Here is a 55,382-nt window from a genome sequence, read left to right on the forward strand (position 1 = left end):
TGTATCGCCGAGTTCGGCGACGGGACCGTCCGCGAGGAGTGGTTGCCGGAGATGGCTACCGGGCGTCCGGTCGGTGCGTTCGCGCTGTCCGAGCCCCAGGCCGGGTCGAACCCCCGGCAGATGGCGACCGTCGCGCGGCGCGAGGGCGACGCGTACGTCATCGACGGCGAGAAGCAGTGGATAACGAACGGCCAGCGCTCGGGCGTCGTCGTGGTGTTCGCGAAGACCGACCCGGCGGACGACGACTCCATCACGCAGTTCCTCGTGCCGAAGGACGCGGCGGGACTGTCGGTCGGCGAGAAGGAGGACAAGCTGGGCCTGCGGGCCAGCGACACGACCTCGCTGACGTTCGACGGCGTGCGGATTCCCGCCCGCTACCGACTGACGGAGGCTGGCGAGGGGCTCGCGGCGGCGCTCTCGATACTCACCGGCGGGCGCCTCGGTATCGCGGCCCAGGCGACCGGCGTCGCACAGGCCGCCCTCGACGAGGCGCTGGCGTACGCACAGGAGCGCGAGCAGTTCGACGGCCCCATCGCCGACATCCAGTCCATCCGGCACACCCTCGCCGAGATGGCGACGACGGTCCAGGCCGGTCGCCTGCTCACCTGGGACGCCGCCCGGCGGATGGACCGCGGCGAGGACGCCCGGCGGGCGGCCAGCATGGCGAAGTACTTCGCGAGCGAGGGGGCCGTCGACGTGGCAAACGAGGCCGTCCAGATCCACGGCGGCTACGGCTACACGACGGAGTTCCCCGTCGAGCGCCTCTACCGCGACGCGAAGGTCACGACCATCTACGAGGGGACGAGCGAGATTCAGCGAAACATCGTCGCACGCGACCTGCTCGAGTGACTCGTCGGTCCGGAGGTGGGAAGGCATTTGGTCTGTGGCCAGCTACCGTCGCCTATGACTCACGACGCCGTCGTCTACGACCTCGACGGCACGCTCGTCCGGCTTGCTGTCGACTGGGGGGCCGTCGCGTCGGCCGTCGACGAGGTACTGACCGACCGGGGCGTCGCCACGGGGACGCGCGGCCTCTGGGAGATGCTGCAGCTGTCCGACGAGACAGGTCACCGGGAGGTCGTCGAGGCGACGATAACCCGCTTCGAACGCGACGGGGCCCGCGACTCGACTCGCCTCGACCTGGCAGACGGGCTGCCACACGACGTCCCGGTCGGCGTCTGCTCGCTCAACGCGGAAGTCGCCGTCCGGACCGCCCTCGACGTCCACGACATCGAGGGGCACGTCGGCCCCGTGGTCGGCCGGGACAGCCTGGGCAGTGCGAAACCGGACCCGGAAGGGCTGCTCGCCGTCGTCGACAGACTGGACGCGAGGCCCGAGGCGACGGTGTTCGTCGGGGACTCGGAACGCGACGCCGAGACGGCCCGGCGGGCGGGCACGGACTTCGCGTGGGCGCGCTCGTTCGATCAGCGCCGGTACCGGGCGTAGAGATAGACGACGACGGCGGTCACAAACCAGACGACGGCCCCGACCCGTACGGCAAAGAGTGCACGCGCCGTCCACGAAGTGAGCGTCGCGAACGCCGAGAGTCCGACGACGACGGGCGTCCCGACGAGGATGGTCGTCAGGAAGGTGACCTGCATCACCCACCCGAAGTCGACGCCGTCCGGGTCGGTCTGTTCGACTGCTGGCACGCGTGAGCGTTCAGCCGGCCCGGTGATGCGCCTTGCGGTTTCGCCCAACCCGAACACGTAATATCACGGCGCACCCGGCCACGGACATGACCACTGTCAGGGACCTGCAGGCGATGGCCGGCGAGGAGCCGATAACGATGTTGACCGCCTACGACGCGGTCACCGCCCGACTCGTCGAGGACAGCGGGGTCGACGTCGTCCTCGTCGGTGACAGCATGGGTAACGCCGTCCTCGGGCACGACGATACTCTCCCGGTGACCGTCGACGAGATGGCGTCCCGCGTCGGTGCCGTCGCCCGGGGGACCGACGAGGCCCTGGTCGTCGCGGACATGCCCTTCCTCTCCTTTGGGACCGACGAGGCAGAGAGCGTCCGGAACTGCGGCCGGATGCTCAAGGAGGAGGGCGCCAACGCGGTCAAGCTAGAGTCGGGCCCACACACTGTCGATCTCACCGGACACCTCTCGGACATGGGCATTCCGGTGATGGCACACCTTGGGCTGACTCCCCAGAGCGTCAACCAGAGCGGCTACACCCGGCAGGCGACCGACCGCGAGGAGGCAGCAGAGATCCTCGAACTCGCGCGTGCCCACGAGGACGCCGGCGCCTTCGCGCTGGTGCTCGAACACGTCCCGTCGAACCTCGCGGCGCAGGTGACCGAGGCCATCGACATCCCGACCATCGGCATCGGTGCCGGCGGCGACTGCGACGGTCAGGTACTCGTGTTCACCGACGTCGTCGGCCTCGCGGAGTCTTCCCCGCCGTTCGCCGCACAGTTCGGCGACGTCCGAAGCGAGGTGACCGACGCCGTCGCCGACTACGTCGCGGCCGTCCGCGACGGGGAGTTCCCCGCCGAGGAACACGGCGGGACGGCCAACGGACTGGACGACCTGTACTGACCGACCGACGCCACCCGAATCGTTTCCCACTCGTCGACTACATCGAGAGGTCCCGGTTACGAGACGGTGGACCCGGACGGTCGACGACGCTGTCGCACGGGTACTCGACGACGAACGCCTCGAGAGGCGCGACGGCCTCCTCACGGGTGATTATCTCACCACGGAGGGACAGTCGCCGGCCGACGACCCGCGGGCAATCGATACCGCGGGTCTGGACCCGAACACCGAGGTACACGATTTCGACCCCGCCACCGCCCGGCGTCGGCCGACGACGAGGCGGGTCCCGAGACCGCTACCGGCACGGCAGGGAGCACGGCAGACGACTGACGGGGGGTCGGATCGGCGGTCGCCCTCCGTGACGGTTCCGGACAGCGGTCAGTCCGCTCACGAGACGCGTCGCTCGGCGAGGAGACACCAAAGGGAACTTTCGGGGGCGATGCCCCCGTAGCGTGTGACACTACGGAGCCTTCCGGCTCCACTTTCACTTTCAACGTCTGACGCAAAAAGTCTAACGTACGTTTCATCTGGAGATAATGGCAGAAACCCGTCAACGAGCCTAGTTCCGGCCCTCGGAAACGCAATCGAAATCGGGGCCTACTGGTCGAGCAGCGAGTCGAAACTGCCGCTCTCGACGAGCAGGTCCTGCATCTGCTCGACGGTGTCCCGGTCCCGGGTGCGCCCGGACCGCAGGACGTCTTCGACGCGGTCGATGGTCGTCCGCGTGTCCGACTGGACGAGCAGAATCGGGACGTTCTCCTCCTCCGCGCGTCCGAGAACGGCGCTCGCGGGCCTGAGGCCGCCGGTGAGAAGCAGTGCCTTGATGCCCGAGGACTCCAGGGCTGCCGTCTGGACCTCCGATCGGTCCCCGCCGGTGATGAGCACGGCCTCGCGGATGCGGCGGAACTGTTCGAGGGCGGCGCTCCCACCCATCGCCCCCACGGAGAACCGCTCGACGTGTGCGCTGGTGTCGGCCTCCTTGGTGAGGATGTCGGCACCGACGCTCCGCGAGAGGTCGTCGACGGTGACCCCCGCCAGTTCCTGGACCCGCGGGAGCGCCCCGTAGACGGGGACGTCCCGGCCGGAGAGGAACGGCATTACGTCGTCGGTCAGGGTGTCCATCGCGTCGTCGGTGACGCCGTTGAACAGCACGCCGGCGAGACGGTCGCCAAGAGTCCGTGCGGCGTCGAGCACCTCGTCGATGTCGCCGGCCTGTGCGTAGCCGCTGAGCAGGAGCACCTCCGCGTCAACCGCCTCGGCGATGTCGGCGTCGGTCAGGTTGACGATGCCGCCGGTCTCTAAGCGGTCGCTCCCCTCGAGGACCATCAGGTCGACGCCCTCAGAGAGCGACTCGAAGTTACCGACCACGCGCTCGCGCAGTTCCGCGGGGTCCTCGCGACCACGGATGGCCTCCTGGATGAACGTCGGCGAGTAGACGATGGGCTCCATCTCGTGCATCTCCGCGTCGAGGTCCAGCAGTTCGCGCGCGAGCATCGGGTCCTCGTCGCGGGTCTTGCCGACCGCGCTCTGGAGTCGGGTCCCCTTCGGCTTCATGTAGCCGACCGAGAGCCCGGATTCCTTGGCCTGTTTCGCCAGGGCGAGCGTGATTGCCGTCTTGCCGATACCTTCCTCCGTGGACGTGACGAGTAGCGTGTTCGTGTCGGTCATAGTTTCTCCTGGTCGAGCGTGAGTCGCAGGTCGACCGCCTGTACCCCGTCGGGGGTGGCGACGAGCGGGTTGATGTCCAGTTCGACGATGGCCGGGAAGTCAGTGACCAGCTGGGAGAGTCGCTGGATGGACTCGACGAGGGCGCCTTCGTCGACGGGGTCCCGTCCCCGGGCCCCGCGCAGCAGCGGCGCGGACTCGATGTCGTCGAGCATCTCCCTGGCTTCTGGCTCGCTGACGGGCGCGACCCGGACGGTGTTGTCCTCGAGCACCTCGACGAAGATGCCGCCCAGGCCAAAGAGGAGGAGCGGGCCGAACTGCGGGTCGCGGTTCATCCCCAGGATGGTCTCGGTCCCGGACTCGAGGTCGACCATCTCCTGGACCTGGACCCCGAGCACCGTCGCGTCGGTCTGATAGTTCCGGGCCCGGACCACGAGGTCCTCGTAGGTGCTTCGGACCTCCTCGGGCGGGACGCCGACCTCGACGCCCCCGATGTCGGACTTGTGGAGGATGTCCGGGCTGACGATCTTCATCACGACGTCGTCGCCGATGTCCCGGGCCACCTCCTCGGCCTCCGTCGGCGACCGTGTCACGGCCCCCTGTGGCGTCGGGATGCCGTAGGCGTCGAGCAGTTCCATCGCCTCGACCCCGAGCCGGTTCGTGTCCCGCCGGGCGGCCGTGCGGAGTATCTCCTCGGCCCGGTCCCGGTCGACGTCGAACGTGGCCGGGTCCGCGTAGTCGCGGGCCTGGATCTGCCGGTAGTCCCGCAGCGCGTCGAGACTGTCGACGGCCCGCGCTGGATCGAAGTAGTTCGGGATGCCCGCCTCGCTGAGCACCTCCTGTCCGGCACCGACGGACTTCCCGCCCATCAGCGTCGTGGCCACGGGCGTCTCGTGGGCCGCCTGTTTCTCGACGATCACCTCGGCGAGCTCCTCGAACGAGAGGACCGCCGTCGGACAGGCGACGACGACGGCCATCGAGACGTTGTCGTCCGCAAGCACCGTCTCCAGGGCGAGCTCGAACCGCTTTGCCGGGGCGTCCCCGATGATGTCCACCGGGTTGTAGATGTTGGCCTCGTCGGGCATCGACTCCCGTAACCGGTCGAGCGTATCGTCCTCGAACTCCGCCAGCGAGAGGTCCGAGTCGCCGACGGCGTCCGTCGTCATCACGCCCGGCCCGCCGGCGTTCGTGACGATGGCGATCCGGTCCCCGTCGGGGAGCGGCTGGCCCGAGAGAATCTGGGCGTAGTCGAACAGTTCCTGGACCGACTCGACGCGGAGGGTCCCGGCCTGCTCGAGGCCCGCCTCGTAGGCGCGTTCGGACCCGGCCATCGCCCCGGTGTGGGAGGCCGCGGCACTGGCACCGGCGTCGGTGCGGCCGGACTTGACGAGGACGATCGGCGTCTCCTGGGTCACCTCCCTGGCCGTCCGGATGAACTTCGTCCCGTCGGAGATGTCCTCCAGGTAGCCGAGGATGACCTCCGTCTGGGGGTCCTCGCCCCACTCGGCGACGAAATCGCCCTCGTCTAGGATGGCCTTGTTGCCCAGCGAGACGATGTCCTTGAACCCGACGTCGCGCTCTGCGGCCCAGTCCAGCACCGCCGTGACGAAGGCCCCGGACTGGCTCATAAAGGAGATGTCTCCCTTGCTGGCCATCTCGTTGCCGAACGTGGCGTTGAGTCCGTCGGGCGTCGACATCACCCCGAGGCTGTTGGGCCCCACGAGGTTGAGGTCGTACTCCCGGGCGGCCTCCTTGAGTTTTTGCTCGCGGGACATGCCCTCGCTACCGGTTTCGCCGAACCCGGCAGTGATGACGACGACGTTCTGTACCCCCGCCTGGCCCGCGTCTCTGATGGCCTGGACCGCCGCGTTCGGTGGCACGACGACGACGGCCACGTCGACACTTCCGGGGTCGTCGACGTCGCCGATGGTGTCGTAGCACCGCAGGCCCAGCGCCTCGTCTTTGTATGGGTTGACCGCCACGACATCGCCGTCGAACGATGCGAGGAGGTTCGACGTGATGGCGCGACCCACGGACCCCTCCGAGTCGGTCGCACCGATCACGGCCACTCGTTCCGGCGCGAAAAGCGTCGATAGTCGTCCCATGCCTCTACTGGGAGTTCTCCCGCTGATCGAATATATCTGCTGGGTCGCTCCCGGCGGGTGAGAACCGGCCGCGGCATCGAAATCCACTTGAGAGTGGACCCACGAAAACGGGCGATTGCACGTCGCTTTTGCCCTCCCGGGGCGTAGGGTCGCCGATGACAGACGCCGACCTCACGGCGCCGTTCGACGACGAGGTGGTTCGTGCCGTCGCGGCCGAGAACGACGTCGACCGGGACGTGCTGGCGGACGCGCTCGTCGACCACCAGCGGACGATGCAGGCCAATCCCGGGGTCGAGGACCTCGTCTACGAGTGGCGCAAGCAGTACGCGGACCCGGTCCTCGAGCGGACCCCCGACCGGTACGTCGTCGGGGTCAGGACCGCCGTCTGGGAGGAGTACGGCGAGTACCTCGACCTGGAGGACCACGTGCTGGCGGCCCTGGTCGCCGTCCACCAGGAACAGGTCCTCCGGACGCTGTCGGAGGACGCGCTGGCGGGCGCGACCGACCTCGTGGCGCTCGTCGCGGTCCGGCCGGGGAGTGACTGACCGGCACGAACCGGGCCGGGCAGGCCCGGCGGGACGGTTCTGATCGGCCACGACGACCGGCTGGCGTTTTCACGTTTGGGGAACTATTTCTGCCTTGAAGAAAAAACTCTCTTTCCGGTGACGAAGTTTTAAGCCTGTTCGGCGAGTATCGGAGCTTGTCATGGCGACACAGGAACACGTCCGTCGTGAATTTGATTCCGTCGAGGAAAACGCGCTCCGCCTCGACCGGGAGAAGGCGACACAGGTCATCGACGCCCTGAATCAGGACCTGGCGGACACGTACGTGCTGTACCACCAGCTGAAAAAGCACCACTGGAACGTCGAGGGCGCGGAGTTCCGCGACCTCCACCTGTTCCTTGGTGAGGCCGCAGCAAACGCCGAGGGGGCCGCCGACGAACTGGCCGAGCGCGCCCAGGCGTTAGGTGGAACGCCGGTGGCGGGCCCGGCCGCCCTCGCCGACCACGCCGCGGTCGAGTCCGAACCGGCGGACGTCTTCGACATCCGCACCTCGCTCGAACACGACCTCGAGATGTACGGCGACGTCATCGAGTCGCTGCGGGACCACGTCGAACTGACGGCGAACCTCGGCGACCACGCGACGGCACAAATCCTCCGGGACATCCTCGTCGAAGTCGAAGAGGACGCCCACCACGTCGAACACTACCTCGAGGACGACACGCTCGTCCAGGGGTAATGCGGGACCGACTCACGGACGGGGCGTGACGGTCAAATCGGTCGAAATCCACCCGTCGCTGTTGTCCTGCTCGGTGAATACGGTCCGTTCGGCTTCACTGCTGTGAGCGCTCACGACGGGCCGACCACTGTCGTCGTATTCGACTGCCATCGAATGGATTAGGCGAGCCTAAAGACAAAAGCGTTTCTCTCTCCACCGGTCGACGGCGGGCTTTTGTAGGTCACGGGGCTAGTGGGAGCATGAGCGACCGCTCCGACGAGGACCTGACCGCCCTGGTGACGGACCTCGTGACGACGCTCCGGGACCTTGAGACGGCCGTCGAACCACGGACCGCTCGCGGCCGGCGACGGCCGCCCACACCGGGAGAGCTGCTCCGGTTCACGAGCGACGTGACCATCCCGGCGGCCATCCTCGTCCTCCGGACGAACATCGAGGCGCTGAAACTGCTTCGGCGAGCGATTCGGCTGGCTGACGGACGGCCGCCGGCCGGGGAGTCGGCAGCGGCAGACGTCCGCCGGCGGGCCGCGGACCTGAGCGACGTCACTCTGCGGCGCCTGGACGACGCCCTCGCGGAGATCCAGCGTGCCGTCGAGGGCACGCCCGAGGACGAGGACGCCCGAGAACTGCTCACGGAGGCCCGTGAACTCCGTTCGGAACTCGGGGAACGCGTGCAGGCGGCTGAGGACCCCCGGTCGGACTCTGGCGAGACCCCCGAGGACGTCGCCGTCGACGTCGACGCCGAGCTGGAATCGATCAAGGACGACGTGGACCGACGGGAGGACGGCGGGGACCACGACGGGTCCGACGACAGTTAGTAGCCGACCCGGTGCGCCACAGGTCGCGAGCGCTGCTGAAACATAATGATTTATTATGTTATAGTGTCTTGGTCCGGGTAGAGATGTCAAACAGCGAGTACCCCGGCCACCGACGGGCCGTCTTTTTCGTCCGCGCAGACCTGCCCGCGCCGTCCGCCCGGCGCCGGTCGGCGCTGGAAGGGACACTGCGGAACCTCGTCGACGCGGGCGTACTCGACGACGTCGAGACGGTGGACTGGGACAAGCGTGTCTGTGCCGACGGCCCGGCAGAAACCGCCGAAGAGATCCGTTACGAGGAGTTCCGCGAGTGGGCCGAGCAGGCCAACGTCTCGCTGACGCCGTGCTTCGACACCCGTGCGTGTTACAGCACGACCACCGGGGAGCGAGAGACCCACCTCGTGATGCCGACGATGTGCCTCGCCGTCTACGAGGACGACGAACTCGTCCGGGTCGCCCCACACGCGACCGGCGGCGGCACCGAGTCCGTCACCGAGTGCGTGGCGCGTCTCTCCTCGCGCACGGACCTGCTCCGCGAAGAGGCCACCCGGGTCACGATGGCCGATTGACCCGTCCGGGCTACCGATACGGCTATCTCGTCGCCTGTCGTAGGTTCCTCGAATACCGGTGGACGTTACCATGAAACGCGTTGACGGGGCTACACTGTACGTGCGGACGCCAGCACCGATGGCGACAGAGAAGCGCCGGGAGACCCTCCTCGGACGGCTCGAAGCACTCCGCGTGGCAGGGGCCATCGACGAGGTCACGGTCACTTACTGGTTCCGTCAGGCCAGTGCGACGGACGGCGATCCGGTGATGCCCTCCGTCGTCGCCCTGGAGGCGTGGGCCGACGAACACGAGGTCTCGCTCGAACCGGCCTTCGAACACCACGCCCGGTCGAACTGGTTTACCGGGACGGACGACGACGTCGTCTCGCTCCCGGTCATCTGCCTGGCACTGCTCGATGGCGGTGCCATCTGTGCCGTCTATCCGCACGTCGGGCCCGCCGGCTACCAGAGCGTCGTGGACGGCATCGACCAGCTCGAGGCCGAAAGCTCGGCCGAACGGTCCGCTTCAGTCTGACGGGTGTTCGCTCCGGTTCCGAGAGGGTGTCGCGAAGCGCCGCGTCGGCCGTGTTGGCAGCCCTACGGTCCCGTCCCTGTCTCGGTTCTTTCGTCCGGACCCGTCAGACCGGGTCCCAGCGGTACCCGTCCCAGGCCTGGCTCTCGGGCTCTTTGATGCCCTCCGCCGGGTCGCGGAGCTGTTCGACGTAGACCGGTTCGACCTCGTCGCCGGTCTCGACGTGTTCGGTGGTGACCTGGCCGAGCGCGCGGACGAAGTTGTCGGTCCGGTCCTCCCCGGTCAGATCGAACTCGACGATGGCCATCGTGTTTGGCTGTCGGACGCCGGGTGGCGTCGCCGTCGACTTCGTCCAGGTGACGACCTCCCCGGTGCGTGCAGAGAGGTCCAGCGTGTCGTGCTGTGGTTCGCCGCAGTCCGGACAGCGGGGGTGGGTCGGGTACGAGACGTGTCCGTTCGGACAGATACCTGCTTCCAGCGTCATTCTGCTGCCTCCATGATGGTGGTGATGACACAGTTGCCGAAGCCACCGACGTTACAGGCCAGCGCCGTCTCCGCGTCGACCTGCCGCGGACCGGCCTCGCCGACGAGCTGTTCGTATATCTCGACGCCCTGGGCGACGCCGCTCGCGCCGAGCGGGTGCCCCTTGGACTTGAGTCCGCCCGAGGTGTTGATCGGCAGGTCGCCGTCTTTCGCCGTCGTCCCGTCCATCGCCAGCTCCCAGGCGGTTCCCTGTTCGGCGACGCCGATGCCCTCCAGTTGCAGGAACTCGAGGATGGTGAACATGTCGTGCAGTTCCGCGATGTCCAGGTCCGCCGGTCTTAGCCCGGCCATCTCGTAGGCGTCCTGACTGGACTGGACGACGCCGCCCATGACAGTCGGGTCGTCACGTTCGTGGACGACGTGCGTGTCGGTCGCACCACTGATGCCCGAGACGACCGCGTACTCGTCGGCGATCTCCGCGGCACGCTCCTCGGTCGTGAACATCATCGCGGCGCTCCCGTCCGTGATGGGACAGAAGTCGTACAGCCGCAGTGGGTCGGCGATGATGGGTGACTCGAGGGCTTTCTCCATCGTGATCTCCTTCTGGAACTGCGCGTTGGGGTTGTCGACGCCGTTCCTGTGGTTCTTTACGGCGACGCGAGCCAGCGACTCGCGAGGGGCGTCGAACCGCTCCAGGTAGTGGCGTGCGGTCATCCCGGCGAACGACGGCAGGGTGACGCCGTGCTTGTACTCCGCCGGGTGGGTGATGGAGGCGATGATGTCCGTCGCCTCACCAGTCGTCTTGTGGGTCATCTTCTCCCCGCCGACCAGCAGCGTCATGTCGCTGGCGCCGGAGGCGACCGACTGCCATGCCTCGTAGATACCCGCCCCACCCGAGGAGGAGGTCTGGTCGACCCGTTCGCTGTACGCCGGCATCAGCCCCAGGTCGTGGGCGAGCAGGTTCATCACGCCGGTCTGGCCCTCGAACTCGCCGCCCGCCATGTTCGAGACGTACAGGTGCTCTACGTCGGCGGGTGTGACGCCCGCGTCGTCGAGACACTCCTCGCCGGCCTGCGAGAGCAACTCGCCGAGCCAGGCGTCACGTTGCCCGAATTTCGTCATCGACGCACCGATTACTGCGACTCCCATGTGCGGTGACTCTCGGGGATACCCCCTGTAGATTTCGGTCCGACTACACATCGGGTGTGGCTGTCGTATGGCTGCTGTCCCGGCGGGTGCGAATCCACACAAGATTCATTACCGTGTCCCGGTCAGCCACGGACATGGAGGAGGCCTGGATAACACTGCAGTGTCCCGATTGCACCGAACGCTGGGAGGTAAACCCCGCCGACCTCGAGGGGCCATCCGTCGACCACGAGTGTGACGCCTGTGGAGTGACCCATCCGGTGAGCGAGTTCTGCGAGACGAAACGCGATCTCGAGATTCTGACCGAGTTGACCGCCTGAGCGGCCCGGACTCGGGCACGCTCTCACGAGATGAAAAGACTAATTCACTTATATGCCCAGGGCGGGGATACGTCGGACCATGAACCCACTCGACTCCGGACGGGGCGTGGGGCCGCCGGGCCGGACGTGCAGGGAGGCGAGCCGTGTCCGATGAGCGGGAGCGCTGGCATCCTCTTTGTCTGCCCGGAGTGCGCAGAGCACATCGAGGTCAACGAGTCGATGAAGGCGGCGATTCTCGAGAGCGGATGCATCGTCTGCGGGACGGCCGTGTCCGCCACCGCCTTCGAGCGCGACTGAGTCAGTCCCCGGCGGACACGGCCTTCCGCCCCGAGAGCTCGGTCTCTTGCAGGCAGTGGACGCTCACGTCGGTGCGCTCTTTGTCCGCCTCCCAGATGCCAAACGCCGGCGTCTCGCCCGCTCCCAGGACCTCGATGCGATGCGGAGAGAGGTCAGCCTTCTCGAGTTTCGTCAGTTCGCCGTCGCAGATGACGCTCCGTGGCCCCGCTGCCCCGTCGAAGACGACCAGTCGGGCCGGCGTCGACTCCTCGAGGAAGGTGTCTTTCTCGCTCGTATCGAGGTGGCCCAGCCGGAGCAGGAACTCGCCGCGTGTCTCGTCGTACGCGTAGGAGACCGGAATCGCGTACGGCCGCTCCGTCGCGGCGAGCGAGAGGACACCGAACCCATTCGTCTCGAGAAACCGTCCGATCTCCGTCCCCGTCATCTCCACCGTCCCCTCCCCTGACATTGTTCGAGTTAATCTGTGGCCGATAGTAAGTGTGCCGGTGGCCGAGACCGGGGGCTCACTCTGCCAGCAACGCGTCGAGGACCTTCGACTGGGCCGCAGCGAGGTGCTCGCTGAACGTCGGCCGACTGATGCCCATCGCGTCCGCGACGTCGCTTGCGTTGGCCCGTTTCGGGTGCTCGAAGTAGCCCAGTTCGTGGGCCCTGCGAAGGGTCTCTCGCTGCCGGGCCGTCAGCGTCCCCCGGTCGACGAACACGAGGTCGTGGTCGTCGCGGCTCCCCTCCGACCGGAGCAGGCGCTGGACGTCCACCGCCGGGAACGTCTCGCGGAGGTCCGCGACGAGGTCCTGTAACGTCCCGACGTCGGGCGCGTGGAAGGTCAGGAACACCGACCCGTCCCGGACGTAGCGGTCGGCGATGGGGCAGTCGTACGTCTCGATGCAGTCGCACGGACACCGGTCGGTCCCGTCGCGCGTGTACCGGTAGACCGTCTTGTCCCCGTAGTCGAAGACCGGGTCGACGCCGTCCGGCAGGTCGGCGCCGGGGTCGACGGCGTGGTCGTCACCCTCGAGCATGAACTCGACCGTCGTCCGGTCGGGCTCGTCGGCGTTGACGCTCTTCCTGACCGCTCGGCTCTGTGTTCCCGTCCGTGCGGCCGCCCGTGCGACGAGACAGGTCTCCCCGGGTTCGACACGGACCTCCGCGCGGATGCCGGTCCCCATTGGTTCGATACCTCGGGGGACACCTATCTAAATCTCCCGGCGGGAGTACTTAAACCACCCATCATATGGTGGATGTCCCACTCTCACCGCACGTCGCATACGCCGAGGTAGCATCCACGATGTCGTCACACGCGCACCGATTCGAGGCCAGCGGTCCGAGCGAGACACGGAGCACAGCCATCGACGAGTCGGCCCTGCTGTCGGTCCTGACCGACGAGAAGTGTCGGGGAGTCCTTCGCGCACTCGAGGCCGACTCGCTGACCGTAACGGAACTAAACGACGAACTGGGCGTCCCGGTGTCGACGCTCTACCGGAAGGTCGACTGCCTCGTAGACGCCGGACTGGTCGAGGAACACACCCGGTTCCGGGCCGACGGGAACCACAAGAGCGAGTACGTCCGCACCGTCTCGACGGTCTCGCTCGACGTCGACCTCGAGGAGTTCACGGTCACCGTCGACGATCGCTGACGGACGGTCGGCCGCTGACCCGGTCGGTCAGTACTTCGCTCTCGCCGCGGCAGCCCACTCGTCGCCGCGCTCGACGTCACGGGGCCACCGCCGCTTCCCGAACCGCCCGAGTCGCTCGGCCAGCGTCCACCGGTCGGTGTACTCGACGCTGTCGGCCGCCGGCGCGACGGCCGCCGCTCGCTGTCGGTCGGTCGCGTGTGCGCCGACGGCGCTGGCGATGGCAGCGGCCTCCGACCGACTCGCGTCCGCCGGAATTGACACCGTCAGGTCCCGCTCGACGGTCACCGTCGTGGTGCGAGCCGCCTCGGCCTCGTCGGGTCGCGCCTCGGGTTCCCTGAGTGCGGACATCTTACAGCGGGATGTTGCCGTGGTCTTTCGGCGGCGTGTCCTCGCGCTTGCGCTGGAGCAACTCCAGGTCGTCGATGAGGCGCTTGCGCGTGTCCTTCGGTTCGATGACGTCGTCGAGGTAGCCCCGCCGGGCCGGCCCGTAGGGATGGGCGAACTCCTCGCGGAACTCGTCCATCAGCGCCTGTCGCTTGGCGTCGGGGTCGTCGGCCTCGGCGATCTCGTTCCGGTAGAGGATGTTGACCGCGCCCCGCGGGCCCAGCACGGCCATCTCGGAGCCGGGCCAGGCGTAGTTGACGTCGCTGCCGAGGAACTTCGAGGACATCACGATGTAGGCGCCGCCGTAGGCCTTCCGGACGACCACCGAGAGCAGCGGGACGGTGGCCTCGGCGTAGGCGTAGATGAGCTTCGCCCCTCTGCGGATGATGCCGTTGTGCTCCTGGTCGGTGCCGGGCATGAACCCGGGGACGTCGACGAAAGAGACGATGGGGATATTGAACGAGTCACAGAAGCGGATGAAGCGGGCGGCCTTCTCGGCGGCGTCGATGTCCAGCGTGCCCGCGCTCACGCGGGGCTGGTTCGCGACGATGCCGACCGAGCGACCGTCCATCCGGGCGAACCCGACGACGACGTTCCGGGCCCAGTTGGCGTGGGTCTCGAAGAACGACTGCTCGTCGACCACCTTGTCGATGACCTTCGTCATGTCGTAGGGCTTTCGCGGGGCCGACGGGACGATGTCGGTCACCTCGGGAATCTCGCGTTCCGGGTCGTCCCACGGCTTGACCCGCGGCGGGTCCTCCATGTTGTTCTGGGGGAGATACGAGAGGAGCTGGCGGATGTTCTCCAGGGCCTCCTCCTCGGAGGGATACGAGAAGTGGGCGACGCCGGACTTCGAGGAGTGTGACCCGGCCCCGCCGAGCTCCTCCTTGGACACCTGCTCGCCGGTGACCGTCTCGATGACGTCCGGCCCCGTGATGAACATGTGGCTAGTGTCCTGGACCATGAACGTGAAGTCCGTCAGCGCCGGCGAGTAGGTCGCGCCGCCGGCACACGGGCCCATGATGGCCGAAATCTGTGGGATGAGCCCGCTGGCCTTCGTGTTGCGTTCGAAGATCTTGGCGAACCCGACCAGCGAGTCGACGCCCTCCTGGATGCGGGCCCCGCCGGAGTCGTTGAGGCCGATGACGGGGACGCCGGTCTCGATGGCCTTGTCCATCACCTTGCAGATCTTCTCGGCGACGACCTCGCCGACCGAGCCACCCAGCACCGTGAAGTCGTGGGCGAAGACGAAGACCTTCCTGCCGTCGACGTCGCCGTAGCCCGTGACGACGGCGTCGCCGGGGAACGTCTTTTCCTCCATCCCGAAGTTCGTCGACCGGTGTTCGACGAAGGGGTCGACCTCGTTGAACGTCCCGTCGTCGACGAGGAAGTCGATGCGCTCGCGCGCAGTCATCTTGCCCTTCTCGTGTTGGGCCTCGATGCGTGCCTCGCCGCCGCCGAGCCTGGCTTCCGCCCGTCGCTCGCGGAGTTCCTCGACGGCGCTTCGGTCCTCGCTCTCGTCCTCGGAGTCTTCCTGTCTGCTCATGTTACCACTCCATGCCGCCGTTGACGCCCAGCACCTGTCCGGTCATGTAACTGGACTCCTCGCCGGCGACGAACCGGACGATGGAGGCGATGTCCTCGACCGTCGCGAACCGGTCCAGCGGGATGTTCCGCAGGATCTTCTCCTGGACCCGCTCGGGGACTTCCTCCAGCATGTCGGTGCGGACGAACCCGGGCGCGACGCAGTTCGCCGTCGACCCGGTGTGAGCGAGTTCCAGTGCGAGCGTGCGCGTGAACCCGAACAGCCCGGACTTCGTCGTCGCGTAGTTGGCCTGCCCGATGTTGCCCTGCTGGCCGACGACGCTCGAGATGTTGATGAGTCGCCCGTTCTCGGCGTCGCGGATGTCGTCGTAGAAGGCGTCGGTGCAGTTGAACACGCCGCCGAGGTTGACGTCGATGACGGTCTGCCAGTCCTCGCGGGACATGTTCTCGAACTTCTTGTCGATGGTGATGCCAGCGTTGTTGACGAGCACGTCCGGCGCCCCGAACTCGTCCACCACGGCGTCTCGCATCTCCCGGACCTCGTCGTGCTTGGCCACGTCCGCCTGGACGGCGACGGCCTCGCCCTGCCCCATCTCCGCTATCGTGTCGACTACCTCGCGGGCTTCCCCCTCGGAGGACCGGTAGTTGACGACCACGTTGGCGCCGTGTTCGGCCAGGTCCTCGGCGATACCTCGACCGATACCTCGCGACGAGCCGGTGACGACACAGGTCTGGTCCTTCAGATACATGTGTCAGGTGTGCAACCCCCGTGGTCTGGTGTATTCATCTCTCACCATAGACGGCAAAGCACAGGCAAATAATAGTTCGCCTTATAGTTCGGTAATCCCCGAACCGGGAATAGAATGACCTTGCTACGGCCCCCAACCTGTGGACACGTATACAGATACACGTGGGAACCGTTCGGCCTGCATACATTTAGGCCGACCTAAAACAGAAAACCTCTTTAGGGCGGCCTAAAGAATCTCGTGTACGATGACTACGGACATCTGCGTCGTCGTGCCGACCGTACGTAACCACGAGTGTCTGCGCGAGTATTGCCAGAACGCCCGGGACCACGGGTTCGACCTCGACCGACTCTTCTTCGTGCTCGTCACGGAGGACTTCTGTGACACCGAGGCGATGGAACGGATGCTGGCAGAGGAAGGCGTCGCCGGAGCGGTGTTCGACGGCACCGCCCGCGAGGTGTGGTTCGCCGACCACGGCGTCGCCGAGTACGACCACCTCGTCCCGGCGGCCAGTCACGCCCAGACCTCCTTTGGCCTGCTGTACCTCTGGGCCAACGACTTCGAGTACGGCTTTTTCGTCGACGACGACACGCTGCCCCACGAGGACGTCGACTTCTTCGGGACCCACATGGAGAACCTCGCCTTCGAGGGCGAGGTCGAACGCGTCCGGTCCGACGAGAACTGGGTCAACGTGCTCTACCAGAACGAGGACGAACATGGGCTCTACCCGCGCGGGTACCCCTACGCCGCGATGGACGAGTCGGTGGAGACCGACACCACCTACGTCGACGACGTCGTGGCCTCCCAGGGACTGTGGACCAACGTCCCGGACCTCGATGCCGTCCGCATCCTGATGGACGGCGACCTGCAGGGCCAGGCCCAGACCCGGACCTCGGCGTCTGACTTCGGCGAGGACTTCGTCGCCGCCGGGGGCAACTACCTCACCGTCTGCTCGATGAACCTCGCGTTCCGCCGCGAGGTCGTCCCGGCGTTCTACCAGCTGCCGATGGACGACAACGAGTGGGACGTCGGCCGGTTCGACGACATCTGGTCGGGCGTGTTCCTCAAGCGCGCGGCGGACCTGCTGGACAAGCACATCTACAACGGCGGGCCGCTCTGTGAGCACAACAAGGCGCCGCGCTCGACGTTCTCGGACCTGACAAACGAGGTCCACGGCTTGGAGCTCAACGAACACGTCTGGGAGATCGTCGACGACGCCGCCGACGACGCCGACTCATACCGCGAGGCCTTCGACGCCATGGGTGAGGCGCTCGCCACCGGCGATTTCAGCGATTGGGAAAACGGGGCCTTCCTTAACTACTGCGGGGAGTTCATGCTCGACTGGCTCGAGTGCCTGGCCGAACTCGACTCGCGACGGGCCGACCGCATCCCCGTCACGGCCGACGATTAAAACGCAAACCATTTAGGTAAACCTAAAACTACTACATTACAACATGACCGACGACGACACTCTCTCTGACGGGACCCGCTCCCGTCGCCGATTCCTCCAGTTCGGTGGTGCGACGGCTGCCGCGGCGCTTGCCGGGTGTTCCGGCCTCTCGCTCGGCGGGGACGGCGACACCGGGCCCGTCTCGCTGTCCGACTTCCGCGGGTCGGGGCCGCTGGTCGCCCAGCGACCCGACCCCGGCGGGACCTCCATCGAAGACTTGCCCGCGCTCGAGGGCGAACTGACGCTGTATCTCGGCGGGGGCGAGGGCGGCCTGTACCTCGACCTCATCGAACTGCTCGAGCGTCGCTACCCCGACTTCACGACCAACCACCGCCTCGAGGCCTCGAGCGACCTCGCGAACACCATCATCGAGGAGGTCGACGCCGGACAGAGCCCGGCCGACGTCTTCATGGCCGTCGACGCCGGGTCCCTGGGTGCCGTGGCCAACGCCGGCGCCACGGCCGCGCTTCCCGAGGAAGCGCTCTCTGCGGTCCCCGAGGAGTTCCAGGACGAGCAGGGGCGCTGGGTGGGTATCGCCGGCCGCGCACGCGCGATTCCGTACAACACCAACGAACTGTCGGCGTCGGACGTCCCCGCCTCCGTCCAGGACTTCCCGGAGACGGGCGCCTTCCAGGACAGTCTCGGCTGGGCGCCCACCTACAGCGCGTTCCAGTCGTTCGTCACGGCGATGCGGCTCATCCGCGGCGACGAGGAGACCAGAGCGTGGCTCCAGGCGATGCTCGACGCCGGCATCAGCGAGTACCCGGACGAGTTCCGCGTCTCGAACGCCGTCGCCGACGGCGAACTCGTCGCCGGGTTCGCGAACCACTACTACTCCCAGCGGGTCAAGTCCGCCCGGCAGGACGCCCCGCTCGACCTGGCGTTCACCGAGGGCGACGCGGGTGCGCTCGTCAACGTCTCCGGTCTCGAGATACTCCAGGGGACCCAGAACAGCGAGCTCGCGGCGAACTTCGTCCGCCACATCCTCTCGGCGGAGGCCCAGGAGTTTTTCGCCACGCGGACCTTCGCGTACCCGATGATCCCGGGGGTCCAGCCGGTCGGCGGCCTGCCGACCATCGACGAGCTGGACCCGCCGGATATCGACCTGACCGAACTCGCTGACGTCGCGGGGACGGTCGACCTCCTGCGGGAGGCGGGAGTCCTCTGAGATGAGTTCCAGCGACCGCTTCGAGCGGCTCCGGGAGCAGACGTCCGCCGAGCACACCGACTCGACGGCACCCACGCTGCTCGCAGTGGTCGCACTCGCCATCTCGCTTTTCGTCCTGTCGCCGCTGGTGTGGCTGTTCCTCCGGGCCGGCGAGATAGCCGTCCCCCGGGCGATAGAACTGCTGACCAGCCAGACGACCGTCGAGGTGACGCTGAACACGCTCGTACTCGTCGTGGGCGTGACCACCGCCTCCGTCGTCGTCGGCGTGCCCCTCGCCATCCTCACCGCACAGACGGACCTCCCGTTCAGGCGCTTCTGGACCATCACGTCGGCGCTCCCGCTGGTCGTCCCCAGCTACATCGGCGCGTTCGCCTTCGTCTCCGCGTTCGGGCCGCGTGGCGCGCTCGCGGGCCTGCTCGCGCCGCTGGGCGTCGAGCAACTGCCGACCGTCTACGGCCTGCACGGCGCCGTGCTCGTGCTCACCCTCTTTACGTACCCATACGTCTTCCTGACGACGCGGGCCGCCCTGCTGTCGTTCGACGGCACCGTCGTCGAGGCGGCCCGCTCGCTGAACCACACCCGCTGGGAGGCGTTCAAGCGCGTCACGCTGCCACAGATCGCGCCGGGCATCGCCGCCGGCGCCCTCCTGGTCGCACTCTATACCCTCTCGGACTTCGGGACGCCCGCCATCATGCAGTACGACGTGTTCACCCGGATGATATACAACGAGTTCGGCGCCCGACGGCTCGATTACGCGTCGGTGCTGTCGATGCTGTTGCTGGTGATGGCGCTTGGCATCCTCGCCGTCGAGTCGCGGCTCAACGCGGGCCGTGACGGGGCCTACGTCAGTCGCGGGTCGCGCCAGCCGGGGCAGATACGACTCGGCCGCTGGAAGGTGCCGGCCCTCGCGTTCTGTGCCGGTATCGCGTCGCTCTGCCTGGTCTTGCCCATCGCCATCCTGCTGCGGTGGCTCGTGCGCTCGGGCACCGGCTACGTCGGCGGCGGGTTCGCCTTCGAATTCGCCTACGCCTGGAACTCCGTCGGCCTGGCCGCGGCGGCCGCCGCCATCAGCGTCCTCGCGGCGCTGCCCGTGGCGTACCTCTCGGCGCGCAGCGACACGGGACTCGCGTCGCTGCCCGAGCGAGCGACCTACGTGGGCTATGCCGTCCCCGGCGTCGTGCTGGGGCTGGCACTCGTGTACCTGGGGCTTGCGTACGTCCCCTTCCTCTATCAGAGCGTCGTCCTGCTCGTCTTTGCCTACGTCGTCCGGTTCCTGCCACAGGCGGTGGGAACGACCGAGTCGTCGATCCTGCAGGTGGATCCGAGCTACATCGAGGCCGCGCGGTCGCTGGGCTACGACCCGATTTCGGCGTTCCGGCAGGTCGTCCTGCCGCTCGTGGCGCCGGGACTGGCGGCCGGGGCGGCGCTGGTCTTCCTGACGACGATGAAGGAATTGCCGGCAACGCTCATGTTACGGCCGACGGGCTTCGAGACGTTCGTAACGTACATCTGGCTCGTCCAGGGGGCCGGCTACTACGGGCAAGCCGCCGTCCCGGCGCTGATACTCGTCGGCGTCTCCGGGCTCTCCATGCTGGTCATCCTCAGACGGGAGGGTAGTTCCTAATGTCCAACCAAACGCGCTCACGACGGCTCTCCGCGTTCGAATCTGTCGACGCGGCGGTATCGGACCCGGACCGGACGGTCCTGCGACTCGACGGCGTCTCGAAGGACTACGGCCAGGAACTCGCGGTCGAGAACCTGGATCTGGCGGTCAAGGAAGGCGAACTCCTGACGCTGCTCGGGCCGTCCGGCTGTGGCAAGACGACGACGCTCCGGATGATCGCGGGCCTGGAGCGACCGACGGGTGGCGAGATATCGCTCGAGGACGAGGTCATCGCCGGCCAGGGCACCTTCCGCAAGCCCGAGGAACGGGATGTCGGCATCGTCTTCCAGGACTACGCCCTGTTCCCGCACCTCTCCGTCGCGGAGAACATCGCCTTCGGCCTCACCGGGCTGGACGCGAAAGCGACCGACAGCCGTGTCGACGAACTGCTCGAACTGGTCGACCTGCGCGACCACCACGACAAGATGCCCGCCCAGCTCTCCGGCGGCCAGCAACAGCGGGTCGCGCTGGCGCGCTCGCTCGCCCCGGAACCGGACGTCCTCCTGCTCGACGAACCGTTCTCGAACCTCGACGTCCGCCTGCGCGTCGAGATGCGCGAGGAGGTCCGCAAGATTCTCAAGCGGGCCGGCGTCACGGCCATCTCGGTCACCCACGACCAGGAGGAGGCACTGTCTATCAGCGACCGGGTCGCCATCATGAACGACGGGGCCATCGCCCAGGTCGGCGACCCCGGCGAGGTGTTCGAGAACCCCGAGAGCCGGTTCGTCGCGAGCTTCCTCGGCCAGGCCAGCTTCCTCTCTGCGCGGGTTGTCGACGAGACGATAGAGACCGGCCTGGGCTCGTTCGGTACACACCGGCTGAACGGGCCCGTCGAGGCCTACGACGGCGCGATGGTCGACGTGCTGGTCCGGCCCGACGACCTGCAGGCCATCCCGACAAGCGAGCCGAAGGCCGATGGCTACGTCGTCCATCGCCAGTACAACGGCCCTTCCTTCGTCTACCGCGTCGAGCTACACAGCGGTGACATCGTCCACTGCATGCACAACCACGTCGAGACGTTCGAGCCGGGCGAGCCGGTCGAAGTCGACCTCGCGGCGGACCACGAACTCGCCTGGTATCCCACCGAATGAGGCGGCTGCGTCGCCCCGGCGTCCAGGCCGCGCTGCTCGCGGCGCTCGGCGGGGTGGCCGTCTTCGCGCTCGCCCACGTCGTCTTCCCGTACCACACCTCCAACCACGACGAGGCCGTCTACCTCCAGCAGGCGGCGATGCTGCTCGAGGGTCAGCTCTTCCTGGACCCGCCGGTCGCCGGGACGTTCCGCCCGTGGTTCTTCGTGGACGCGGGCAGCCAGCTCTATCCGAAGTACACGCCGGTCGCCGCCGCCACGTTCGCCGTGGGCGGCCTGCTGGGCGGCTATCGCATCGCGCTCGGTCTGGTCGCGACGGCGACGCTCGCGCTGACCTACCTGACGGTCCGGGAGGCCTTCGACGAGCGGACCGGCGTCATCGCGACGGCCCTCCTGTTCGGGTCGCCGCTCTTTCTGGTCGACGCGTCGGTGTTCCTCTCGTACGTGCCCACGACGATGTACAACCTCGGGTTCGCCGCCGCATACCTCCACGCCGACCGCACCGGGAGTCGTCGCACGGCCGCCCTCGCCGGCGCTTCCATCGGCCTCGCGTTCTTCTCGCGGCCCTACACGGCCGTCCTGTTCGCGACACCGTTCGTCCTGCACGCGCTGTGGTCGCTCCGGGGGCTCGACCCGTCGGTCGTCGCCCGGGTCGGCCTCACCGCCCTGTTCGGCCTCGCCGGCGTGGGCGTGACCCTGGCGTACAACGCGGTGGTCACCGGCGACCCGCTCGTCTTCCCCTACCAGGCGTTCGCCCCCGACGACGGCCTCGGCTTCGGCCGGCGGTCCATCCTCGGGTACTCGCGGGACTTCACGCCCGCGCTCTCCCTCACCGCCAACGCCGAACTCCTCTCGAAGTACGCCACCCGCTGGGTCGTCGCCGGACCGCTGGGGACGCTCGCGGCGGCCGTGGGCCTCTGGACTGCGAGCCGGCGTGACCTCGACTCCCGCCGACTCGCCCTCGCGGGCGTCGTCCTCACCGTGGTGCTGGGGAACCTCTACTTCTGGGGGACCGTCAACATGCTCGGGGACCTCTCGGACCCGACGGACGGCCTCGTGCGGTTCCTGGGTCCGTACTACCACGTGGACCTGCTCTTGCCGACCGTGACGTTCGGGGCGGTGGGCGTCCGCCGGGGCTGGGAGGGGGTCCGGTCGGTCGTCGAGGAACGGGTCCGACCAGACCGCGTGCGTCCCGCGCTCGCGGTGACCGTCGTGATGCTCGCGACACTCGGTGGCACCAGCGCCGTCGCCGTCGCCGCCGAACCAGTGGGGGACAACCTGGAGGTGACCCGCCAGTACGAGCAGGCCTACGAACCCTTCGAGACCGACGACTTCGCCGACAGCGTCGTCTTCCTCCCGACGCCGTACGGCGACTGGCTGAACCACCCGTTCCAGACGCTGCGCAACGACCCAGGGTTCGACGGGGAGACGGTCTATGCCATGCAGCACCGCCAGTTCGCCGTCGTCGACGCCTATCCCGACCGGACGTACTACCGCTACGTCTTCCGCGGGCAGTGGGCGCCGTTCCTCGGCCAGTCAGTCGAGCCCCACGTCCAGCGGGTGCGCGTCGTCGAGGGCGGAGCGGTCCGGACGGACGTCACCGCGGGCCTGCCCGGGCAGGCCGAACTGATCTCGCTCCGACTCACTGACGGCCGGGAGAACACCTACGCGACCGCGAGGACCGGCGAGACGCTGAACCTGACCGTCCGGGTCGACGACACGGCGACCCGCCTCTCCGGCCCGGCACTGGACGAGACGGTGACGGTCCCGACGCCCGACAGCGGCCCCGTGGCCGTGAACGCCTTCGTCGACTACGGCACCGGCGCCGGGTTCACCTACCGCGTCGTCGTCCCCGTCGAGCGGACCGGGGCCGGCGTCCGGGCGCTGACGCCGCGCCTGGAGATGTGTCGGGACCAGCGGCGGTGTGGCGGCGAGGCGGCGTACGTCCCCGGCACCCATCGCGACGGGATTCGACTGAACGCGACGCTCACCGAGGTTGATACATGACCGACTACGGACTCACGCGCCGGGACGCACTGAAAGCACTGGGCGCTGCGGGCATCACCGTGGCCGGGGGTGCAGCGGCGCTCACCTGGGACGAGCGAGCGGAGAACGAGGGACCGCTCTCGACCCACGACCGCGAGACGGTCCACGCCGTGGCCGACGTCGTCTACCCGAGCGCGGTGTCCGGCGTCCGCGAGTTCGTCGACGGCTACCTCGCCGGCCGGGTCGAGGCCGACCCTGAGCGGGCGCGCGGCATCGCCGACGCCGTCGACGCCCTTGACGACTACGCGACAGAGTGGGAAGACGCCTCGTTCGTGGCGCTCTCGCCCGAGACGCGCGAGGCGACGCTGCGAGGCATGGGCGTCGCCATCGCCGACCCGGACCCCCACGGCGACCCGCGCGAACGAGTCCGGTACTACCTGGTCAACGAGCTCCAGTTCGCGCTCTACAGCTCGCCGACTGGTGGGCGACTCGTCGGCATCGAGAACCCGCAGGGTCACCCCGGCGGCGCCGAGAGCTATCAGCGTCCGCCGGAGTGAGACTCCCCGGTGGGACGTCGCTTCGTGTGTGTCTGCTCAGCGGAACCGCTCTTCCAGTGCGACCTTGCCGATAGACTTCGCGATGGCGAGGCCGCCCGAGAACGGGTCGAGCTTCGTCTCGCCGGTCCGCTCGTCGTACTCGATGGGGCGCTCGCGGACGTCGTAGCCCCGCATCAGCGGCCGGATGAGCAGTTCGGCCGAGAGGCCGGTGTTTTCCGTCCAGCGGATCTGGTGGAGCAGTTCGCGCCGGTAGGCCCGCATGCCGGTGGTGGTGTCGTGGACGCGTCGCCCCATCAGCGCGCTCGCGAACAGGGCGAACAGCTCGTTGCCGAGTCGGTTGAGGGCGGGCATCTCCTCGGCCCCGAAGTACAGTCGGTCGCCGCTGACGACGTCCGCACCGTCGTTGATCTCCGCGAGGAAGTCGGGGAGGCGCTCCATCGGGTACGTGTCGTCACAGTCCGTCGTCACCACGACGGGGCGGTCCGGCGTGAGGACGGCCTCGCGGACCGCCACGCCGTACCCCTGGGGCTCCTGTTCGACGACGCGAGCGCCGTGTTCCCGAGCGATCTCGGGGGTGCGGTCGCTCGACCCGTCGACGCAGACCACCTCGGCCCGACCGTCGGTGACCGACTCGATGTCCGAGAGCACCGTGCCGATGGCCGCTTCCTCGTTGTACGTCCCCATCACGACGGCCACGTCGTCGAAGGTGTATGTCCCATCCGTCCGGTCTGCAGTCCGCTGTCGGCTCATTAGCAACTCCTCCGGGCTGCCCCCTCTTGAGTTTTTAGGTTCGCCAAAAATATTGACGGTAGACTGTCGTGTCCGTGTCTCTACATTTCGGGGACGCCGTCGCGGCCGACCAGGATCTCGTAGGCCTCGATGTCCTCGTAGGCAGCCACCTGGCCGCCGACGTCGACCATGCCGTCGTCCGTCTCGACGACGAGCGTCGCCACCTCGCGGTTCGAGCTGTAGGAGGCTTCGGCGACGCGCCCCTCGACGACCCAGTGGTCGCCCGTCTCGACGTCCCGGCCCTCGATGGTCGCGTAGAACTCGCCCTCCATGCTGCTCAGGTCGGAGATACACCGTCTGATGGTGCCGTAGCGTCGCGGGAAGGGGAGTCCGTCCCCGTCCGAGGAGATGGTGTCTGCCGTCGTCCACAGGACGGTGTTGAGGAACCCGGAGACCAGAAAGCCCAGTTCGGACCGGTTGAAGATGACGCCGTAGCGGTCGGTGTCTCCCCGGACGCCCTCGCGGGTTGCGTACATCGAGTAGTTCCCGTCGGCGATGGCCACCACCGGCGTGGTGATCCCGCGCCGCCCTCGCACGGTGGTCGCGACGCTCTCGTAGTCGAACTCAGACTCGTCGGGGGCGTCGCGGGCCGGCGAGACGAGAATCTCGGTGGCGATACCCGCGTCGTGACGTCCCCGCAGGCGGTCCTCGAACCGGTGTAACAGCGAGGGCGTCAGCGACAGCATGAGCTCGTACTCGGCGGCGTCGATGATGTCCTCGAGGTACCGGAGTATCGTCGGGCGGGACTTCACCAGCGACACCGCCTCCGGTTCGCGGGCCGGCGCGGTGTATCGCGCCGAGAGGCTGTCGACCAGGTCGTCGAGCGAGGACTGGATGTCGCCGAAGGCGTCCCGCGGGTCGATGGCCAGGACCTTCATCGGTCGCGTCTCCTTGAGCTCGACCAGGCCGACGTCGCTGAGGCTCCGGACGGTGTCGTAGACCCGGGGCTGTGGAATGTCGGTGTTCTCCGATATCTCGGAGGCGGTCAACTCGCCGTGCTGGAGCACGGCCAGGTACGCTGCGACCTCGTACTCGCCGAGGTTGAACCGTGAGATGACCTGTTCGAGGGCGGCCTCCAGGTCGTCGCTTGCCATGTGGGGGGATTCTCGAGTCGCCTACAAAGAGACTTCGCCTTCCGGAACCCCGTCTAGAGGTCGGGCACGTCGGCCGCCGCAAGTTCGCGGTTGTGGAGCGCCTCGCCGGTCGCCCGGTCGAAGAGGTGGACCGCCGACTCCGGGAAGCCGGCGACGAGCCGCTGGTCCGCGTCGACGCTGCGCATCCCGTCGATGACGGCGGTAAACAGCGCGCTCTGCGCGGCGGGCGCACCCTCGAAGGCGAGGTGGACGACGTTCTCGTCGCCCTTCGACTCGACGACGTCGACCGGTGCGTGGTAGTCGTGGTCGCCGTCGCCGTCGTCACCGCCGCTGCCGCCGTCGCCGCCACACCCGTCGAGCGAAGCAGCTCCTGCAGCGCCCGCGATGCGAAGCGCGTTACGTCTCGATAGCCGCCTGTCAGAGGATTCGTCAGTCATGAGTACAGCAATACCTCATCACTCCGTATTGATGATTCGAACTTAATACCGCGTATGACAACAGCACTCATTTTAGTTTCAGCGCCGAGAGCGAAACCGGCCGACACGTGGTCGACTGGTTCGCCGCCCGCCGAACGTGGCCGCCAGACCGTCCGGGAAACGACCCGGTCACGGTTGCCAATCTATCGGCTGGCGGATAACTGGGTTCTCCGGTCCGCGACACCCACCGACCCGACCTGCGCGGGCACTTACCGCGTGTCGAACTCCACGACGGCTTTGATCTGCTCGTCGCCGTCGACGAACGCCGGGTCGACGTTCTCGGGGCCGACCACCGTCGTCACGAGGTCCCCGAGCAGCGACTCGGGCATCTCGCCGAGCGTCTCGCGGGCCATCTCGAAGTGCTTGACGTGGGAGTTGACCGTGCCGATGAGACACTTGTTGTGGAGGACGATGTCGTTGTGGAGCGCGCCGCCGTCGATCTCGAACTCCCACGAGGCCGGGATGCCCAGCAGGGCACCGACGCCGTTCTGGGCGAGCGCGTGGACGGTCTGGACGGCGTGGGGGGCGAACCCGGTCGCCTCGTAGACGTAGTCCATCCCCTCGTAGTGCTCGGGGATCTCGTCGACGGGCGTCTGCCGCGAGTCGATGTACGTCGCCCCGAGGTCCTCGATGATGTCGACGGTCGGATCGGGCCGGTCCCGGCGCCCGACGCAGTAGGTCCGGTCGAACTCCTGACCGAGCATCCAGACGGTCAGGAGTCCGAGCGACCCGTTCCCCAGGACACAGGCGGCCTCGGGGCGCCACTCGAAGGGCTCCCGCGTGGCGAAGGCGTGTTCGGTGGCCTTGGCGGTAATCGAGATGGGTTCGACGAAGAAGCCGTACTCGGCCAGTTCCTCGGGGAGCGGGACCAGAAAGTCCGCCGGCGAGGTGAAATACTCCGCCATGAACCCGTGTTCGCCGACGATGCCACGCTCGTGGTACTCGCCCTCCGGAGCCATGTCCGGTTCGCCGCGCCTGAAGAAGTCGTTCGTCTCGCCGTTGGGCTTTCGTCTGACCGTCGGCGCGACGACCTGGCCCTGTGTCAGTCCCGTCCCGTTGGGGTCCTCGACGACGCCGACGGCCTCGTGGCCCAGCACCATGTGGTCCTCGCCTTCTGGGTAGCCGCCGTGTTCGCCGCTGATGACCTCGTGGTCGGTCCCGTCGACGCCGACTCTGAGCGTCCTGACCAGCGCCTCTCCGCGGTCGGGCGTCGGGCGTTCCTTCTCGACGAGCGCCGGCTCGGTCTCCCCCTTGCGGACCGCAATCGCTTTCATACTGTTGAGAAGGTCAGACGCTACGGATTAAAGCTTTCTTCACTGCCACCGCGCCGTTACTCGATTCCGACGGCGGCTCCGACCTCGACGAACCGTCGGGCCACGAGCCGAACTCTGAACGGGTGGTCTCCGGAACCTCGATTCCGTCCGGGTCGCCCAGCAGGTACCGCGAGAGGTCGATGGCGTGGACCCCGATGTCGATGAGCGTGTCCCCGCCGGCGAGGTCGGCCAGTGCGAACCACGACCAGCGGTTCGGGATGGCTCGCCGGCCAGGTCGTCGGTGAGTGGCTTCTGGACCAGCACGTCGAGGCAGGCCTCCAGTGCCGCGACGACGTACTCCTCGTGGTAGCGGTTCGGCGTCGTCACCCAGCCCCTGGCTCTCGAGTGCGTCACGGTGGCTGCGGGCGATGTCTCCGAGACCGACGATTCCGAGGCTGACCGTAGACGGGTCTGTCGTGTGTGCATACGCTAGAATGGGTCGGTGCGGATCAGTAGAGTTGCTGTTCCCGCTCTTCGCGCTCTTTCTCGCGTTGTTCCTGCTGTTTCTGCTGCCGGCGCCCCCGGCGATACTGCACGAGGCCGGGGAGTATCTTGTTCTTCAGGTCCAGGACGAACGACACGATGCCGTACGCCCAGAAGAAAAACAGGAGCAGCGCCAGCGTCCACCAGAGGGTCCCGGGCATCGTGCTCAATCGTCGGATTCGACCTCGCCGCCGGTCGCCGGTCCGGCCGCTTCGATTGGCTCGAGTGCGTGGACGATGGCCTCGCCGGTCGAGGTATCGAACAGGTGGGTGTTGTGCCGGTCGATGACGACCTGGATGTCCTCTTCCTCCTCGATGTCGGAGTCGGGGTCGATGCTCATCAGCAACTGGTCGTCCGTCGCCACCTCCTGGGACATCGACGTCTCGCCCTCGCCCAGCAGCAGGTAGGCGAATATCTCGTCGCCCATCGGTTCGAGCACGTCCGACCGGGCGTCGATGGGCTCACTCGGGTCCGCGACCTCCTCAGCCAGGGACGCCGGGTAGATGTCCTCCGGCCGAACCCCCAGCGTCAGCTGGTCGCCGACGCCGACACCCTCGACGGTCGAGGGGTCGAAGTTCAGCGAAAAGTTCTCGGAGACGAGCTCGCTTTCGGTGACTTCGGCCTCGACGAAGTTCATCGCCGGCGAGCCGATGAAGCCGGCGACGAACAGGTTGTCCGGTTCGTTGTAGCAAGTCAGTGGCGGGGCGATCTGCTGGAGGCTGCCGGCGTTGAGCACGGCGATGCGGTCGGACATCGTCATCGCCTCCTCCTGGTCGTGGGTGACGTAGATGATGGTTGTGTCCAGTTCCTTGTGCAGGCGCTGGAGCTCGGTCCGCATGTGGACTTTCAGCTTTGCGTCTAAGTTCGCCAGCGGCTCGTCCATCAGGAAAACGTCCGGTTCGCGGACGATCGCGCGTGCGATGGCGACGCGCTGGCGCTGCCCGCCGGACATCTCCTCGGGCATCCGCCCGAGCATCCCCTCCAGCTGGACGATGTCGGCCGCGTGCTCGACGCGGCGGTCGATCTCGTCCTGCGGGTAGTCCCGCAGCCGGAGGCCAAAGGAGATGTTGTCGTAGACGTCCATGTGCGGGAACAGCGCGATGTTCTGGAACACCATCGCGATGCCCCGGTCTTTGGGCGGGAGGTTCGTCACCTCGCGGTCGCCGATGTAGACCTCGCCCTCCGTCGGGATGGTCAGGCCGGCGATGGTCTCCATCGTGGTCGACTTCCCACAGCCCGACGGCCCGACGAAGCAGACGAACTCGCCGTCCTTGATATCGAGGTTCATGTCGTCGACCGCGGTGACTACCTCACCCTGGTCGTCGTAGCGTTTCGTGACGTGTTCGAGTCTGACTCGTGCCATTGTTGTATTACTCCTTGAGTGCTCCTGAGGTCAGTCCGCTGACGATCCGTTCCTGGGCGACGACCACGAGGATGACGACGGGGAGCACCCCGACGACGCTCGCGGCGGCCATCAGATTGAACTGCGTGGTGTACTGCGTCTGGTAACTGAGTATCCCGCCGACAATGGGCGACCACTTCCCGGGATCCGGCGACGTCGCCATGATCGAACTGAAGAAGTACTCGTTGTAGACGGCGATGAACGTCAGCACGGCCGCCGTCGCCACGCCGGGGGCCGACAGCGGCATGATGACGCGGAACAGCGCGCCGAGGCGCGTCGTCCCTTCGACCCGCGCCGCGTCCTCCAGTCCGTCGGGAATCTGCCCGTAGAACGTCGTGAGGATGAACACCGACAGCGGCATGAACAGCGCGCTGAACGGCAGCACCATCGACCCCGGCGTGTTCAGTAGTCGGGGCGGCGTGAACAGCGGAATCTCCGTGAACGGAATCGTGATCGGCGCGTTCGCAGCGAACGCCTGGAACAGTGGGATGACGAACGCGGCGGGCGGGAAGTAGCTGATCGCCAGGATGCCCAGCATCAGCACGGCCCGGCCCGGGAAGCGGAGTCGTCCGAAGACGTAGCCGGCCAGACTCGCGACCAGGAGCACGATGACCGTCGTCGAGACGGCGAGCGCGAAACTGTTCAGCATGTACAGGTGGAACGGAACCTGTTCGAAGACAGTGATGAACGCCGCCGGATTGAACCCCTTCGGCGTCGGCAGCGGGAACGTGAATCCAGCCACCTGTGGCAGGAAACTCCCGGCCAGCAGGTTCCCTTCAGGGGTGACCGCGAGGACGATCAACCAGTAGAAGGGGAACAGCGTCGTCACCAGGAAGAACACCATCGCCGCGTAGAACAGCGCCCGGTACACCTTCTCCGGGTTGGCGATCGCGTCCTGTGTCCACCGGGCGAGCGGTCCGCCTTCGTCGTCGGAGTCTTTGTCTGTCGCTGTCGCCATATCAGATCGCGTCCTCCCCTTGCCACACGATGAGTCCCATTACCGCGGCACCGATGATGGCGGCCGTGACGAAAGCGATGGCTGCTGACGTCCCCTCTCGCGTGTTGAACGTCGCGACGACCATACACGAGAGCGAGGGGACGACCGAACACTTCGACACCGTGTCGATGATACCGTAGACCCGCATCGCCTGCACCGAGCGGAACAGCACCGCGATGCCGATGGTCGGCAGGATGAGCGGGAACGTGATCAGTTTGAACTGCTGCCACTTCGTGGCACCGGCGACCTTCGCGACGTCGTAGAGGCCGCGGTCGATGCTCTGGAGGCCGGCCAGTATCAGCAGCGCCATGAACGCCGACGTCTTCCAGATGTCGGCGACGATGATGATAAAGAGTGAACTCGCCGGGTCGTTGAGCGTGTTCGTCGGTGCCAGGATGCCCAGGTCGGCAAGCGGCGGCGTGAGGAACCCGATGTTCGAGTTGAACATCAGGAAGAAGATCATCCCCTGGATGACGACCGGGACCGCCCACGGGATGATGATGGCCGCGCGGATCCACTTTCGCCCGTAGAAGTCCTGGTCGAGGATGAGCGCCTGTCCGAGGCCAATGACGGTCTCGAAGAGGACGCTCACCACCGAGAAGATGATCGTCACCACGAGCGCGCTCGTGATGAGTGCTTCGAGCGCGAGGCTCCCCGGCAGGAAGTTCGTATCGCCCGGCAGGAAGACGTCTTTCCCTCCGGTGAACAGTTCCACGTAGTTCCCGAGGCCGACGAACGTAGTGCTCGAGAAGTCGGCCGAGACTTCGAACAACGAGAGCTCGAAGGTCCGGAGCAGCGGATACAGCGCGACGACGCCGAGCAGGATGAAGACGGGAATCAGGAGCAGATACGCGTACTGCGTGTCGCTCAGGTTCTCCATCCAGCGCATCGCGTCGACGAGGACTCCCGACCGGCGTGATTCACGCTCTCCTGCGGTGTCCGTGCTCATGTCCCTCTGTCCCTCCTCGTGATTGTCCACTCCATAACCAATAATAACTTAGGATTGTTTTAAAACTAGCCCACCTGCCAACTAGGTTATGAGTTTTCGATATTGGACAGACTCTCTGCCAGGGTATTCATAGCCTGCTCCGAGGTGACATCTTGGCCGACCGCGGTGTTGGCCTGTTGTGCGATGTTGGACGACTCCTGGCTCCAGACCGCGGTGACCGGGCGTGCCAGCGAGTTTTGACCGGCGACCTGCAGGGTGTCCATGTAGCGGCCGACGACCGGAACGTTCGCCGCTTCGTCGGACGAGAACAGTTCGGGCCGCGGCGGCAGCCAGCCCTGAATCTCGAGCAGAGTTAGCTGGAAATCCGGTTGCATGGCGGCCCGGATGACCTCGGTGACACCGTCTTTCGCCTGGCTGCTGGGGTTGACTGTCATGTGCCAGCCACCGAGTGCGGAGGTGGTGCCGCCGACGCCCTGTTGTGCGGCCTCGGACTCCGGAACGGCGTACGGAATCGGCATCGCGCCGAGGTCCTCGCCGAGGGCTGGATCCTCCGTCTCCTCCGGATTCCGACCGGTGAGTGCGAGCGAGTACGGCCAGTTGCGGTGCATGACCGCGTTGCCGTTCGCGAACGGAGCACGCGAGGGCTCTTCCGTGTAGCCCAGAATCTCGGTCGGGACGATGTCGCCGGCGTAGCCCTCGAACTGCCCGCCGAAGTCCTCGTCGTGGACGAACTTCCGCATCATGTTGAGCGAGTTGATCGTCTCTGGCTCGTTGACCGTGATGGGTCGGTCGCCGACCGGGCCGAAGAGGTTGTCCCGACCGCCGAAGTAGGCGCCGCCCCACGAGGACATGACTTCGTTGAACGTACAGCAGGAGGTCCCCTCGTAGATGTCCCACTGGACGGTCCAGCCCATGTCGACGTCGGCGTTGTCCAGCGTGTCCGCGGTGATGTTCGACCACTCCTCCCAGGTCATCGGCTCGGTAGCCCAGTTGTTGGACTCGGGGCTGTAGCCGGCTTCCTCGACGAGGTCCTTGCGGTATTGCATCGTCGGGAAGTCGGGGAAGACCGGGACCCCGAAGAGGTTCCCGCTGGACGGGTCGATTGCCGTCTCGGTGAACCCGCTGAAGTAGTTGTTCTCGACGTCGTCGAGCAGTTCCTTGGGGAGCAGCTCCGTCAGGTTCTGGATCTGTCCGCGCTGGATGAAGATGTTCGTCCAGCCGTTGTCCATCAGGAACATGTCCGGGTCCGTCTCGTCCGCGCTCAGGAGGCGGTTGTAGTTGGACCGTCGCGCGCCGGTGTCCTGGTCGCCCGCGACGAACTCGACCTCGACGTTGTCCGGCAGGCCGTTGTCGCGAAGCGCCTGCTTGATCGCGTCGCCGTTGTTCTGGACTGCGACCGGGTCGAAGCCCCATGTGACGGTGGTCGTCTCGCCGCTGCCACCGTCACCGGAGCTGCCACCGCCGCCGTCGCCACCATCCCCACCGGAACCGCCGTCGCCGCCGGAACCGCCGTCACCACCGCTGCCGCCGTCGCCCGCACAGCCAGCGATACCCGCTGCCACGCCAGTCGCCCCGGCGGCCTGCACGAACCGTCGCCGCGAGACGCCTGTCGATGTACTGTCGCCTGTGGTGTCGTTGTCCGACATGTCTATCGTGTGATTACACGGTCAGTACTTAAATGTTTCCCATAATTAACCACAGGTGTTGTAAATACAATCGCCCCATCGCGAAAAATAGTTGTCACTACGACAGGAAAGCGGCGAGGAGCATTCTAAGTATATAATGGTGCCGAAATACAAAACGGATATTTGTGAAAACGGGTCGCTCGAACGCGTGAACTGTCGGAAAGTTTCTTCTCTTCAGTCGTACCGCACGTCCTCGACGACCAGTCGGGTCGTCTCGATAGCTTCGACCATCGCACCCCATCCGCCGATCTCGTAGGTCCCGTCGTCCGTCTCGAGCGTCGCGCTGACCCTGCCGGCGAGCTGGGCGAGCGGAATCGGTTCGGTCCGGCCCAGCGAACTCCCGGTGTAGTCGACGTCGGTGATGACGCCGTGCAGTTCGATGGGGGTCTTCGTTCCCGTCTCGTACCCGTTGACCGCCACCGTGATAGTCGCCCCCTCGTTGAGGAGCGGTTCGATGTCCCGGACGGCCTGCCTGAAGTCGACGTACGTGATCGGCGTCTCGGGGGTCCGTTCGGTGTACACGGTGTCCCATATCTCCCAGAGACAGGTACGGAAGTACCAGTGGAAGACGTAAGAGTGGGTCCGGTCGTGGACGAGGACGCCGTACTCGTTGATCGACCGCTGGTGCGGGGCGAAACACGTCCACACCCTGTCGACGATGATGAGGAAGGGAGAGGGCATGTCCCGGTGGCGAGCCTCCATGCAGGTCCCCTCGAGGTCCTCGATATCGGGGACGTAGTCGTCGGACTCCGAGCAGATGCTGAGCTTGACGTTGACGCCCCGGTCGTGGGCCGATATCAGTGCGTCCCGGAACTCGAGGAACTGTTCGGCGCTGACGCCCAGCTGGATCTCGCTCTCGGCGTCCTCGATGAGCTCGCGCGCCCGGTTCTTGACCGTCTCGAACCGCTTGACGATACTCACCTCGTGGTCGGTTATCTCGGGTTGGTTCCACCGCTCCTCGATGGACTCGGCGGCCTCGAGGTAGCGACTCGACCGGGCTCGCAGGTCCTCGAGGACGACCTCCGGGTCGTGGGCCCGCGCCGAGAGACTGTCCTGCTGGAACGTCTCGATGTAGCCTTTCGATTCCAGGTCGCGCAACACGTCGTAGATCCGTGGGTCCGGGACGTCACACCGGTCCGCGATGTCCGTCGCGGCGGCCGTTCCCATCTCGAGCAGCGTGACGTACGCGTCTGCCTGGTAGGGGGACAGGCCGGCGTCCTCGAGTATCGCCGTGAGTTCGTCGTCGTTCATCGCTCTCGTGGTCCGGGGACCGCGACGGCGTCTCTCCCGGGTCCGGTACGCCCTGACTCGACGCCCTCTGTGGTCGACCACCCAGCGGCGTCTGGCGTGGGCCGGTCGACTCGGCGAGGGTTGAGAGCTGTCGACGAGCTCTCGCAGGTGTCCATGCACGTACATAACAACACCTGTTGTTAAATGCATTGGTGGCCGTTGACACAGCCTGTCGTCCCGACGGGAACGCTCTTGGGGGAGACCCCCATAGGTCGGGGCGATGACCGACCTCGATGCCCTCCGCGACGAGTCGTACACCGGGGCGAATCGATGCTGGCCGTGTACCGTGGTCAACCTCGTGGTACTCAGTGTTTTTGTTCTCCTTTTGCGCGTGCGCGAGCGAACCGTCGCCAGCCTGGTCGTCGGGACGCTCGGGCTGGTCGTCGTCTACCTGCGCGGGTACCTCGTCCCGTACACGCCCCGGTTCGCACCACCGCTGGTCGCCGCGTCGCCGCTCCCGGACGACCTGTTCCACGGGGACCTAGACGCCGACGACGGTGGCTCGTTCGCCGACGACGTCACACTCGACGGCGAACGGGTCCTCGGCGACCTCCTCGAGGCGGGCGTCGTCGTCGCCGACGACGAGATGCTGTTTCTTTCCGACGACGTGGACGCCGACTGGCACGAGCGGATGGACCAGCTCGCCGACCGCTCGCTCGACGACCTCGCGGTCGAGGTCCGACGGACGCTGGCCCACGTCGAAGACGCCGACTCCCTGGTCGCCGACGACAGAGAGTGGGTGGTCGTCGGCGCCGCGGACGACCTGGTCGCTCGCCCGCTGGCCATCGCCGAACTCGCGGCCTACGAGGTCCTCGACGGCCGTCTCGACGACCAGCGACTCCGCCTCGCGGCCGCCGAGTCGTTCCGCATGTTCCTCGAGGACTGCCCGGCCTGCGGGACGGAACTGCGCGAGTCCTCGGGGGTCTCGTGTTGCGGTGGCTACACGGCGCCCCGGGAGTCGCCCCGGGAGACGCTCGTCTGTCCGTCCTGCAAACAGCGTCTGTACACCTTCCCTGCAGAGTGAGAGTGGGTGGGCCCCGCGGAGGAGGGGCCACGTCCCGGGAAACCGGAGACACTTGTCTCGAGAGCATGGCCTATTAAGTCCTCCAACGCGGAGACACGTACATGAAGAACATCGACGACCTCGTGGACAGCGCCTCGGACCTCGCCGAGCGCGGTCTCTCGAAGGGTGAAATCGCCGACGAGCTCAACGTCTCCCGCGAGACGGCGAGCTGGCTCGTCGAACGCAGCGGCGCTGGCCCGAAGCCGACGGTCCCGACGACCACCGGCGGCCCGCACGACATCCACGTCGACTGGTCCGCCATCGGCCGCGACAGTGCCCGTCTCCACCACCTGGGTGCGGCGATGGCCGACCTCCTCTCGAAGCAGGGCGAGGACATCGACCTCACCATCGGCATCGAGAAGGCCGGCGCGCCACTCGCGACCACCGTCGCACAGGAACTCGAGACGGACCTGGGCACGTACTCCCCGTCGAAACACCAGTGGGACGACGACGACGACGCCACCAGCGACGGCTCGTTCTCGCGGAACTTCGCCCAGATTCGCAACCGGGACTGCTTCATCGTCGACGACACCATCACCAGCGGGAAGACGATGTCCGAGACCATCAACGCCATCCGCGAGCAGGACGGGAACCCGGTCGCCTGCGTGGTCCTCGCCGACAAGCGCGGCGTCGAGGACATCGAGGACGTCCCGGTGTACTCGCTCGTGCAGGTCATCCGCGTCGGAGCCGACGAGTAAGTCCCGGCCCCGGCGGCGCCGGTCGCCCCTTCGAACGTGGTTCTGTCTCTTCCGCTCTCACCGGGGCAGGCGACGCCGTCCCCACAGCGGAGGGTGAGGGCGTTCGACGGTCGACCGGTCAGTGCAGGTCGTAGACCCGCGCCTCGTATGGCCGCAGCTGCAGGTCCGACAGGTCAGCCGCCCCGCCGCCGTAGTTCGAGCGAACCAGCGTCGCGTCGTCGGCGACCTCGCCCAGGGCCACCGACTGGTGGTCCTCGTCGACGTTCAACACCACCAGCATCGACTCGTCGCCGAGCGTGCGCGTGTAGGCGTAGATTGACCCGTCGTCGGGGCACAACAGGTCGTACTCGCCGTAGACGAGGACGTCGCGCCCGTGGCGCAGGTCGATGAGGTCGCGGTAGTAGTGCCACACGGAGTCGGGGTCGGCCCCGGCGTCGGCGGCGTTTATCTCCCGGTAGTTCTCGGCCACCTTGATCCAGGGCTCGCCGTCGGTGAAGCCGGCGTGGTCGCTGTCGTCCCACTGCATCGGGGTTCGCGAGTTGTCGCGACTCCGGTGGTTGACGATATGGCGGACGTCCTGGTAGTCGTCGGTCCCGCGTTCCTCCATCAGGAGTTCGGCGTGGTTCTTCGCGTCCACGTCGCGGATCTCCTCGAACGTCTCGAAGTCGACGTTCGTCATCCCGATCTCGTCGCCCTGGAAGAGATACGGCGTCCCGCGCAACGTCAGCAGGAGCGTCGCGAACAGTTTCGCGGACTCGACGCGATACGCACCGTCGTTCCCGAACCGCGAGACGGGCCGGGTCTGGTCGTGGTTGTTCAGGTAGACGCTGTTCCAGCCGCCGTCTTCCATCCCCTCCTGCCAGCGGGTGAGCACCCGCTTCAGGTCCCGCAGGTCCCACTCGCCCAGCGCCTCGTCGTCGGCGACGTCCCACCGGCTGTCCCCGTCGACGTCGACCAGCATGTGCTGGAAGTGAAAGACGCTGCCGAGGCCGTCCTCGATGTACTCCCGGGCCTGCTCGACGTCGGTCCCCGGCGTCTCGCCGACGGTCATGACGTCGTAGTCCGAGAGCACCTCGTCGTTCATCTCCCGCAGGTACTCGTGGATACGGGGTCCGTCGACGAAGTGCTCGGTGCCGACCTGACCGTTCTCCTCGCCGTCCGGCAACCCCTCCGTCTTCGAGAGGAGGTTGACGACGTCCATCCGGAACCCGTCGACGCCCTTCTCCAGCCACCAGCGCATCATCTCGTAGATGGCCTCGCGCACCTCGGGGTTCCGCCAGTTCAGGTCCGGTTGCTTGGTGTCGAAGAGGTGCAGGTAGTACTGCTCGCGAACCTCGTCGAAGGTCCACGTCGGCCCGCCGAAGAACGACTCCCAGTTGTTCGGGAGGCCGCCGTCGGCGGGTTCGTCGCGCCAGTAGTAGAAGTCCTCGTAGCCGGGTTCGCGCCGCCGGGACTTCTCGAACCACTCGTGTTCGTCGCTGGTGTGGTTGACCACGAGGTCCATCACCAGTTTCATGTCCCGGTCGTGGAGCGCGTCGCGCAGGGCCTCCCAGTCGGCCATCGTCCCGAACGTCTCGTCGATCGTCCGGTAGTCCCGGATGTCGTAGCCGTTGTCCGCCTGCGGGGAGTCGTAGACCGGACACAGCCAGACGACGTCCGCCCCCAGGTCGTCCAGGTACGGCACCTTCTCGACGACGCCCTGCAGGTCGCCGACGCCGTCGCCGTCGGTGTCGTTGAAGCTCCGCGGATAGATCTGGTAGACGGTGGCTTCCTTCCACCACTCGCGGTCGATTCCCTCGGCCGACGGGGCGTCTCCACTGGTCATCTCTGGATCGAACGTCGTCGGTCGCCCCCCTAACTGTTGTGTTACCACCCGCCGGCACAGGCGGGGCGCATCCGGGGCCGAGCGGTCAGCGTTCGTAGATGCGGGCCTCGTACGGTCGCAACGACAGCGGTGCGCGCGCGTCGCCGGGGTCGTCGTAGTTCGCGACCAGCACCTCGGCGTCGTCGGACTCGACCCGACCGGGGAGTTCGTAGGTGGCACGCTCGTCCGACCAGTTCAGGACGACCAGCGCCCGGCGGTCGCCCAGCGTCCGCGCGAACGCCCACACCTGCGAGTGGTGCTCGCTCAGGAGTTCGTAGTCGCCGTAGACCAGCAGGTCGCTGTCGTGGCGCAGGTCGATGAGGTCGCGGTAGTAGTGCCACACTGAGTCGGGGTCAGCCCGGGCGTCGGCGACGTTTACCTCCTCGTGGTTCGGGTTGACGTCGATCCAGGGCTCGCCGTCGGTGAAACCGGCGTGCTCGCTGTCGTCCCACTGCATCGGGGTGCGGGCGTTGTCCCGGCACCGATACCGGATGACGGCCTGGACTTCCTCGAAGGAATCGATGTCGCCTTCCTCCAGGGCGAGCTCCAGTCGGTTGCGCGCGTCGGCGTCGCGCAGCTGGTCCATGCTGGTCCAGGGGTAGTTCGTCATGCCGATCTCGTCGCCCTGGTAGACGTAGGGGGTCCCCTGCAGGCTAAAGAGGAACGTGGCGAGGAGCTTCGCGGACTCCCGCCGATACCGGTCGTCGTCGCCGAACCGGGAGACGATGCGGGGCCAGTCGTGGGTGCCGAGGAAGACGGTGTTCCAGGCGTCGTCCTCGTCGAGTTCGCGCTGCCACTCCGAGAGCACCTCGCGCAGGTCGGACAGTTCCCACTCCTCGACCTCCCACCACCCGGACTCCGACCCGAAATCCAGCAGGATGTGTTCGTAGTGAAAGACCATGCTCAGGCCGTCGCCGCTTGGTCCACAGTATCTCTTGGCGTCCTCGGGCCCGGCGTCGATAGCCTCCCCGACGGTCATGACGTCGTACTCGCTGAACGTCTCCTCGACCATCTCGCTGACGTAGTCGTGGACCTTCGGCCCGTTGGCGAACAGTTCACTCCCCACCCAGCCCTCGTCCTCGTCGCCGTCGGGGAGGTCCGGGGGCTTCGAGATGAGGTTGAACACGTCCATCCGGAACCCGTCGATGCCCTTCTCCAGCCACCAGGTTATCATGTCGTAGACGTCCTCGCGGACCGCGGGGTTCTCCCAGTTCAGGTCCGGCTGGGCCTCGTCGAACAGGTGGAGGTAGTACGCCTCGCGCTCGTCGTCGTACTCCCAGGCCGACCCACCGAAACCCGAGGTCCAGTTGTTCGGCGGGTCGTCGTCGGGCTCGCCATCGACCCACCAGTAGTAGTCGTCGTAGGGTTCCTCGCCCGCCCGCGATCGCTGGAACCAGGCGTGCTGGTCGCTCGTGTGGTTCACGACCAGGTCCATGATGAGGCGGATGTCCCGGTCGTGCATCTCATAGAGGAGCTCGTCGAAGTCCGACATCCGGCCGTACTCTCGCTTTATCGAGCGGTAGTCGGCGATGTCGTACCCGTTGTCGACGTGCGGTGACTCGTACAGCGGGTTCACCCAGACGATGTCGACGCCCAGGTCGTCCAGGTAGTCCAGGCGTTCGATGATGCCACGGATGTCACCGAGGCCGTCGCCGTCGGTGTCGTTGAAGCTCTGGGGGTAGATCTGGTAGACGAACGACTCCTTCCACCACCGCCTGTCGACGTCGGGTTCGCTTGGACACATCAGTCAGACTGTCCGGAGAATTTCGCCAAACCGCTAATAAACCTTGTACCCGTCGCGGAGCGCGGGACGGGCGGCTACAGGTGGAGGACGTCGGGACGCGCCAGCTCGAGGTCGTAGCCCACCGCCTCGACGCGCCGGGTGGGCCACGCGCCCGTGACCGAGAGCGTCTCGACGCCCCTCTCGGTGACCAGGTGGGTGTCCTCGCTCTTCGCGCCCTGAATCGTCGGGTTCCAGGCGTACCCCTGCGGGAGCACCACGGGAGCCTCGCTGTCGGGGGTCGCGATCCACTCGCGTCCGTCGAATCCGGCGGCTCCGCCCTGGTGGTGGTGCTGCCACTCGCCGTCCCACCCGACGCCGTCGTAGGCGGCCTGAATCGCGCCGAAGACTTCCCCCGCCACCCCGCCCTCGCGGCCGACGGCCCGTGTGGCAGCCAGCGCCGACGTCTCGACGCGCATCGCCTTCCGCGTGCGCTCTTCGAGCCACTCGGGTGGGTCGAACGCGACGGTCCGGGTCGTGCTGGTGAACAGGCCGTCACGGTTGCCCGTCACCGAGAGGAGCGTGTAGTCGCCCACCGGCGCCGATGAGGGCGTGTAGTGGCGGTGGCGCTGGGCTCGCTGGCTCCCGCCCACGAGGACCACGGGCGAGGCGATGCCCCGGACCTCCAGCTCTCGGTGGAGTGCGCCGGCGACGTCCAATTCGGTGTCGGTGGGGTCGATATCCCTGGCGACGGTCTCGACGGCCGCCGCCGTCTCCTCGCTCAGGACTCTGTAGGCGTCGACCTGAGTGTCCGTGAGGGGCTGGCGGAGGGCGGTGGCGTCGACCGACGCGAAACCCTCGACGTCGAAGTCGGCGGCCGCGGGCGTCGGACTCACCGCGGCGACGGTCTCGGCGAGGTTCCCGTCGTACCACTCGACAGTCTCGACGGCCACGTCCGCGGCGAGTTCCTCCTCGCGGAGGCGCGGCGCCTCGATGGTGTCCGTGACCACGGTCACCCCGTCGCCGTCGTAGCCCGCGGCCGCGACTCCCACGTCGCCGGCCCGGTCGACGACGTTGTCGCCCCCGGTCAGCCAGGTGAACGAGTTGGGCCGGGCGAACCAGACGGCCGCCAGATCGTTCTCGGCGAGGTACGCGTCGAGTCGCGCTTCGATCGACATACCCGTCCATCCCGAGGGCCGGTAATAAATCCGGCCGACCCGCTCAGAGGAAGTCGGTCATGTCCGGCGCCCCGCCGCCGTCGTTGTCCCGGTTCCCGGGGAGCGACTCCGCGATGGCGGCGATGAAGGAGTCGAGCCCCCGCGTCTGGTACCAGACGGTCCCGGGACCGGTGAAGTCCATCACCAGGCCCTCGCCGCTCAGCAGCGTCGACTTCAGGCCGCCGACGCGTCGCGCGTCGAAGTCGACCGAGCTCTCCCACGCGACGACGTGCTCGTTGTCGACGGTGTAGGTCTCGCCGGCCTCGAGCTCGACGGACTCGAGCCCGCCGAACGCTTCGATGAAGACGTCGCCGGTCCCTTTCAGCGCCAGCGGCGTGATGCTCGCCCCCGCGAGCACCGACTTGATGCCGCCGAACTCCGAGTCGATGTCGATGGCGGGGTCGGCCGCGAGGAACGCCCCGTCGACGGCATAGAGCGTCTCGTCGGTGAGTTCGTGGTGGCTGACGTCGCCGGGTGCCGGCGGGGCAAGCGTCAGGCGCCCCGGCCCACCCCTGGCCGTGAACTCGTTTGCCAGCAGCGACTCGCCGCCCAGCAGTGACTTCGCCGAGCTGAGGATGCCGTCCCTGCTCGTCGTGGTCTCGATCGAGATGCTCGCCGAGTGGCTCACCATCGCACCCGGTTCCGCGAGTACCGATTCACCTTCCTCCATGTCGAGGACGACGTGCGTGTACGCGGGCTTGTGTGTCAGTTCGATGTCCATGACGTATCAGTCATATCTTGCTCGCTCTCCAGTATAAATGTTGACGGCGTGAAAACTCTCAAGGGCGAGTGGGGCCCGTTCAGTCGACGGCGACCCACTCGCCGCGCTCGTCGCTCCGTTCGACCGCGTCGAGGACCCGCTGGACCGCCAGGCCGTCCTCGAAACTCGGCTCGTATTGCCCGTCGGCGGCCACGGCGGACAGGAACTCGTAGTTCTCGTGGACGAACGTGTGCTCCCACCCGATGACGTGACCCGGCGGCCACCAGTGGTCGACGTACGGGTCCGACTCGTCGGTCACCAGTACCGTCTCGAACCCGCGGCCGTCCTCGCGGAGCAGTTCGAGTTCGTTCAGCCGCTCGAGCGAGAAGCGCAGGCTCCCCTTTGTTCCCTCGATCTCGATGGTGTGGTCGTTCTTGTGGCCGTTGGCGAACCGCGACGCTTCGAGGGTGCCCATCACGCCGTTCTCGAACTCGACCTGGGCGCTGTAGGCGTCGTCGACGGTCACCGGTCGGGTCTCCGACCCGTCCTCGGTGGGTCGTTCGTCGACGAAGGCCCGCAGGTGGCCGCTCAGCCGGTCGACGTCCCCGACGAGGAACCGGGTGAGGTCGACGGTGTGGGCCCCGAGGTCGCCGAGCGCGCCGCTCCCGGCCATCTCCGCGTCGTTGCGCCACGACCACGGGGCCTCGGGGTCGGTCAGCCAGTCCTGGAGGTAGCGCCCGCGGAAGTGTCGAATCTCGCCGAGCTGGCCGTCGTCGATGAGCCCTTTGGCGTACTGGATGGCGGGGACGAACCGGTAGTTGAACGCGATGCCCGCGGGCACGTCCGCCTCGCGCGCCGCGTCGGCCATCTTTTCGGCCGGTTCGAGCGTCGGCGCGAGCGGCTTCTCACAGAAGACCGGCGTGCCGGCCTCCAGCGCCGCAATCGAGGGCTCGGCGTGGACGTGGTTGGGGCCGAGATTGTAGAAGACGTCGACGTCGTCGACGACGTCCCGCCAGTCGGTGGCGATGCGAGCGAAGCCGAGCCTGTCTGCCGCCTCGGAGAGTGCGTCTTCGTCACGGCCCACCAGCACGTCGCGTTCGACGGCCGGCGCGTCCTCGAAGAACATCGGCAGGCGCGCGAAGGCGTTCGCGTGGGCCTTGCCCATGAAGCGGTAGCCGAGGACGCCGACGGAGAGGGGGGCTGTTGTCATGTGTTGGTCACCTCACTCCGCCCAGTAGGCGTCACCCGGTTGCGTCTCGAAGACGGCGCGGTCGAGCACGTCGACGGCCTTCTCCAGTCCCTCGCGCGCGCTCGTGAGGGAGTCCTCGTGCTCGATGGACAGCGTCCCGTCGTAGCCGACCATCCGCAGCGTCGAGACGACGTCCTTCCAGTGGCTCTCGTCGTGGCCGTAGCCGATAGAGCGAAAGAGCCACGAGCGGTTGGGTTCGTCCGTGTACGGCGCGGTGTCGAGCACACCCTTCTCGCGGGCCTCCGACTCGTAGACCTTCGTGTCCTTGGCGTGGACGTGGTGGATGGCGTCGTGCTCGCCGAGCAGGCGGATGGCCTCGGTGACGTCGATGCCCTGCCAGTAGAGGTGCGAGGGGTCGAAGTTCGCGCCGACGCGACCGTTTGTCAGCTCGCGGAGTCGCAGGAGGCCGCGGGGCTCGTAGACGAGCATGTTGGGGTGCATCTCGATGGCGACGTCGACGTCGTGGGCGGCGGCGTGCGCAGCCAGGTCCGACCAGTACTCGTCGGCGACGCGCCACTGGTACTCGTGGGCGTCGGCGTGTTCGGTCGGCCACGGCGCCGTGATCCAGTTGGGCACCTCGTCGTTGGGACCGCCGGCCGGAAGGCCCGAGAAGCAGGTCACCGCGTCGACGCCAAGCTGGTCGGCAAGGCGGATGGCCTCGCGGAGTTCCGTGTCGGCCTCCGCGGCGCGCTCGTCGTCGGGGTGCAGTGGGTTGTTGTGGGTCGCGAGCGCGCTGACGTCCATGTCGTGCTCGTCCAGCAGGTCCCGCAGCTCGGTCTGTGCACCCTCGTCGTCGAGGTAGTCCTCGCGCGGGAGGTGGTCGTCGCCGGGGAAGCCACCACAGCCGAGTTCGACCGCGTCGACGCCGATGCTGTCCAGGTAGGCCAGTGCGTCCGGGAGGGACTGGTCGCCGAGTGGGACGGTGAGTACTCCGACTTGCATAGGTGAGTAGTCGAAAATGACACTGATAAAACCTTCCAGTGAGGCCGAACCACCGCCTGCCTCTCCCCCACGTGTCTCGTTCTCACGGCCTGGTGCCCGTTCCCTCTAGACTTTTGTAACGGGGATAGCAAGAGCCCCACATGGGACACGCGAACGACGTGGACTACGCCGACCTGCACGACCCGAACGCGGAGTACACGATGCGCGAGCTCTCCGCGGAGACGATGGGCGTCACCGCCAAGCGCGGCGGCGGCCGGGACGTCGAGATCACCGACGTCCAGACGACGATGATCGACGGGAACTTCCCGTGGACGCTGGTACGCATCTACACCGACGCCGGCATCGTCGGGACAGGTGAGGCCTACTGGGGCGCGGGCGTCCCGGAACTCATCGAGCGGATGAAGTCGTTCGTCGTCGGCGAGAACCCGCTGGACATCGACCGGCTCTACGAACACCTCGTCCAGAAGATGTCCGGGGAGGGGAGCGTCGAGGGCGTGACCGTCACCGCCATCGCCGGCATCGAGGTCGCGCTCCACGACCTGGCCGGCAAGATTCTCGAGGTTCCGGCCTACCAGCTGCTCGGCGGGAAGTACCGCGACCGGATGCGCGTCTACTGTGACTGTCACACCGAGGACGAGGCCGACCCCGACGCCTGTGCCGCGGAGGCCCGGCGCGTCGTCGACGAACTCGGCTACGACGCCATGAAGTTCGACCTCGACGTCCCCAGCGGCTTCGAGAAGGACCGCGCGAACCGCCACCTCCGCCCGGGCGAGATCCGCCACAAGGCCGAGATCGTCGAGAAGGTCACCGAGGAGGTCAAAGACGAGGCCGACGTCGCCTTCGACTGCCACTGGACGTTCTCCGGTGGCTCCGCCAAGCGCCTGGCCGAGGCCATCGAGGACTACGACGTCTGGTGGCTCGAGGACCCCGTCCCGCCGGAGAACCTCGAGGTTCAGGAGGAGATCACGAAGTCCACCACGACGCCCATCACCGTCGGCGAGAACCGCTATCGGGTCACCGAGGAGCGCCGCCTCGTCGAGAACCAGGCGGTCGACATCATCGCGCCAGACATGCCGAAGGTCGGCGGCATGCGCGAGACCCGCAAGATCGCCGACGTCGCGAACCAGTACTACGTCCCAGTCGCGATGCACAACGTCTCCTCGCCCATCGCGACGATGGCGAGCGCCCAGGTCGGCGCCGCCATCCCGAACTCGCTGGCCGTCGAGTACCACTCCTACGAACTGGGCTGGTGGGAGGACATCGTCGAGGAGACGGTCATCGAGGACGGGTACATCGAGATTCCCGAGGAGCCCGGTCTCGGTCTGACGCTCGACTTGGACGCCGTCGAGGAACACCTGGTCGACGGCGACTCCGTCTTCGACGAGGCGTAGAGACGCTTCTGCGGTCGATTTCCGGCTTCTGTGGCTCCCACGAAACCGAGCGACCCCAGTCTTTATCGTGTCGGATGAGTAACGATAACGCATGGCACGGAGCGGTAGCGGCCTGACGCCTTTCGAGCGTCTCACCCAGCGCTACGACGACCAGGACCTCACCTGTCCGAAGTGCGGCTACGAAGACGACGACGGGTCCTGGCAGACGGCGGCCGACGGGCGGCGGATCAACTACCGACACCTCTGTCCGGGGTGTGGCTACGTCCGGACGCGGACGGTCACGCTCTGATCGTGGCACGGGTTTCGTCGCCGGCCGGTGGGTGACACGCCCGGGGATACGGTCCGAGTGACGACACGGCGAGCGGCGGCGTCTCCCGGTGACAGTCCCGGGGCGTCGGTCGTCAGGCGGTTAGAGCGTGAACCGCTCGACCGTCGTGCCGGCCGTCTCGAGGTCGGTGTCGGTCGCGGCGGCGACGGTCACGCGGTTCTCGCCGGCGGCCGCGGCGACGCGGACGACGAACTCCCCGCCGGTGGTCGGTTCGCTGACGACCGTCTCGGCGGGCGTCTTGATGGCGACGAGGTCGCCGTCGGTCTGGACGGTGATGACCAGGCCGCCGGTCTCGTAGGCCGTGTCGACCCACAGCTCGGGGCCCTCGGACCGCTCGTTCTCGAGGTAGCGTTCGCGGAGCACCGCGGGCGTCTCGATGGGTTCGCCCTGTTCGATGCCGTGTGCGAGGCGGATGAACTGCGCCATCGACCACACCAGCGGCGTGGCCGACCCGGTCCCCTCGCCGAACTCCCAGTTGTAGACGCTCGGGTCGTCGATGTCCCAGACCTGCTCGGGGATCATCCGGCCGGAGTTGGCGAAGTTGGCCATCGTCTCCAGCAGGCGCTGGGGGTCGTTCTCCCCGTCAGTCGTGTCCGCGAACAGCTCGTACTCGCCGCGTTCGCCGGTGAAGATTGGCCAGAGCCGACCCTTGCCGTCTGGCTCGTGGGGGTGCCACGGTGCGCCCTCGTCGTCGCGCTCGAGTTCGCCGTAGCCGTCGCCGACGTAGCGATAGAAGCCCGGCCCGTTGGGCGTCTCGACGCGGATGGTATCGTCGACGACGTCGACGCTGTTCCGGACGATCTCGTCGTCCCAGGGCTTGATGCCCAGGCGGACCAGTTCGAGGAAGCCACCGTCGATTATCTCCCGCTCGTCTATCATCGGGCCGCCGTTGGCGAGTGCCCGCCGTGCCGCGTCGTCGGGGTTGCCGTCGCGAGTGATGCGGACGTAGTACGGCGTCTGCTGGATGCCGTCGGTCCCGTCCTCGGTGACAGTCCAGGACTCGACGTCCTCGACCCACTGGTCGGCGACGGCATACCAGACGAGCGCGTCGCCCGGTTTCCCCTGGTCCTCGGCCAGCGCCGCCCCGCAGACGAGGCCGGCTATCTCGGCCGCGATGGAACTCGGGGAGTACCCGGACTCCTCTTCCCAGCGCTCCTGGGCCGTCACCGGGCCGTTCCGGACGACGTAGTCCGCGGAGCGCCGGACGTTCTCGTACTCGTAGTCGACGTCGTCGAACGTGTAGCCCTGCCGGGCGAGGTGGTAGGCCATCACCTGCGGGAACGAGATGTTGTCCATCTGCTCGCCGCCCCAGCGCGTCCGGCCCTGGAGGTAGGTGTTCTGGGGGATGAACCCGTCCGCTTCCTGCTGGTACTCGTAGATGTACGCCAGCGCGTCGGCGGCCGTCTCCAGCTCGCCGATGGCCTCGAAGGCGGTGAACGTCTGGTAGAGGTCCCGGGACCAGACGAAGTTGTAGCCGTAGCTCTTCGGCCGGTCGGAGGGCACCGCGTCGCCCCACGGCACCGACGGACTCGCGATGGCCGCGCCGTCGAAGGTCTTGTCCTCGCAGGCCTGCAGCACCATCATCGACGCCTTGTACTGGGCGGCCAGCTCCCGCCGGTTCTTGACCGACGCCGGGAGTTGCTTGTCCTCGAGGAAGTCCGCCCAGGAGTCGACGTAGGCGTTCTTGACCTTGTGGTACCCCCGGGTGAGTGCCCCGTCGGCCTCACCGAGCGCGCCGGCCGTGTCGGACTCCTCTGCGAACCCCAGCGCGACCGTATCAGACAGCGACTTCCCGGTCCCGATACGCCCGACCAGGACGACGTTCTCCTCGTAGGCCTCCTCGTGGGGGTCGGGTACCTCGCCGTCGGCAAACAGGTTCCGGACGCGGTCCGTGGCCGCCACTTCGATGGAGGCCCAGTCGAAGCGGTTGGCGCTGGTCAGGGCCACGGCGACGTTGTACGGGTCGCCGTTCTCGTCGACGAGGAGGTGCTCCTCGTCGTAGACGTCGAACGCGGAGGAGTCCCGCGCTGCGAGCGAGTACTCGCCGGACTGGCCCAGCAAGAGGCCACGGTCCGTGTCGCCGGTGTTCGTCAGGGCCGTATCGACCACCGTGAACACCTGGTACTCGTTGTCGTCGGCCGCCTCGAACGAGACGTTCGCGAGGATGGCGTCGTGTTTGGGGTCGGTGACGTAGTCGGCTACCAGCCGCCACTTGTGGCCGTGGCCGTCGCCCGTCTCCTCGATGGTATGTCGGAACAGCAGCGCGTCCTCCTCGATCAGTTCCGCCCGGCGCTCGATGGTCTCGGCGTGGTCGTCCCGGCGTGACTCGTTGTGGGTCCGGGCGACGTAGTCCGAGTCCGCGTCCCTGTCGACGATCAGGAAGTCCATCGTCCGGAGGTTCATCGAGTCGATGCGGGGGTAGCGGGCCTCGGTGAGCGAGCCCTCCGTGAGGGTAAACCACACCTTCGAGGGTTCCGCCGCGTCGTGGTCGGCGACCGTCGAGACGCCGTACTTCTCGCCGGTCGTCCAGTGGGGCCGTTCCTCGGGGCCGGCCGGTTTCGCGGGCGTCGGCAGGGCGCCGAGGTCACGGAGCGTCGCGGTGGCCTGCAGGCGGACGGCGTGGGTCCACCCGAGCGGTGCGGCGCTGTCGGGCCGACCGTCGTCGAACACCTGTTCGGCCAGGAAGCCCACGTCGGTCCCGAACGGGCCGTCGTTCAACAGCAGCGAGTAGAGGTCGCCGGCCAGGTCGAGCAGTTCGGCGGCGTCGTACCCCATGCCGTCGGCGAGGATGCCCAGTTCCGCGGCGGCCATCGTCCCGAGCGCCGTCGACACCGACCAGAGCTTCTCCTGGGCCTGCTCGTGTCGCCGCCAGGGGTCGCCCTCGTAGCGGATGAGCCCCGCGACGCCGTTGCCGGTGTCGCGGTACAGTTTCGTGACGACGTTCTCGACGTGTTTTTCGAGACGAACCAGCGTCTCGTCGTCGACCTGTGCTATCTTCGCGTAGGCCCGCACGCCGCTTGCCAGCTCGAGGGCCGCCGAGTCGGCCCGGTCGTCGAGGCTCCCGTCGCGTATCCGGAGCCCGTAGTGTTCCTGCTCCTCGCTCCAGAGGGTGTCAAGCGCCTCGTAGATGCGGTCGGCCTGCGTCGCCGCGTGCTCTCTGAGTTCGCCCTCGAGCGGCGCGTTCGCCACCGTCGCGTACGCCTGCAGGAACTTCGCCGTGGTGTGGGTGAACCGTCCGATCATGTCCTCCCAGGCGTTCTGACAGGGCAGGGGCAGGCCGTCGTCACCGAGGCTGTCGTCCAGGCCCCGGACGGCGTCCTGAATCGTCTCGACGATCCGCGCGCGGTCCTCCGCGGTGAGCAGGTCTTCGCGTTCGCTCAGGACTGTCGCGAGATAGGCGGTCACCGAGGCCGTCTGGTCGGCCTGGTAGCCGTTGCCCACGCCCTCGATGCGCTCGTTGGCCCACCCGGGCGCGAGTCGCTCGTCGACCGCCCAGACCCGGTGTGGCCAGGTACCGTCGTCCCGCTGGGTCCGGCAGTACAGGCGGGCGCTGTCGAGCAACTGGATGTCGAGTTCGACGCCCATTCGCTCTGACACCTCGAGCAGCGCGGCCGATATCTCGCTGTCGTCCCGGAACCAGGTGTAGCCGTACCCGCCCGAATGCTCGAAAAAGGGGTCGAACTCGGGGGCTGCCAGTCGGGCCCCCGTCGGGGCCGTCAGCAGCGACAGCGCGCGCAGGTCGGCGGTCACCTCGTCGCTGTGGGGCGTCTCCTCGGGGATGGCGGTTATCGCCCGGTCGAGCGCGGCGTCGCGGATGTCGTCGACGGAGGCGTGGGCCCGCGCCGCGTGCGTGACGTCGCTGAGTGCCTGCTCGCGGGTCGTCTCCTCGTGGTCGGACAGCTGGGTGACGAGCGTCGTCCGGGCCGCGCGGCCGACCTTCTCCAGCTCGGCCGCGACGACGATGTCGCCGGTCAGCGACCCGCGCTCCATCTTGCCGACGTGGCGCTCGCGCGGGTACTGGATGGGAGCGTCGTCGAGCAGCTCGGCCATGGTCTCGACGCGGTTGCCGACGGCCATCTCGACCTGCGTCGACGCCGCGACGTAGTCGTGTTCGCGCCGGTGGTAGACCTCGACGACGCGTTCGTCCTCGTAGCCGGCCGACTCGTGGACGAGGCGGCTGACCTGTGTCTCTCTCCCCTCCGGGGCGAGCGTGAGGAAGGCGACCAGTTTCGCGTCCGCCGGGACCTCGCCGCGCAGTTCGACGTGGGTGAGGTGGGCCCGCCCCAGCGTCAGGTCGTACTGGTGGACGCTGAAGGCGCCGGCGTCGTACTCCGTCTCGACGAGGGGCGTCTCGCGGTAGTAGTGCTGGCGGATGGGGTCGATGTCGTCGAACCACTGGATAGCGTCGCCGGTGTCGATACCGAAGCGGGACCGGTCGACACCGTGGAGGCCGGACAGTTCTGCAGAGTAGTCTCGAAACGAGCCGTCCCTGTCGACGTAGATGAGGCGGTCGCCGAACCCGGAGAACGCACCGGTAGTCGTCGGTGCTTCGCCGGGGAACGGCTCGTCGAGGCGGCCCTTGTATTCGTTGAGGGCGGTTCGCAGGCGCATTAGTCGGCCAACGTGGCAGACAGAGTATAACATTGGCGGTTCGGGCAACGAGAACGGACACAAACGAGTGTCTCTGGTGCGATTAACTGTGCGCAGATGCGTGAATCTGTCCGGTAGCGGGCGTAAAGAAGTTGATTAATATTGCAAATTAATACGCACACCCGACCTCAATGAGTAAGAAACTTTAGGTCGTGAAGAGGGTTCATAGATATGAAGCATCCAGGGCAGCCCCGATTCGCGGCAGTCGGCGAGACGATAGAACTCGCGCCGAGGGACCCGAACCCCGACGCGACGTACCGATGGCAGATTCACGACGCACCGGCCGCGTCGGACGTCACACTCGGTGACGACCCCGTCCTCTCGTTCACGCCGGACGCCGCCGGGACCTACACGGTCGTACTCTCCGGACCGACCGGCGACCACGAACTCACCGTTCGCGTGTTCCCCGCGGAGACCTCCGTGGGCGGACTCGCGAGTGGTCAGAGCGGCATCAGTGGCGTCAGTGGCGTCAGCGGGCAGAGTGGACTCAGCGGGCAGTGGTCAGGCGGGGTAAGCGGGAGCGCCCGCGGCTCCGGACTGGGCACGGACAGCGACGACCAGCGCGGCCGACCCCGCATCCAGCTTTCCGGCGGCGTCCGCGGCGACGACGTCGTCGTGGAGGCGACGGTCAAGACCTCGCCCAACAGCGAGGCCACAGACGAGACGCTCGACGTCGAGTTCGTCGTCGACGACCGGGACCCCGAACCCGCTGGCTTCGAGACGAGCGACCGCGAGGCCCGCGCACCACTCGAGAACGTCGAGGAGTCGTTCCGCGTCCACGCCGTCGCCGTCGGCGAGCAGTACAGCGTCCCGGACGCCGTCCGCGTCCACCCCGACGGCGAGGTCGAACTGCTGAACGACCCGCCCGAGTGGGGCACGGAGATGAGCCTCTACGAGGTGTACGTCCGCGGCTACAAGGAGGGCGACGAGGACCAGTCCGTCTTCGAGGTCATCCAGGACAACCTCGGGGAGATCCAGGACAACGGCGTCGACACCCTGTGGCTCACGCCCGTCCTCCAGCACGACGGCTTCGACCACGGCTACAACATCACGGACTTCTATTCGGTCGCCGACGACCTCGGAACCGAGGCAGAGTTCGCCGATCTCGTCGACGCGGCCCACGACCGCGGGATGAAGGTCCTGTTCGACCTCGTGCTCAACCACTCCGCGCGCGAGCACCCGTACTTCCAGAAGGCCCAGGCCGGCGACCCCGAGTACCGCGACTGGTACGAGTGGGAAGCGGACGGTTCGCCCGGGACGTACTTCGACTGGGAGTACATCGCGAACTTCGACTACACGAACCTCGAAGTGCGTCGGCACCTGCTGGACGCCGTCGACAAGTGGGCCGAGTACGTCGACGGGTTCCGCTGTGACATGGCCTGGGCGGTCCCGACGCCGTTCTGGCAGGAGATCAGGGAGCGCGTCAAGGCGGACTACCCGGACTTCGTCTTGCTGGACGAGACCATCCCGTACATCGCGGACTTCCACAACCTCGCGTTCGACATCCACTTCGACACGACCCTGTACTTCACCCTGCGTCAGATCGGCCGGGGCGAGGCCGACGCCGACGACGTGCTGGACGCCCTGGAACAGCGGGCGGTCACGGGCTTCCCGGACCACGCCGGCTTCATGCTCTACATCGAGAACCACGACGAGACGCGCTACGTCGAGGAGTGCGGTCGCGAAGCCCTGGAGGCGGCCGCCGCCGCGCAGTTCACGCTGCCCGGCGTCCCGATGCTGTACGCCGGCCAGGAGATCGGCGAGCGCAACCGTCGCGGGGAGATCTACTGGGAGCACGCCCAGGAGGACCTCCGCGAGTACTACCAGGACCTCACGTACACGCGCAACACCATCCCCGCCCTCCAGTACGCGGGCGACTACGAGGAGATCGCCTACCAGTGTGACGACGACAAGGTCACCGCGTTCGCCCGCGAGGACGACGATGGGAACCGCTACGTCGTCGCCCTGAACTTCGGCGACAGCGAGGCCACCGTCTCCTTCCCCGAGGAGGACGTCGAGGCGTTCGACGAGGTCCACGACGAGGACGTCTCGGCCGCCGACGGCGACGCTCGCGTCGAGAACGTGGCCGTCCTCTACGCCGGGTCCGAGTGAGCCATGACGAGTGCCGACTGCACGCTCCTCGACGCCGAGACGGCTGCCCTCGCCGACCGGCAGCGCGAGGTGCTCGACGCCCACGACGACCGCTTCGAGGCGGCCAAGGAGGTAACGACCCGGCTCGGAGCCCACTGGAGAGACGGCCACGCCGAGTTCGGGTTCTGGACCCCGCAACTCGTCGACGAGGTACCGGCCGACGAGGTCCGGCTCGAACTCCTCACTGCCGAGGACGACGTCGACCTGACTGCCGACGAGCAGACGGTCACGTTCGACCGGCAGTTCGTCGAGACCCGCCGCGAGGGCGAGTTCACGTGGGCGGCCGTCGAGGGACCTCGACCGGGGACACGCGAGCAACTCGGGACGCTCTATCGGCTCGGCTACGAGGTCGACGGCGAACGCGAGTCGATCACGGACCCCTTCGCAGACTCGGTGCCCTTCGGGGCCTACGGGCCGCCCGAGCTGTACGACATGGACCGCCTGGACGAGGAGCGCGCCGACCGCGAGTACTTCCAGAACCTCGCGGAGGACGGCGTCGAGCCCCACTCGTCCGAGGACGACGGCCTCCCGCGGTTCGAACCGGCCACGAGCATGCTGGAGAGTCACCCCGGGACGGCCACCGAATCCGGGACGCTCGCCGGACTGAAACGGCAGTTCGACGCCATCGGCGAGAAACTGGCCGACGACGACGCCGACCTGACCCCCGCGGAGCGGAACTTCGTCGGCTACGACGCCGTCCAGCTGATGCCCGTCGCGCCCATCACGCAGAACGAGGACGAGCTGGGCTACTGGCTGCCCAGCGGTTCGCGGGGGGACAAGCTGCGCGTCGACGTCCGGCGACCGGACATGCTCAACTGGGGGTACGACATCGTCATCTCCGGGTTCGGCACGGTCAACCCGGCGATTCTGGAGAGCCGCCGCCCCGACGAACTGGTCGACCTCATCGCGACGCTGCACACCCTGCCAGACCCAATCAAGGTCGTCTTCGACATCGCGCTGGGCCACGCCGACAACGGCGCGCTCCCCCTGCTCAACGAGGAGTGGTTCGCCGGGCCCGGTATGTACGGCCAGGAACTGGACTACACACAGCCGGTCGTCCGTGCCGGGCTGCTCGAACTCCAGCGGCGGAAGATGGATTTCGGTGCGGACGGCATCCGCGTCGACGGTGCCCAGGACTTCACCAACTGGGACCCCGCGGCCGAGGAGGAGTGGCACGACGACGAGTACCTCGCCGAGATGGACCGGGTGACCCAGAAGGTCGCCGGCGTCGAGTACCGGCCCTGGATGATCTACGAGGACGGCCGGCCGTGGCCCCGGTCGGACTGGGAACTGGCCTCGACCTACCGGACGCTCATCGAGCAACACCCCCACGCCTACCAGTGGGGACCGGTCACCTTCGCCCACAACACGCCCGCACTCCAGACGTTCTGGGCGACGAAGTGGTGGCGCGTGCGGGAGGTCGCCGACATGGGCGAGAACTGGATCTCGGGCGTCGCCAACCACGACACCATCCGCCGGGGGACCCAGCTCGAACCCGACCCGCCGTTCAGTCAGCCCCAGATCAACCGTTACCTGGGGGACACCCGCAACGAACAGCTCCGGAAGGCGTACAACAACCCCGCCTCCTCGATGCTGTTCCACGGCTTCATGCCCGGGTGTCCGATGGACTTCACGCACGCGAACATGCGCGCGCCGTGGGGCTTCGTCCGTGATACGGACGCCGTCTGGAACCTCAAGGTGCTCTCCGAGGAGGAGAACTTCCCCGAGTGGCAGGTCCGCCCGCAGGACTTCGCGGACGACGAGCACTTCCATCGGCTGAAAGCGTGGGGCTTCGAGTCCCGCGAGGAGTTGCGCGAGTTCCTCGGCCTGCTGGCCGACGTGGTCAGCATGACCGACTACGACAAGGCCGAGATGGTCGCCCTGCTGAACGCCGCGGGCACGCCCGTCGGCGACGAGTTCACCGTCGACGAACTCGAGCAGCTGGGCCGCGACTGGATGCGGGACATGGGCGAGTTCTTCAACCTCGCCCACTGGCACGCCCAGCAGGACGACGAACGGACCGCCTTCGACCTCGCCGTGCGCGAGTTCCGCCACGACCACGAGTGGGTGACCACCGACCTCACGGGCGACGATGAACTCGACTACGTCTACCCGACCGACGGGACGGTGCTGTACTACGGCTTCCGTCGCGCGCCCGACGAGAGCGAGGAGATCCTCTTCGTCGCGACGATGGAGGGCGTCGCCGAGGACGTCGTTCCGACGGACCTGGTCGACGTCGACGACGCGGGCTGGGAGGTCGCGCTGTCGTCCCCGGACCTCGACGTCGCCGACGCCGGCGACCCGGTGGAACTGGCAGACAGCCAGGCCGCGTTGTTCGTCCGCTCGCTGGACTGACGGCCACCGCGTCGCCGACGCTACCAGGTCTCGACGGCCGACTGTCACGACCGCCCCATTTATGTTCCCGAGAGCGAAAGTTCCGGTATGGCAGACACCCGAGTCGTCGAACTGCTTCGCAAGGCCTACTCCGACGAGATCGAGACCGTGATGAACTACCAGACGAACGCCATCGTCCTCGACGGCGTCCGAGCCGAGGAGATCAAAGAGAGCCTCAAGGCGGACGTCCAGGAGGAACTGGCCCACGCCGAACAGCTCGGCCAGCGGCTCAAGCAGCTCGAGGCCCAGCCGCCGGGGTCGATGGAGTTCGTCGCCCGACAGGAGTCACTCCAGCCACCGGAGCAATCCACGGACGTGCTTTCGGTCATCGAGGGTGTCCTCGACGCCGAGGAGGACGCAATCGCGACGTACCACGACCTCATCGACGCCGCCGAGGACGCCGACGACCCGGTCACGGAGGACCTCGCCGTCACCCTGCTTGCCGACGAGGAGGCCCACCGCACCGAGTTCCGCGGGTTCCGGACCGAGTACGCGAACGAGTAAGGCACGCGTGGCGAGTGGACAGATTCTGTTACCGGCACAGCGGTCAGTGTACTCAGAGCGACGCCCCTTTGGTCGCTCCCGTCCACTCTACCGCGCCGATACGAGGTCAGTACAATACGATT

General features: G+C 67.2%; 53 protein-coding genes and 1 pseudogene (1 of these 54 cut by a window edge). 24 read left to right on the forward strand and 30 right to left on the reverse strand.

Translation table 11 applies throughout. The features are described from left to right. Both P1K88_RS10000 and P1K88_RS10005 read left to right on the forward strand, forming a co-directional pair. Positions 1–849: the 3' portion of an acyl-CoA dehydrogenase family protein gene (locus P1K88_RS10000; RefSeq protein WP_276410030.1), read on the forward strand. It extends 279 nt beyond the left edge of the window; only the last 849 of its 1,128 coding nucleotides appear in the window; its start codon lies beyond the left edge, outside the window; its stop codon occupies positions 847–849. A 54-nt stretch (positions 850–903) separates the two neighbouring features. Continuing rightward, the gene (locus P1K88_RS10005; protein ID WP_276410031.1) at positions 904–1,446 is read left to right on the forward strand and encodes an HAD family hydrolase; all 543 of its coding nucleotides are present in this window, start codon (positions 904–906) and stop codon (positions 1,444–1,446) included. Here P1K88_RS10005 and P1K88_RS10010 read toward each other — a convergent pair. Continuing rightward, positions 1,425–1,652 carry a DUF5822 domain-containing protein gene (locus P1K88_RS10010; RefSeq protein WP_276410032.1) on the reverse strand — a complete coding sequence of 76 codons (228 nt, stop codon included), beginning with the start codon at positions 1,650–1,652 and terminating at the stop codon, positions 1,425–1,427. The genes P1K88_RS10005 and P1K88_RS10010 overlap by 22 nt on opposite strands. Positions 1,653–1,738: 86 nt before the next feature. Here P1K88_RS10010 and panB point away from each other — a divergent pair, with 86 nt between their 5' ends. Next, entirely contained in the window at positions 1,739–2,548 is an 810-nt protein-coding gene (gene panB, locus P1K88_RS10015) for a 3-methyl-2-oxobutanoate hydroxymethyltransferase (protein WP_276410033.1), read from the forward strand. A 37-nt stretch (positions 2,549–2,585) separates the two neighbouring features. On the opposite strand, the gene P1K88_RS10020 is transcribed toward panB, so the two are convergent. The 3 genes from P1K88_RS10020 to acs all read right to left on the reverse strand — a co-directional run bounded on the left by P1K88_RS10020 (position 2,586) and on the right by acs (position 6,315). Continuing rightward, entirely contained in the window at positions 2,586–2,783 is a 198-nt protein-coding gene (locus tag P1K88_RS10020; protein ID WP_276410034.1) for a hypothetical protein, read from the reverse strand. Between the two features lie 359 nt (positions 2,784–3,142). Then, on the reverse strand, positions 3,143–4,213 hold the full coding sequence (locus tag P1K88_RS10025) for a phosphotransacetylase family protein (RefSeq protein WP_276410035.1): 1,071 nt from the start codon (positions 4,211–4,213) through the stop codon (positions 3,143–3,145). Then, positions 4,210–6,315, reverse strand: a complete 2,106-nt coding sequence (gene acs / locus P1K88_RS10030; RefSeq protein ID WP_276410036.1) for an acetate--CoA ligase alpha subunit — start codon at positions 6,313–6,315, stop codon at positions 4,210–4,212. Before acs ends, P1K88_RS10025 begins: the two co-directional genes overlap by 4 nt. A 155-nt stretch (positions 6,316–6,470) precedes the next feature. Between acs and P1K88_RS10035 the strand changes: the two genes are divergently transcribed. Both P1K88_RS10035 and dpsA read left to right on the forward strand, forming a co-directional pair. Then, positions 6,471–6,860, forward strand: coding sequence for a DUF8048 family protein (locus tag P1K88_RS10035; protein WP_276410037.1), 390 nt, complete (start codon positions 6,471–6,473; stop codon positions 6,858–6,860). Positions 6,861–7,020: 160 nt separating this feature from the next. Then, positions 7,021–7,554 carry a DNA starvation/stationary phase protection protein DpsA gene (gene dpsA / locus P1K88_RS10040; RefSeq protein ID WP_276410038.1) on the forward strand — a complete coding sequence of 178 codons (534 nt, stop codon included), beginning with the start codon at positions 7,021–7,023 and terminating at the stop codon, positions 7,552–7,554. Positions 7,555–7,566: 12 nt separating this feature from the next. Here dpsA and P1K88_RS10045 read toward each other — a convergent pair whose 3' ends face one another. Next, on the reverse strand, positions 7,567–7,704 hold the full coding sequence (locus P1K88_RS10045; protein WP_276410039.1) for a hypothetical protein: 138 nt from the start codon (positions 7,702–7,704) through the stop codon (positions 7,567–7,569). Between the two features lie 89 nt (positions 7,705–7,793). On the opposite strand from P1K88_RS10045, the gene P1K88_RS10050 reads away from it, so the two are divergent. The 3 genes from P1K88_RS10050 (at position 7,794) to P1K88_RS10060 (ending at position 9,449) form a co-directional block, all read left to right on the forward strand. Next, positions 7,794–8,369, forward strand: a complete 576-nt coding sequence (locus P1K88_RS10050; RefSeq protein WP_276410040.1) for a DUF7547 family protein — start codon at positions 7,794–7,796, stop codon at positions 8,367–8,369. A gap of 83 nt (positions 8,370–8,452) precedes the next feature. Next, complete coding sequence (locus tag P1K88_RS10055) at positions 8,453–8,935, forward strand: HTH domain-containing protein (protein ID WP_276410041.1); 483 nt, start codon at positions 8,453–8,455, stop codon at positions 8,933–8,935. Between the two features lie 70 nt (positions 8,936–9,005). Beyond that, positions 9,006–9,449, forward strand: coding sequence for an HTH domain-containing protein (locus tag P1K88_RS10060; RefSeq protein WP_276410042.1), 444 nt, complete (start codon positions 9,006–9,008; stop codon positions 9,447–9,449). Positions 9,450–9,552: 103 nt separating this feature from the next. Here P1K88_RS10060 and P1K88_RS10065 read toward each other — a convergent pair whose 3' ends face one another. Next, positions 9,553–9,930, reverse strand: a complete 378-nt coding sequence (locus P1K88_RS10065; protein WP_276410043.1) for a Zn-ribbon domain-containing OB-fold protein — start codon at positions 9,928–9,930, stop codon at positions 9,553–9,555. Continuing rightward, positions 9,927–11,078 (reverse strand): thiolase family protein, encoded by a 1,152-nt coding sequence (locus tag P1K88_RS10070; RefSeq protein ID WP_276410044.1) that lies wholly within the window; start codon positions 11,076–11,078, stop codon positions 9,927–9,929. The genes P1K88_RS10065 and P1K88_RS10070 overlap by 4 nt, the downstream gene beginning before the upstream one ends. A gap of 134 nt (positions 11,079–11,212) precedes the next feature. Here P1K88_RS10070 and P1K88_RS10075 point away from each other — a divergent pair, with 134 nt between their 5' ends. Together P1K88_RS10075 and P1K88_RS10080 are read left to right on the forward strand one after the other, a co-directional pair. Next, positions 11,213–11,395: a DUF7836 family putative zinc-binding protein gene (locus P1K88_RS10075; protein WP_276410045.1), complete on the forward strand. Its 183-nt coding sequence runs from the start codon at positions 11,213–11,215 to the stop codon at positions 11,393–11,395. Between the two features lie 150 nt (positions 11,396–11,545). Continuing rightward, on the forward strand, positions 11,546–11,692 hold the full coding sequence (locus P1K88_RS10080) for a DUF7560 family zinc ribbon protein (protein WP_276410046.1): 147 nt from the start codon (positions 11,546–11,548) through the stop codon (positions 11,690–11,692). 1 nt (position 11,693) lies between these two features. On the opposite strand, the gene P1K88_RS10085 is transcribed toward P1K88_RS10080, so the two are convergent. Then, positions 11,694–12,140 carry a pyridoxamine 5'-phosphate oxidase family protein gene (locus P1K88_RS10085; protein ID WP_276410047.1) on the reverse strand — a complete coding sequence of 149 codons (447 nt, stop codon included), beginning with the start codon at positions 12,138–12,140 and terminating at the stop codon, positions 11,694–11,696. Positions 12,141–12,195: 55 nt separating this feature from the next. Then, a complete protein-coding gene (locus P1K88_RS10090; RefSeq protein ID WP_276410048.1) occupies positions 12,196–12,858 on the reverse strand; it encodes a helix-turn-helix domain-containing protein in 663 nt (220 codons plus the stop codon). A 119-nt stretch (positions 12,859–12,977) separates the two neighbouring features. Between P1K88_RS10090 and P1K88_RS10095 the strand changes: the two genes are divergently transcribed. Beyond that, positions 12,978–13,325, forward strand: coding sequence for an ArsR/SmtB family transcription factor (locus P1K88_RS10095; RefSeq protein WP_276410049.1), 348 nt, complete (start codon positions 12,978–12,980; stop codon positions 13,323–13,325). 27 nt (positions 13,326–13,352) lie between these two features. On the opposite strand, the gene P1K88_RS10100 is transcribed toward P1K88_RS10095, so the two are convergent. From P1K88_RS10100 to P1K88_RS10110, 3 genes are read right to left on the reverse strand one after another with little or no spacing between them, the layout of a single operon-like run. After that, a complete protein-coding gene (locus P1K88_RS10100; protein ID WP_276410050.1) occupies positions 13,353–13,673 on the reverse strand; it encodes a DUF8022 family protein in 321 nt (106 codons plus the stop codon). A gap of 1 nt (position 13,674) precedes the next feature. Beyond that, entirely contained in the window at positions 13,675–15,255 is a 1,581-nt protein-coding gene (locus P1K88_RS10105) for an acyl-CoA carboxylase subunit beta (protein WP_276410051.1), read from the reverse strand. A 1-nt stretch (position 15,256) separates the two neighbouring features. Beyond that, entirely contained in the window at positions 15,257–16,003 is a 747-nt protein-coding gene (locus tag P1K88_RS10110; RefSeq protein ID WP_276410052.1) for a beta-ketoacyl-ACP reductase, read from the reverse strand. 244 nt (positions 16,004–16,247) lie between these two features. Between P1K88_RS10110 and P1K88_RS10115 the strand changes: the two genes are divergently transcribed. Genes P1K88_RS10115 through P1K88_RS10140 form a run of 6 tightly spaced genes read left to right on the forward strand, consistent with a single transcriptional unit; the run spans position 16,248 to position 23,911 of the window. Beyond that, positions 16,248–17,411: an alpha-1 4-glucan-protein synthase gene (locus P1K88_RS10115; protein WP_276410053.1), complete on the forward strand. Its 1,164-nt coding sequence runs from the start codon at positions 16,248–16,250 to the stop codon at positions 17,409–17,411. 43 nt (positions 17,412–17,454) lie between these two features. Then, positions 17,455–18,618 carry an extracellular solute-binding protein gene (locus P1K88_RS10120; protein WP_276410054.1) on the forward strand — a complete coding sequence of 388 codons (1,164 nt, stop codon included), beginning with the start codon at positions 17,455–17,457 and terminating at the stop codon, positions 18,616–18,618. Between the two features lies 1 nt (position 18,619). Beyond that, positions 18,620–20,242, forward strand: coding sequence for an ABC transporter permease (locus tag P1K88_RS10125; RefSeq protein ID WP_276410055.1), 1,623 nt, complete (start codon positions 18,620–18,622; stop codon positions 20,240–20,242). Further along, positions 20,242–21,372 (forward strand): ABC transporter ATP-binding protein, encoded by a 1,131-nt coding sequence (locus P1K88_RS10130; RefSeq protein ID WP_276410056.1) that lies wholly within the window; start codon positions 20,242–20,244, stop codon positions 21,370–21,372. Before P1K88_RS10125 ends, P1K88_RS10130 begins: the two co-directional genes overlap by 1 nt. Next, entirely contained in the window at positions 21,369–23,375 is a 2,007-nt protein-coding gene (locus P1K88_RS10135) for an ArnT family glycosyltransferase (RefSeq protein ID WP_276410057.1), read from the forward strand. Before P1K88_RS10130 ends, P1K88_RS10135 begins: the two co-directional genes overlap by 4 nt. After that, on the forward strand, positions 23,372–23,911 hold the full coding sequence (locus P1K88_RS10140) for a gluconate 2-dehydrogenase subunit 3 family protein (protein ID WP_276410058.1): 540 nt from the start codon (positions 23,372–23,374) through the stop codon (positions 23,909–23,911). The genes P1K88_RS10135 and P1K88_RS10140 overlap by 4 nt, the downstream gene beginning before the upstream one ends. Before the next feature lie 36 nt (positions 23,912–23,947). Here P1K88_RS10140 and P1K88_RS10145 read toward each other — a convergent pair whose 3' ends face one another. From P1K88_RS10145 to P1K88_RS10190, 11 genes and pseudogenes are all read right to left on the reverse strand, one after another. Next, entirely contained in the window at positions 23,948–24,661 is a 714-nt protein-coding gene (locus P1K88_RS10145) for a dolichyl-phosphate hexose transferase (RefSeq protein ID WP_276410059.1), read from the reverse strand. A gap of 80 nt (positions 24,662–24,741) precedes the next feature. Then, the gene (gene trmB, locus P1K88_RS10150) at positions 24,742–25,794 is read right to left on the reverse strand and encodes an HTH-type sugar sensing transcriptional regulator TrmB (RefSeq protein ID WP_276410060.1); all 1,053 of its coding nucleotides are present in this window, start codon (positions 25,792–25,794) and stop codon (positions 24,742–24,744) included. 53 nt (positions 25,795–25,847) lie between these two features. Further along, on the reverse strand, positions 25,848–26,231 hold the full coding sequence (locus P1K88_RS10155; protein WP_276410061.1) for a hypothetical protein: 384 nt from the start codon (positions 26,229–26,231) through the stop codon (positions 25,848–25,850). Positions 26,232–26,479: 248 nt separating this feature from the next. Next, positions 26,480–27,544: a glucose 1-dehydrogenase gene (locus P1K88_RS10160; protein WP_276410062.1), complete on the reverse strand. Its 1,065-nt coding sequence runs from the start codon at positions 27,542–27,544 to the stop codon at positions 26,480–26,482. A 94-nt stretch (positions 27,545–27,638) separates the two neighbouring features. Continuing rightward, positions 27,639–27,910, reverse strand: a pseudogene (locus P1K88_RS18445) (Gfo/Idh/MocA family protein); the annotation flags it as partial. A 122-nt stretch (positions 27,911–28,032) separates the two neighbouring features. Beyond that, positions 28,033–28,227, reverse strand: coding sequence for a DUF8005 family protein (locus tag P1K88_RS10165; protein WP_276410063.1), 195 nt, complete (start codon positions 28,225–28,227; stop codon positions 28,033–28,035). Between the two features lie 5 nt (positions 28,228–28,232). Next, positions 28,233–29,429, reverse strand: a complete 1,197-nt coding sequence (locus tag P1K88_RS10170) for an ABC transporter ATP-binding protein (RefSeq protein WP_276410064.1) — start codon at positions 29,427–29,429, stop codon at positions 28,233–28,235. 7 nt (positions 29,430–29,436) lie between these two features. Further along, entirely contained in the window at positions 29,437–30,426 is a 990-nt protein-coding gene (locus P1K88_RS10175; protein ID WP_276410065.1) for a carbohydrate ABC transporter permease, read from the reverse strand. Between the two features lies 1 nt (position 30,427). Further along, positions 30,428–31,414 carry a carbohydrate ABC transporter permease gene (locus P1K88_RS10180; protein ID WP_276410066.1) on the reverse strand — a complete coding sequence of 329 codons (987 nt, stop codon included), beginning with the start codon at positions 31,412–31,414 and terminating at the stop codon, positions 30,428–30,430. An 86-nt stretch (positions 31,415–31,500) separates the two neighbouring features. After that, entirely contained in the window at positions 31,501–33,060 is a 1,560-nt protein-coding gene (locus P1K88_RS10185) for an extracellular solute-binding protein (protein WP_276410067.1), read from the reverse strand. 213 nt (positions 33,061–33,273) lie between these two features. After that, positions 33,274–34,350, reverse strand: a complete 1,077-nt coding sequence (locus P1K88_RS10190; protein WP_276410068.1) for a TrmB family transcriptional regulator — start codon at positions 34,348–34,350, stop codon at positions 33,274–33,276. A 259-nt stretch (positions 34,351–34,609) separates the two neighbouring features. On the opposite strand from P1K88_RS10190, the gene P1K88_RS10195 reads away from it, so the two are divergent. Further along, positions 34,610–35,413 carry a DUF8054 domain-containing protein gene (locus P1K88_RS10195; protein WP_276410069.1) on the forward strand — a complete coding sequence of 268 codons (804 nt, stop codon included), beginning with the start codon at positions 34,610–34,612 and terminating at the stop codon, positions 35,411–35,413. A gap of 101 nt (positions 35,414–35,514) precedes the next feature. Next, complete coding sequence (gene gfcR / locus P1K88_RS10200) at positions 35,515–36,150, forward strand: transcriptional regulator GfcR (RefSeq protein ID WP_276410070.1); 636 nt, start codon at positions 35,515–35,517, stop codon at positions 36,148–36,150. A 118-nt stretch (positions 36,151–36,268) separates the two neighbouring features. On the opposite strand, the gene P1K88_RS10205 is transcribed toward gfcR, so the two are convergent. From P1K88_RS10205 to P1K88_RS10230, 6 genes are all read right to left on the reverse strand, one after another. After that, the gene (locus P1K88_RS10205) at positions 36,269–37,975 is read right to left on the reverse strand and encodes a glycoside hydrolase family 13 protein (protein WP_276410071.1); all 1,707 of its coding nucleotides are present in this window, start codon (positions 37,973–37,975) and stop codon (positions 36,269–36,271) included. 85 nt (positions 37,976–38,060) lie between these two features. Further along, positions 38,061–39,758: a glycoside hydrolase family 13 protein gene (locus P1K88_RS10210; RefSeq protein ID WP_276410072.1), complete on the reverse strand. Its 1,698-nt coding sequence runs from the start codon at positions 39,756–39,758 to the stop codon at positions 38,061–38,063. Between the two features lie 74 nt (positions 39,759–39,832). Beyond that, positions 39,833–40,912 carry a M24 family metallopeptidase gene (locus P1K88_RS10215; protein ID WP_276410073.1) on the reverse strand — a complete coding sequence of 360 codons (1,080 nt, stop codon included), beginning with the start codon at positions 40,910–40,912 and terminating at the stop codon, positions 39,833–39,835. A 43-nt stretch (positions 40,913–40,955) separates the two neighbouring features. After that, positions 40,956–41,672 carry a TIGR00266 family protein gene (locus tag P1K88_RS10220; protein WP_276410074.1) on the reverse strand — a complete coding sequence of 239 codons (717 nt, stop codon included), beginning with the start codon at positions 41,670–41,672 and terminating at the stop codon, positions 40,956–40,958. A gap of 79 nt (positions 41,673–41,751) precedes the next feature. Continuing rightward, positions 41,752–42,861, reverse strand: coding sequence for a Gfo/Idh/MocA family protein (locus tag P1K88_RS10225; protein WP_276410075.1), 1,110 nt, complete (start codon positions 42,859–42,861; stop codon positions 41,752–41,754). Positions 42,862–42,873: 12 nt separating this feature from the next. Next, entirely contained in the window at positions 42,874–43,842 is a 969-nt protein-coding gene (locus P1K88_RS10230; RefSeq protein WP_276410076.1) for a sugar phosphate isomerase/epimerase family protein, read from the reverse strand. A 140-nt stretch (positions 43,843–43,982) separates the two neighbouring features. Here P1K88_RS10230 and P1K88_RS10235 point away from each other — a divergent pair, with 140 nt between their 5' ends. After that, positions 43,983–45,233 (forward strand): mandelate racemase/muconate lactonizing enzyme family protein, encoded by a 1,251-nt coding sequence (locus P1K88_RS10235; RefSeq protein ID WP_276410077.1) that lies wholly within the window; start codon positions 43,983–43,985, stop codon positions 45,231–45,233. A gap of 91 nt (positions 45,234–45,324) precedes the next feature. Next, positions 45,325–45,522, forward strand: coding sequence for an HVO_0649 family zinc finger protein (locus tag P1K88_RS10240; protein WP_276410078.1), 198 nt, complete (start codon positions 45,325–45,327; stop codon positions 45,520–45,522). Between the two features lie 120 nt (positions 45,523–45,642). On the opposite strand, the gene P1K88_RS10245 is transcribed toward P1K88_RS10240, so the two are convergent. Continuing rightward, positions 45,643–50,172, reverse strand: a complete 4,530-nt coding sequence (locus tag P1K88_RS10245; RefSeq protein WP_276410079.1) for a DUF7997 domain-containing protein — start codon at positions 50,170–50,172, stop codon at positions 45,643–45,645. Between the two features lie 210 nt (positions 50,173–50,382). Here P1K88_RS10245 and malA point away from each other — a divergent pair, with 210 nt between their 5' ends. The 3 genes from malA to P1K88_RS10260 all read left to right on the forward strand — a co-directional run bounded on the left by malA (position 50,383) and on the right by P1K88_RS10260 (position 55,260). Continuing rightward, positions 50,383–52,323 carry an alpha-amylase MalA gene (gene malA / locus P1K88_RS10250; protein WP_276410080.1) on the forward strand — a complete coding sequence of 647 codons (1,941 nt, stop codon included), beginning with the start codon at positions 50,383–50,385 and terminating at the stop codon, positions 52,321–52,323. Between the two features lie 3 nt (positions 52,324–52,326). Continuing rightward, on the forward strand, positions 52,327–54,717 hold the full coding sequence (gene gghA, locus P1K88_RS10255; protein WP_276410081.1) for a glucosylglycerol hydrolase: 2,391 nt from the start codon (positions 52,327–52,329) through the stop codon (positions 54,715–54,717). An 87-nt stretch (positions 54,718–54,804) separates the two neighbouring features. Next, positions 54,805–55,260, forward strand: coding sequence for a ferritin-like domain-containing protein (locus P1K88_RS10260; protein ID WP_276410082.1), 456 nt, complete (start codon positions 54,805–54,807; stop codon positions 55,258–55,260). Positions 55,261–55,382: the final 122 nt, after the last annotated feature.

This window comes from Haloarcula halobia, from assembly GCF_029338255.1.
GTDB lineage: Archaea > Halobacteriota > Halobacteria > Halobacteriales > Haloarculaceae > Haloarcula > Haloarcula halobia.

Excerpts from the sequence above, each read along its gene's own strand:
- P1K88_RS10005 (WP_276410031.1), top strand. The coding sequence starts at position 904 with ATGACTCACGACGCCGTCGTCTACGACCTCGACGGCACGCTCGTCCGG.
- panB (WP_276410033.1), top strand. The coding sequence starts at position 1,739 with ATGACCACTGTCAGGGACCTGCAGGCGATGGCCGGCGAGGAGCCGATA.
- P1K88_RS10025 (WP_276410035.1), bottom strand. The coding sequence starts at position 4,213 with ATGACCGACACGAACACGCTACTCGTCACGTCCACGGAGGAAGGTATC.
- acs (WP_276410036.1), bottom strand. The coding sequence starts at position 6,315 with ATGGGACGACTATCGACGCTTTTCGCGCCGGAACGAGTGGCCGTGATC.
- P1K88_RS10035 (WP_276410037.1), top strand. The coding sequence starts at position 6,471 with ATGACAGACGCCGACCTCACGGCGCCGTTCGACGACGAGGTGGTTCGT.
- dpsA (WP_276410038.1), top strand. The coding sequence starts at position 7,021 with ATGGCGACACAGGAACACGTCCGTCGTGAATTTGATTCCGTCGAGGAA.
- P1K88_RS10045 (WP_276410039.1), bottom strand. The coding sequence starts at position 7,704 with ATGGCAGTCGAATACGACGACAGTGGTCGGCCCGTCGTGAGCGCTCAC.
- P1K88_RS10050 (WP_276410040.1), top strand. The coding sequence starts at position 7,794 with ATGAGCGACCGCTCCGACGAGGACCTGACCGCCCTGGTGACGGACCTC.
- P1K88_RS10055 (WP_276410041.1), top strand. The coding sequence starts at position 8,453 with ATGTCAAACAGCGAGTACCCCGGCCACCGACGGGCCGTCTTTTTCGTC.
- P1K88_RS10060 (WP_276410042.1), top strand. The coding sequence starts at position 9,006 with ATGAAACGCGTTGACGGGGCTACACTGTACGTGCGGACGCCAGCACCG.
- P1K88_RS10065 (WP_276410043.1), bottom strand. The coding sequence starts at position 9,930 with ATGACGCTGGAAGCAGGTATCTGTCCGAACGGACACGTCTCGTACCCG.
- P1K88_RS10070 (WP_276410044.1), bottom strand. The coding sequence starts at position 11,078 with ATGGGAGTCGCAGTAATCGGTGCGTCGATGACGAAATTCGGGCAACGT.
- P1K88_RS10075 (WP_276410045.1), top strand. The coding sequence starts at position 11,213 with ATGGAGGAGGCCTGGATAACACTGCAGTGTCCCGATTGCACCGAACGC.
- P1K88_RS10080 (WP_276410046.1), top strand. The coding sequence starts at position 11,546 with ATGAGCGGGAGCGCTGGCATCCTCTTTGTCTGCCCGGAGTGCGCAGAG.
- P1K88_RS10085 (WP_276410047.1), bottom strand. The coding sequence starts at position 12,140 with ATGTCAGGGGAGGGGACGGTGGAGATGACGGGGACGGAGATCGGACGG.
- P1K88_RS10090 (WP_276410048.1), bottom strand. The coding sequence starts at position 12,858 with ATGGGGACCGGCATCCGCGCGGAGGTCCGTGTCGAACCCGGGGAGACC.
- P1K88_RS10095 (WP_276410049.1), top strand. The coding sequence starts at position 12,978 with ATGTCGTCACACGCGCACCGATTCGAGGCCAGCGGTCCGAGCGAGACA.
- P1K88_RS10100 (WP_276410050.1), bottom strand. The coding sequence starts at position 13,673 with ATGTCCGCACTCAGGGAACCCGAGGCGCGACCCGACGAGGCCGAGGCG.
- P1K88_RS10105 (WP_276410051.1), bottom strand. The coding sequence starts at position 15,255 with ATGAGCAGACAGGAAGACTCCGAGGACGAGAGCGAGGACCGAAGCGCC.
- P1K88_RS10110 (WP_276410052.1), bottom strand. The coding sequence starts at position 16,003 with ATGTATCTGAAGGACCAGACCTGTGTCGTCACCGGCTCGTCGCGAGGT.
- P1K88_RS10115 (WP_276410053.1), top strand. The coding sequence starts at position 16,248 with ATGACTACGGACATCTGCGTCGTCGTGCCGACCGTACGTAACCACGAG.
- P1K88_RS10120 (WP_276410054.1), top strand. The coding sequence starts at position 17,455 with ATGACCGACGACGACACTCTCTCTGACGGGACCCGCTCCCGTCGCCGA.
- P1K88_RS10125 (WP_276410055.1), top strand. The coding sequence starts at position 18,620 with ATGAGTTCCAGCGACCGCTTCGAGCGGCTCCGGGAGCAGACGTCCGCC.
- P1K88_RS10130 (WP_276410056.1), top strand. The coding sequence starts at position 20,242 with ATGTCCAACCAAACGCGCTCACGACGGCTCTCCGCGTTCGAATCTGTC.
- P1K88_RS10135 (WP_276410057.1), top strand. The coding sequence starts at position 21,369 with ATGAGGCGGCTGCGTCGCCCCGGCGTCCAGGCCGCGCTGCTCGCGGCG.
- P1K88_RS10140 (WP_276410058.1), top strand. The coding sequence starts at position 23,372 with ATGACCGACTACGGACTCACGCGCCGGGACGCACTGAAAGCACTGGGC.
- P1K88_RS10145 (WP_276410059.1), bottom strand. The coding sequence starts at position 24,661 with ATGAGCCGACAGCGGACTGCAGACCGGACGGATGGGACATACACCTTC.
- trmB (WP_276410060.1), bottom strand. The coding sequence starts at position 25,794 with ATGGCAAGCGACGACCTGGAGGCCGCCCTCGAACAGGTCATCTCACGG.
- P1K88_RS10155 (WP_276410061.1), bottom strand. The coding sequence starts at position 26,231 with ATGACTGACGAATCCTCTGACAGGCGGCTATCGAGACGTAACGCGCTT.
- P1K88_RS10160 (WP_276410062.1), bottom strand. The coding sequence starts at position 27,544 with ATGAAAGCGATTGCGGTCCGCAAGGGGGAGACCGAGCCGGCGCTCGTC.
- P1K88_RS10165 (WP_276410063.1), bottom strand. The coding sequence starts at position 28,227 with ATGCCCGGGACCCTCTGGTGGACGCTGGCGCTGCTCCTGTTTTTCTTC.
- P1K88_RS10170 (WP_276410064.1), bottom strand. The coding sequence starts at position 29,429 with ATGGCACGAGTCAGACTCGAACACGTCACGAAACGCTACGACGACCAG.
- P1K88_RS10175 (WP_276410065.1), bottom strand. The coding sequence starts at position 30,426 with ATGGCGACAGCGACAGACAAAGACTCCGACGACGAAGGCGGACCGCTC.
- P1K88_RS10180 (WP_276410066.1), bottom strand. The coding sequence starts at position 31,414 with ATGAGCACGGACACCGCAGGAGAGCGTGAATCACGCCGGTCGGGAGTC.
- P1K88_RS10185 (WP_276410067.1), bottom strand. The coding sequence starts at position 33,060 with ATGTCGGACAACGACACCACAGGCGACAGTACATCGACAGGCGTCTCG.
- P1K88_RS10190 (WP_276410068.1), bottom strand. The coding sequence starts at position 34,350 with ATGAACGACGACGAACTCACGGCGATACTCGAGGACGCCGGCCTGTCC.
- P1K88_RS10195 (WP_276410069.1), top strand. The coding sequence starts at position 34,610 with ATGACCGACCTCGATGCCCTCCGCGACGAGTCGTACACCGGGGCGAAT.
- gfcR (WP_276410070.1), top strand. The coding sequence starts at position 35,515 with ATGAAGAACATCGACGACCTCGTGGACAGCGCCTCGGACCTCGCCGAG.
- P1K88_RS10205 (WP_276410071.1), bottom strand. The coding sequence starts at position 37,975 with ATGACCAGTGGAGACGCCCCGTCGGCCGAGGGAATCGACCGCGAGTGG.
- P1K88_RS10210 (WP_276410072.1), bottom strand. The coding sequence starts at position 39,758 with ATGTGTCCAAGCGAACCCGACGTCGACAGGCGGTGGTGGAAGGAGTCG.
- P1K88_RS10215 (WP_276410073.1), bottom strand. The coding sequence starts at position 40,912 with ATGTCGATCGAAGCGCGACTCGACGCGTACCTCGCCGAGAACGATCTG.
- P1K88_RS10220 (WP_276410074.1), bottom strand. The coding sequence starts at position 41,672 with ATGGACATCGAACTGACACACAAGCCCGCGTACACGCACGTCGTCCTC.
- P1K88_RS10225 (WP_276410075.1), bottom strand. The coding sequence starts at position 42,861 with ATGACAACAGCCCCCCTCTCCGTCGGCGTCCTCGGCTACCGCTTCATG.
- P1K88_RS10230 (WP_276410076.1), bottom strand. The coding sequence starts at position 43,842 with ATGCAAGTCGGAGTACTCACCGTCCCACTCGGCGACCAGTCCCTCCCG.
- P1K88_RS10235 (WP_276410077.1), top strand. The coding sequence starts at position 43,983 with ATGGGACACGCGAACGACGTGGACTACGCCGACCTGCACGACCCGAAC.
- P1K88_RS10240 (WP_276410078.1), top strand. The coding sequence starts at position 45,325 with ATGGCACGGAGCGGTAGCGGCCTGACGCCTTTCGAGCGTCTCACCCAG.
- P1K88_RS10245 (WP_276410079.1), bottom strand. The coding sequence starts at position 50,172 with ATGCGCCTGCGAACCGCCCTCAACGAATACAAGGGCCGCCTCGACGAG.
- malA (WP_276410080.1), top strand. The coding sequence starts at position 50,383 with ATGAAGCATCCAGGGCAGCCCCGATTCGCGGCAGTCGGCGAGACGATA.
- gghA (WP_276410081.1), top strand. The coding sequence starts at position 52,327 with ATGACGAGTGCCGACTGCACGCTCCTCGACGCCGAGACGGCTGCCCTC.
- P1K88_RS10260 (WP_276410082.1), top strand. The coding sequence starts at position 54,805 with ATGGCAGACACCCGAGTCGTCGAACTGCTTCGCAAGGCCTACTCCGAC.